Origin of the sequence: Streptomyces purpurogeneiscleroticus, from assembly GCF_020024005.1 — a bacterium.
Lineage (GTDB): Bacteria > Actinomycetota > Actinomycetes > Streptomycetales > Streptomycetaceae > Streptomyces > Streptomyces purpurogeneiscleroticus.
The window spans coordinates 1-57,671 of sequence record NZ_NHSG01000360.1; the positions used below are offsets into that span (position 1 = coordinate 1).

Below are 57,671 nucleotides of genomic sequence, written 5' to 3' on the forward strand. Positions count from 1 at the left end.
GGCCTCCCGGCTCCACCACGTACGGTCCGCGTGGCCGAGCTCCAGCAGTCCGACCACCATCGTGGTCAGCGCCCGGGCGAGCCGCTGCGGGTCGGTGTCCGGGGGCAGCCGGCCCGCCGAGCGGTCGGCGGCGGCCTTTTCCAGGAACAGCGTGCACCACCGCCGGTGCAGCAGGGCGCCGCTGGGCGCGGGGTCGCTCTCCGGGCGGATCTGCAGCCCGGCGCGGACGACGACGTCCCGGTCGACCCGGTCCAGCAGGGCGGCGGCGAAGTCGCGGGACGCGCTCAGTACCGGGTCGGGCGCGCGCAGCAGCTGGTCCTCCAGCTCGCGCAGCGCGCCGAGCGCCTCGTCCCGTACGGCGAGGGTCAGCTCTTCCTTGGACTCGAAGTGGAAATAGAGCGCGCCTTTGCTCAGTCTCGCGCGCCGGCTGATGTCGACCATGCCGGAGGCGGAGACGCCCTTGTCGATGAAGCTCTGGGCGGCCGAGCGGATGAGCGCCTGGCGGCTCTGGATCGCGCGGTGCTGCGTGGGCACTGTGTCCGTCCTGTCTCTCGTCCGGCTCGCGGGCTCGATGAGCCGATCCGGCTCGCGGGCTCGGCGGGCCGAGGGCTCCGTCACGCGGGAGCCCATGGCTCGATGGCGCACATGGTTCTTGGTTCATGTGGTCCGATGCGGCGAAAGGGTAGCGAGAAAAACCAACCATGCGGTTTCAATATGGTACGGCCCGGCGGCGTCGGGCGCGGTAACCGGCCGATCTCGCGAAGCCGAGGTGGCCGAAGTGCGACCCCCATGATCGTCGCGCTGTGACGGCCGGATGACGGTTCGTCACGGGCGTCACACACGTTGCAGTCGTGTACGCGTTGTGTGTGAGGTGTGGCTCAGCGCATTGACAAACAGCGCAGGCGGTTTTTAAATCTGCAAAGGTGAGCAACGGAAACGCGTTGCCTCTATGAAAGCCGTTGTAGCGCTTCCCCGCCAGGCCCCCGCGGCGTTGCGCGCCGACGGAACCGCTTCACTCTTCACACATGCATCGGTTTCAGTTCCTCATCGCCGGTGGGAGTCCTGGACTCCGCCCGGCCCGTCAACGCATCGGAAAGGTATCGAGCAATGCGCGATTCAGCGGACGTCGGCGAAGGCATCGGGGGGACGCCGCGGGCCGGCGGTGCGGTCCCGATCCGGGCTGTCGTATTCGACCTGGACGGCACCCTCGCCGACACGCTGCCCGCCATTGGCCGGCTGCTCTCGAAGGTGGTCGCGGAGCAGGGGCGCCGGGTGACGCCCCGGCAGGCCGCGGCCGCGGTCGGCAAGCCGGCCCCGGCTGCTTTCGGGCAGCTGCTCGGCCGCCCGGAGACGGACGAGGCGGTGCTCACCGCGATGGGTCGCTACCGCGAACTCTTCGCCCACGAAGTGCTGCGCGAGGGCCCGCGGCTGCTGTTCCCCGGCGTCTCCTCCGGCCTGTCCGCGCTGCGCGCGCACGGCATCGAACTGGCCGTGGCCACCTCCAAGGTCGCGCGCAGCGCCGAGGCGCTGCTGGACGTGATGGGCATCCGCGACCTGGTCGGCCCGGTCATCTGCCACGACATGGTGCGGCGCGGCAAGCCGCACCCGGAGATGGCGCTGCGCGCCGTCTCGCAGCTCGGCGTCTCGCCGCGCGAGAGCGCCTACGTCGGTGACACCGTCGGCGACATGCGCATGGCCGTCACCGCCCACATGGCCCCGATCGCCGTGACCTACGGCGTGGGCCGCTTCGGGGAGCTGGCCGCGGTGGCCGGCACCCGGATGTGCAGCTCCTTCCGGGACGTGGTCGCCGCGGTGGCCGCCTCCCGCCCCCGCCCGGTCGAGATGGCCGCCGGGTACCACCGGATGCGCTGAGGCGCTCCGCCGCCGTCGCCCCGGGGCCGCATCCCCGTGCCCGCCCCGTACGACGCCCGCCCGCACTGCGCCTGCTCCGCACGACGCCTGCTCCGCACGACGTGCCTCGCGCGCGAACGCGCCGCTACCCTGACGGCCGTTCCCCGCCCGTGCGCACGCCGGACCCCCCATGCGGAGGCCCGTCCCTCACCGGGGACCCAGCGCGCCCCGCTCACCCAGCACGCCGTGCGCGAACTCCGCGCCCGCCGCGTGCAGCCGGCGGTGCAGCCGGCCGAAGACCGCCGCCGCGCGCCCGCCGGGCCAGTCGTCCGGCAACAGCGCGGCGGGCAGGCCGGGATCGGCGTACGGCAGGCGCCGCCAGGCGTCCAGGGCCAGCAGATAGTCGTGGTAAGCCGTCTCCGGCACCGTCCCGCGGCGGTGCGTCCAGCGCCGCAGCACCGGCTCGTGCGCGTCGAGAAACGCGCGGTGCCGCCCGGCGATCGCGGGCAGGTCCCACCAGCGCGCCACCGCCTCCACCGTCGGCGCGAACCCGGCGTGCGCGCCGGTGAAGAGGTCGACGTACGGATCGAGGTGCAGGCGCCGCAGTACGTGCCGGGTCTCCTCGTAGAGATGGCCCGGGGCGATCCATACGCCCGGAGCCGCGGTACCGAAGCCGAGCCGGGCCAGCCGGGAGCGCAGCAAGTGCCGCTTGTGCCGCTCCGCTTCGGGTACCGAGAACACCGCCAGCACCCAGCCGTCGCTCGCGCGTGCGGCGGGCCGCCCGTAGATCCGCCGGTCGCCGTCGGCCAGCAGCTCGCGCGCGTCCGCCGACAGCGCGTACCCGGCGGCGCCCGCCGGCGTGCGTGCGGGCACCAGCAGGTCGCGGCGCTTGAGGCGGGAGACCGCCGAGCGCACCGACGGCGGGTCCACGCCCACCACGCCCAGCAGCGTGATCAGCGCGGCCACCGGCACCGGCCCCAGCGGTTCGCCCTTCGCGTCGCGTCCGTACGCGCCGTAGAAGGTGACGATCAGGGACCGTGGGGTGCGCTGCGGCTGGGGGTCACTCACGCCGTCACTCTAAAGGGGCACCCTGCAGGGGTGCCCGCAGCCGGAAGCGCTGGAGTTTGCCGGTCGGCGTCCGGGGCAGCGCGTCGTGGAAGACGATCTCGCGCGGGCACTTGTACGGCGCGATCTCGGCCTTGGTGAACTCCCGCAGCGCGGCGACGGTTTCCTCCGAAGGGGTGAGGCCGGGGCCGAGCACCACATGGGCGACCACGACCTGTCCGCGTTCCGCGTCGAAGCGGCCCACCACGGCCGCCTCGGCCACCGCCGGGTGCCGCAGCAACGCCTCCTCGACCTCGGGCCCGGCGATGTTGTACCCGGCCGAGATGATCATGTCGTCGGCGCGTGCGACATAGCGGAAGTAGCCGTCCGGCTCGCGCACATAGGTGTCGCCGGTGAGATTCCAGCCGTCCCGTACGTACTCCAGCTGGCGTGGGTCGGCGAGGTAGCGGCAGCCGGTCGGGCCGCGCACCGCCAGCAGCCCCGGCTCGCCGTCCGGCACAGGGCGGCCCGCCGCGTCCACCACCCGCGCCTCGTACCCCGGCACCGGCACTCCGGTGAACCCGGGACGGGCGGCCTCGTCGGCGGCCGAGAGGAATATGTGCAGCAGCTCCGTCGCGCCGATGCCGTTGATGAGCCGCAGACCGGTCGCGGCGTGCCAGGCGTGCCAGGTGGCCGCGGGCAGGTTCTCACCCGCCGAGACGCAGCGGCGCAGCGACGTGACGTCGTACCCGGCCAGTTCCGGCAGCATCGCGCGGTAGGCGGTGGGCGCGGTGAACAGGACGGAGACGCGGTGGGCCGCGATGTCCCGCAGCAACCCGCGCGGGCCGCCCCCTTCGGTGAGCAGCGCGCTGGCCCCCGCCCGCAGCGGGAAGATCACCAGGCCGCCGAGGCCGAAGGTGAAGCCCAGCGGCGGGCTGCCCGCGAAGACGTCGTCCGGCACGGGCCGCAGCACCTGTGCCGAGAAGGTGTCGGCGATGGCGAGCACGTCCCGGTGGAAGTGCATACAGCCCTTGGGCCGCCCGGTGGTGCCGGAGGTGAACGCGATCAGCGCGACATCGTCGGCGGAGGTGTCCACCGCCGTGTACGCGGCGGGCTTGCCGGCGGCCCGGCGCAGCAGATCGTCGGGCGCCTCGCCGCCGTACGCGGTGACCGCCAGATCGGGCAGCGCGGCCTTGGCCAGATCGTCCACCGACCGTACGTCGCACACCGCGTGCCGGATACGCGCAAGGTCGCAGATGGTGGCCAGCTCGTGGGCGCGCTGCGCGGCCGGTACGGTCACCGCCACCGCGCCCGCTTTCATCACCGCCAGCCAGCAGGCGGCGAGCGCGGGGGAGTTCGGTCCGCGCAGCAGTACGCGCGTGCCGGGCCGCACGCCGAGGTCGTCGCTCAGGACGTGCGCGATGCGGTTGACGCGCTCGCGCAGCTCGCCGTATGTCCAGACCGTCCCGCCGCCGTCGCGCAGGGCGGGCCGCTCCGCGCCGAACCGGTTCAGCGAGCCGTCCAGCAGCTCGGTACCGCAGTTGAGCCGGTCGGGGTAGCCCAGATCGCCGAGGTGCGGCCACTGCTGGGGTGGTGGGAGATGGTCGCGGGAGAAGGTGTCGGCGTGGGCCGATGGCTGTAGGTCCATGACGCATGCGCCCCCTCGTGACGCTCAGCCGTGGTGTCCGAGGGCCGCCGGGGACTGCCGTACGGACGGTTCGCCAGCGTAACGTGTTCGTGACGGCAGTCAACAGACCGCGATAAGGCGGACCGCGCGAGTCGGACCGCGAGAAAGCAGACCGCGCGCGTCGGACCGCGAGGAAGCAGAACCGACAGAGCAGACGCGAGAGACCGGACCGCGACAAGGGAGCCGCCCTGTGACCGCATTCGCGCTGGACGCCGGCGACGAGACCTGGTGTGCCGAACTCCGGGAGCTGACCGCCGCGCAGCTGCGCCCGCTCGCCGAGAAGGGCGAGCCGGGCCGGGTCAACCGCCCGCTGGTGGCCGCGCTCGGCGAACTGGGGCTGCTGCGCCGGCTGTTCCCCGAGGGCGGCACCGTCCGCGCCCTGGACCTGTGCCTGCTGCGGGAGTCGCTGGCCCAGGAGTGCACGGAGGCGGAGACCGCGCTCGCGCTCCAGGGACTCGGCGCCTACCCCGTACTGCAGTCCGGTACCGAGGAGCAGCGGGCGCGCTGGCTGCCGGAGGTCACCGCAGGGCGCGCGGTCGCCGCCTTCGCGCTCAGCGAGCCCGGCGCGGGCTCCGACGCGGCGGCGCTCACCCTGGCCGCCGAGCCGGAGGGCACCGGCGCGCGCGACGGCTGGCGGCTCACCGGCGAGAAGTGCTGGATCTCCAACGCGCCCGAGGCCGACTTCGCCACCGTCTTCGCGCGCACCGGCGAGGGCCCCGGCGCCCGCGGCGTCACCGCCTTCCTCGTCCCCGCCGACCGGCCCGGGCTGAGCGGCGAGCACCTGGACATGCTCAGCCCGCACCCCATCGGCACCCTCGTCTTCGACGGCGTCCCGGTCGGCCGCGCCGACGTCCTGGGCGAGCCGGGCCGCGGCTTCGGCGTCGCGATGCGCACCCTGAACCTCTTCCGGCCCAGCGTCGGCGCCTTCGCCGTCGGCATGGCCCAGGCGGCGCTGGACGCGGCACTCGAACACGCCGCGTCCCGTGAGGCGTTCGGCGGGCCGCTGAAGGACCTGCAGTCCGTCTCCCACCGCCTCGCCGACCTCGCCACCCGTATCGAGGCGGCCCGGCTGCTGGTGTACGCGGCGGCCGCGGCCTACGACGCGGGCGCGCCCGGCATCGCCAAGCGCGCCGCCATGGCCAAGCTGCTCGCCACCGAGACCGCCCAGGAGGCCGTCGACGCCGCCGTGCAGATCCACGGCGCCCGCGCCCTGCGCCGCGGCCACCTGCTGGAACATCTCTACCGGGAGGTGCGCGCGCCGCGCATCTACGAGGGCGCGACGGAGGTGCAGCGGACGATCATCGCGCGGGAGCTGTATCGCTGACGGGCGCGTCGCCCTCGGCGGCCGTCCCGCCGTCCTCCAGCCCCGCGTCCGCCGCCGCCACCGCGGCCCGCTCGGCCGTCAGATCCAGCGACCGGCAGGCCAGTACGTACACCCCGGCGGAGACCGGCAGGCCGATCAGCATGGTGATGTCGGCGCCGCCCACCCACGCGGCGCCCGGTCCATGGAGGTCTCCGAGCTCCGCGAAGGGCAGCATCGACAGGAAGCCGATCCCGTAGGCGAGCAGCCCGCGCCCGCTCCACCGCCCGTACATCCCGCGCGGGTTGAAGATTTCCCGGATCGAGTAGTGGCCGCGCCGCACCACGTAGAAGTCGACCAGGTTGATCGCCGTCCAGGGGGTGAAGAGGTAACCCAGTACGGTCAGGAAGTGCTCGAAGTCGGTCAGGAACGACTTGTCGGAGCCGAACGCGATCATGGTGGAGAGCACGCCGAGTACCAGCAGCGAGACGATCCGCTTGGTGAGCGTCGGCCGGATCTTCCGTACCGAGTCCATGCTGGAGAGCAGGGTCAGGCTGCCGCCGTAGAAGTTGAGCGTGCCGATGGAGATCAGCGGCACGACGGAGACCAGCAGCAGCGTCACGCCGAAGCCGGGGAACAGCTCGTCACCCGCCGAGATCACCGAGTCGACCAGCTCGGCCTTCGGGAACAGCCCCGCCGCGACCGTGCCGATCAGCATCATCCACGCGCCGCCGATCCACGCGCCCAGGTACGTCCACCAGAAGGACGACCGCACGCCGACCGTCGGCGGCAGATACCGCGAGTAGTCCGAGACATAGATCGACCAGGACATCTGGTACACGGCCGCGGTGAAGAACTGCACCAGGAACGGCGCGAGGACGAAGCCGCCGAGGTCCAGCTGCGCGGGCGAGAAGGGGTCGGCCACCACGACGCCCACCGAGAAGACCGCCAGCACCGCGATCACCAGGTACGTGAGCCAGCGGGAGGCGCGGTGGATGACGTCGTAGCCGATGACCGCGAGGACGATGGCCAGCGCCGCGTACCCGATGTAGCTCGCCGCGGCCGGGGTGCCGGCCAGGTGGTGCATCGTCTGCGCGATCAGGATCTGGTTGAACGCGGTGTACCCGATGTACGTGGTCAGCGCCACCACCCACACCAGCAGCGCGCCCACGTACCCGAACTGCGGGCGGGACTGCACCATTTGCGGCAGCCCGAGCTGCGGGCCCTGGGTGGAGTGAAAGGCCATGAAGAACGTGCCGAACGCGCCGCCGAGCACCACGGCGATCGCGGTCCATATGAGGTTGCCGCCCAGCGCGACGCCGATGGCGCCGGTCGCGATGGTGGCCAGGTGGGCGTCGCCCGCGAACCACACGGGGAAGAGGTGCCACACCTTGCCGTGCCGCTCGGCCAGCGGCACGTAATCGATGGACCGGGTTTCGATGATCGGACTGGCTGTCACGATGCGACTCCTTCGGGAGGGGGACGGAAGGGGGCGGGCCACGGGTCCCTCTCCGCGGCCCGCCCCCGGGGCTCTCAGCTGTTGTCGGTGCGGTGCAGCGCCGCGTACGCGAGCTGTTCCAGCAACAGGCCCGTCTCGCGGGGCGCCTCGGCGGCGGCGCCGATCACCTGCTTGGTGAGCGCGACCGCCAGCGGCGGCTGCCCGGCCAGCTCGGCGGCCAGCTCCCGCGCTCTCTTGAGGTGCGCGCCGCGCGGGACGGCTTCGGTGACCAGCCCCCACGCGTACGCCTCGGCCGCCGCCACCCGCCGGCCGCGCAGCACCAGGTCACGGGTGCGGGCCGGACCGATCGCGCGTACCAGCCGGGTCACCCCGCCGGAGCTGGGCAGGATGCCGATACCGACCTCCGGCAGCGCGAACCCGGCACTGTCGTCGGCGATCCGGAAGTCCGCCGCGAGCGCCAGCTCGAAGCCGCCGCCGAGGCAGTGGCCCGCGACCGCGGCGACGGTCGGCTGCGGCAGCGCGGCCAGCGCCTCGTACACCGCGCCCGAGGAGCGGTAGTACGCGGCGATCGCCTCGGGCGTCATTTCCCGCAGCTCAGTGGTGTCGGCCCCGGCCGAGAACACCCGCGCCCCTCCGGTGACCACCACGGCCCGGCTGTCGCGCACTGCGGGGGAGCGCAGCGCCTCCAGGAGCCGCGTCTCCAGGTGCGTGGAGAGGGCGTTGAGCTTGGCCTCGCGGCACAGGACGAGCTCGGCGACCCGGCCGTGCACGGTGACCTCGACCGTGCCGGCCGTGCCGGTGGCCGCCACTCACGCCTCCGGAGCGGGGGCCGGCGCGAAGGACAGCAGCCCGCCGAGTCCGCGCTTGGTGATCTCGTTGGCGATCACCAGCCGCTGGATCTCCGAGGTGCCCTCCCAGATGCGGTCCACGCGCAGCTCGCGCCAGAGCCGCTCGACCGGCTGGTCCCGCATGTAGCCGCGGCCGCCGAAGATCTGCTGGCAGCGGTCGACCACGCGGCCTGACGCCTCGGACGCGGCGAGCTTCACCGTCGCGGCCCGCGCGTGCAGCAGCTTGCGGTCGCCGCCCTCGGTGAACTCCCAGGCCACCTGGTGGGTGAAGGCCCGGTTGGTGGTGATGTCCACGACCGAGTCGGCGAGCATGCCCTGGATGAGCTGCCGGTTGATCAGCGGTTCGCCGCCCTGGACGCGCTCCTTGGCCCAGTCGGTGGCGAGCGTCAGCGCCCGCTCGGCCGCGCCGATCGTGCGTGCCCCGATCATCAGCCGCTCCTCGGTGAACCAGTCGCGGGTCAGCTCGTAGCCCTGGCCGATCCCGCCGAGTACGGCGTCGGCGCCGACCCGGACGTCCTCGAAGAGGAACTCGGGGTGCTCGTAGACGAAGGTGTGGGTGTAGCGGGGCGTGCGCTTGACCGAGACGCCCGGGGTGTCCTTGTCGATCAGGAAGAGCGTCGGGGCGCCCGACGGCGCCACGTTGGCCAGCACGATCAGGAAGTCCGCCGCGTCGCCGACCGTCACGAACCACTTCTCGCCGTTGATGACGTACCCGTCGCCGTCCGGCACGGCCGTGGTCCTGATACCGGACGGGTCCGAGCCCGCGTCCGCCTCGGTGATCGCCACCGCGTCCCGGCAGCGGCCCTGGATGCCGGGCAGCAGATAGCGCTCGCGCTGCTCGGGGGTGGCGGCGCGCAGGCAGTTGGCGGGCCGCCAGACCGTGTCCCAGAGCGCGCCGGTCAGCTTGCCCAGCTCGTCCTGGACGACGACCTGCTCCAGCACGGTCAGCCCGGCGCCGCCCCACTCGGCCGGCATATTGATCGCCTGCAGGCCGCTGGCCAGCACCTCGTCCCGGATGGCGGCCAGCGCCTCGGGGACGAGGCCATTGTTCGCCTCGCACTCCTCCTCGTACGGCATGATCTTCGCGGCGAGCCCGGCGGCACGTTCCTTCAGCTCGGCCAGGCGCGGGGTGTAAGCGAACTGCACGGTGTCTCCTCAGACGTTCAGAAGTGATGGGTAGTCAGCCGGCGAGGACGATGCGGGCGTCCAGGCCGAGACAGCCGTCCGGCGTCGCGAGCAGCGGATTGACCTCCAGCTCGGCGATCTCCGGGTGCGTGGCGGCGAGGGTGGCGATCGCGGCGACGGCCTCGGCGAGCGCGTCGAGGTCGACGGCCGGGCGGCCGCGCACGCCGTGCAGCAGCCGGGCGGCGCCCAGCCGCAGCAGCAGCTCCTTGGCCCGGGCCGGTACGAGCGGGGCCAGCGCGAAGGTCACATCGCGCAGCACCTCGGTGGTGATGCCGCCGAGGCCGACCATGGCGACCGGGCCGAACCGCGGGTCGCGCTGCACGCCGACGATGATCTCGACGCCTTGGCTCGGGTCCGCCATGGCCTCGACGCTGAAGCCGGGCGGGGCCAGCCGGTCCGCCATGTCCTGCGCCGCGGCCCGTACGGCCTCGGGGTCCGCGAGTCCGAGGGCGACGCCGCCCGCGTCGGACTTGTGCAGCAGGCCGAGCGCCTTGACGACGTACGGGCCGCCGCCGATCTCCCGCGCGGCCCCGGCCGCCGCCCCCGGCGTACTGACCTGCCGCGCCGCGGGGAAGGCCACGCCCGCCGCGCGGACCAGCTCGCGCGCGGTCCAGTAGCCGTCGTCGGTGACGGCCCGGCTGCCGTCGCCCTCCGGCAGGCCCGGCCGGTCGGCCGGTTCGGCACGGCGGGCCAGCATCCCCAGGCACTGCGCGGCGTCCTCGACGGCCGCGAAGACCGGTACGCCCTGCCGGCGCAGCTCCTCGATGGCCGCGCTGTCGGGGCACATCGTGTGCACGGCGACCGGCTTGCCGTGGGCGCGGACCAGCTCGCCCAGCTCCCGGGCGGTGGCCAGCTCCTCACCGGCCAGCCGTGCGCCGTAACTGGCGTATCCGCCGAAGTACCCGGTCAGCAGCACCGCGTCGGTGTCCGGGGCGGCCAGCAGCAGCCGCATCGTGCGCGCGAAGGAAGCGATGTCCCGCTCGCCGGCGCCCGCGATGTCGACCGGGTTGCCGACGCCCGCGGAGGGCGGCAGCGAGGCCCGCAGCGCGGCGGCCAGCTCCGGCCCGAACTCCGGTAGGGACAGGCCCTGTGCCTCGGCCAGGTCGCAGGCGACGGCCGCGTGCCCGCCGCCGTCGGACAGTACGGCCACCCGGTCGGCCCGCGCGTGCCCGAAGCGGTGCAGCGCGGTGAGCAGATCGGCCATCTGCCGGGGACTGCTGACCCGGTCGATGCCGGCCGCCCGGCAGGCCGCGTCGATGACGCTGCTGTCGGTGGTCAGCGCCCCGGTGTGGGACTTGGCGCCGCGTACGGAGGCGGCGCTGCCGCCCACGGTGAGCAGCACGACCGGCTTGCCCGCGGCCACGGCGTCCGCCGCCGCGGCCACGAAGGCGCGCCCGTCCCCGAAGTCCTCGCAGTACAGCGCGATCAGCTCGGTACCGGGGTCCGCGGTACAGCTGCGGATCAGGTCGGCGGCGCCCAGGTCGGCCTGGTTGCCGAGCGAGGCGAAGCGGGAAAAGCCCAGGCCCCGGTCGGTGAGGAAGCGGCTCAGTTCGAGCGCCACGTTGCCGCTCTGCGAGATCAGCCCGACGGTCCCGGCGGGCAGCGGATTGGGCGCCAGGTACAGGCCGGTGGTGCTGTCCAGCACGCCGAGGCAGTTGGGGCCGAGCAGTACGGCACCGGCCGCGCGCACCCGGGCGGCGAGCGCTGCTTCCCGGGCCCTGCCCTCCGTGCCCAGCTCGCCGAAGCCCGCGGTGATCCCGACGATCGCCTTCGCGCCGGCCGCGAGCGCGTCGTTCACGGCCGCTTCGAAACCGGCGGCCGGCACCGCGATCACCACGAGGTCGACCGGCTCGGGGAGTTCGGCGAGCGTCCGGTACGCGGTCTCGCCGAGCACCGGCTCGCCGCGCCTGCTGACCAGGTACACCGCGCGCCGGCCCTGCATCCGCAGCGCCTGCACGGAGAGCCAGTTGCCGTACTTGGCCTGGTCGTTGCTCGCGCCGACCACGGCGACCGCGCGGGGCGCGAACAGGGCGGTCAGATCGCGTACCTGCCCTTCGGGGGTGAGCACCGTCATGGGTTGGCCTCCTCGGAGCGCGGCGGGGACTGTGCGGGGACGGGGTGCCCGGTGCCCCAGGCGTCGGCGCCGCCGTCGACGACGACGGTGGTGCCGGTGATGTACGCGCCTCCGGGCGAGGCGAGGAAGGAGATCAGGCCGGAGACGTCCTCGGCGCGGCCGAGCCGGCCCAGCGGCACGGCCTGCGCCCACCGCTCGCGGTCCGCCTCGGCGTAGGTGTCCGCCAGGCCGCCGGTGGCGATGGTGCCGGGCGCGACGCAGACGCTGCGGATGCCGTACCGGCTCCACTCCAGGCTCAGTCCGGCCGCCAGGTTCTCCACGGCGGCGCGGGCCGCGGTGGCGTGGACCATGCCGGGGATGCCGCGGCGTGGCGAGAACGCGAGGAAGAAGACGGCCCCCGAGCGTTGCGGGATCATCGCCTTCCGCGCGACCTCGCGGGTGACGTTCCAGGCGGCGTCCACGGCGAGCCGGTGCACGGCCCGCCAGCCGTTCGCGCTGATGTCCTCGGCGGGCGCGGTGAACTGCCCGCCCGCGTTGTTGACCAGGACGTCGATCCGCCCGTAGGCGTCCAGCGCCCGGTCCACGACCGCCGTGACCCGCTCCTCGTCGCGGATGTCGGCGGCGATCTCCACGCAGCTGCCGCCGGCCTCCTCGATCTCCTTGCGGACCTCGGCCAGCGGCTGCGCGCGACGGCCGCAGACCACCACGCTCGCCCCGCCCGCGGCGAGGTCCAGCGCGGTGGCCCGGCCGATGCCGGTGCCGCCGCCGGTGATCAGGGCGACCTTGCCTTCGTGTACGCCGGGCCGCAGGACGGACGCGGCGGCGTACGGGGGTGATGCGCTCCCCACAGGGCCCTCCTCGTTGAGAGCAATTCGTCTGACTGATGCGTCAGTCAGCCTCATCACAAGGGGGGTCGTCAAGGGATACGGCCAACGTTTCCCGGCAGTAATTTCCGGGGGCGGCCGAGGATCGAGGTTGCCTTTGACTGACGCGTCAGTAAGCTTTGGCCAACTGTTGCCGTACCCGGAGGACGGGATGACCGCTGCGCCACGTACCGATGAGGACCGCCGCCAGGCGATACTCGAAGCCACCTGGCAGCTCATCGCCGAGCGCGGCATCCACTCCGTACGGATCGCCGACATCGCCCGCGTCTGCGGCACCAGCACCGGCACCGTGCACTACTACTTCCCCGGCAAGAGCGATGTGCTGGCCGAGGCGCTCAAGTACTGCGTGGAGCAGGCGTTCGTCCGGCAGAGCGAGGAGCTGCGCGCCATCGACAACGCGCACGAACGGCTGCTGAAACTCATCGACATGCAGCTGCCGCGGCTCGGCCGGGTGCGCGACGAGTGGTCGATCTGGCTGCAGTACTGGGCCGAGGCGGTGGTGCGTCCCGAATTCCGCGCCGCGCACAACGAGTTCTACGCCCGCTGGCAGGACGCCGTGATCCGCATCGTGCTGCGCGGCCAGCGGCAGGGCGTCTTCCGCGCCGACCTCGACGTGGAGGGCGTCGCCCTGCGCCTGACCGCCCTCACCGACGGCGCCGCGATCCAGGTCCTCACCGGCGCCCCGCGCATGACGGTCTCGGTCATGCGGGAGCTGCTGGTCGACTTCGTACGGCGGGAGCTGGTGGCCGAGGTCCCGGCAGTGCGGTACAGTTGATCTTGAGCTCGCCGCCGGAAAACCGGTGCAGAGCCCGGCGTTGGTGGTCCAAGCCAAGACGCCCCGCTTCCTGCGGGGAGATGCAGGTGCAAGCCCTGCCCAGCGCTCGCGACGAACCCCGGTCTCCCACAGAGAGACCGGGGTTCTTGTCCGTACGGCTGTGCACGAGGGGCGTCCCCGCACCGGTCACGCGGCCAGCCGCGCTCCGAGCAGCACCAGGCGAAGGGCCCGCTCGGTCGCGTCCGTGAGGAACTCCGCGCCCCTGCCCAGCGCCTCGTGCAGCGACACGGGCGCGGGCAGGATCGAGCTGTACGCGTCCACGCCCACGGCCTCGACCTGGCGCGCGCCCTCGCCGATGGTGCCCGCGAGCACCAGGACCGGGCGTCCGGACAGCTTGGCGCGCCGGGCCACTTCGGCCGGTACCTTGCCGCGCGGCGTCTGGTGGTCGAGCGCGCCCTCGGCGGTGACCACCAGATCGGCGCGGGCCAGCCGGGCGTCCAGGTCGAGGTGGTCGAGGAGCACGTCGAAGCGGGGGAGGAGCCGGGCGCCGAGGGCCGCGAGCCCCGCGCCCAGCCCGCCGGAGGCGCCGGTGCCGGGGCCGAGCCGGAGGTCGGTGTCGGTGGGCAGATCGCGCCCGAGGACGTACGCCCAGCGCTCCAGGGCGGCCGAGAGCTCCTCCACCTGCCGCGGGGTCGCCCCCTTCTGCGGGCCGAAGACGCGGGCCACGCCGCGGTCGCCGCACAGGACGTTGTACGGATTGCAGGCGACGAGCACTTCGACGTCCTTGAGGCGAGGGTCCAGGTGCGTCGGGTCGATGCGGTCGAGGCGGCCCAGCTCGCGACCGCCGGGCGGCAGTTCGTACCCCTTCGCGGTGAGCAGCCGGGCGCCGAGGGCCTGGAGCGCGCCGGCGCCGCCGTCGGACGTACCGGAGTCGCCGCACCCGACGAGGATGCGGCGCACGCCCGTGTCGAGGGCGGCGCGGAGCAGCTCGCCGACGCCGTACGTGGTGGTGGCGCCCGGGTCGCGCCGGGTGTGCGGCACCAGCGAGAGCCCGGCGACGGCGGCCATCTCGACGACGGCCGTACCGGAGTCCAGCAGCGCGAAGTGGGTGCCGACGGGCTCGCCGACCGGGCCCGTCGCGGGCAGCGCGACCAGGCGTCCGCCGGCGGCGCCGGCCAGCGCGGCGGCCGTGCCCTCACCGCCGTCCACCAGCGGAATCAGATCGACCTCGGCCGCGGGGACCACGCGGCGCACCCCGACGGCGATGGCCTCGGCCGCGGCCCGGGCGGACAGTGACTCCTTGAAACCGCTGGGGGCGACGGCGAATCGGGTCAGCATGTGGGTTCCTTTGGGTTGAAGTGGGTGCCCGGCCCGGCTCGGGGATCGGCTCACAGCTCGGCTCACGGCTCGATGAGCGGTACGCCCAGCAGCGGCCACACCGCGAGTGCGAAGAGCAGGACCAGCGCGGCGGTCAGCGGGGCCAGTACGGCGGACAGCCGCAGCAGGTCGCGCGGCGCGTACGTGGGCGTCCCGGGGATCTCGGCGAACAGCGCGACCGGCTTCGCGGAAGCGGGCAGCGTGTGGCAGAACCCGGCCGCCGCGGTGGACGCGAGGGCCGCGGCGACCGGATTGACCCCGGCGCCGACGGCGGCCGCCACGACCAGTGGCACCAGGACGGACGAACGGGCCGAGCGGGACTGCAGTATGAGGTGGGCTGCCGTACTGAGGACGATCACGACGGCCAGGAAGAGGGCGGGCGGTACCGAGACGGGCAGCCCGGAGACCAGCCACCGGGCCGCGCCGGAGTCGGCGAGCGCGACGCCCATCGCCATCGTCGCGGCCATGAAGAGCAGCAGCGCCCAGGGCACGGTCTTCAGCGCGTCCTTGAGGCGCACCGTGCCCAGGGCGGGGGAGACCGCGACGACCGCGCCGGTCAGGGCCACCACCGCGGGCGGCACCCGGTGCAGCGGCTCGCTGCACCACAGTGCGACCACCGTGCCGAGCAGCAGCGCGCAGCGGGTCTCCTCGGTGGAGAGCGGACCGGTGACCGGCTGCTCGCTGTGCTCCTGGATCTGCTCGGCCGTGATCCGCACCGGACCGCGGCGGTCGGCCCGCCGGGTCGTCGTCAACAGGACGGCCTCCGCCGCCAGGTGGGACGAGGCGACGGCGAGCGGCAGGCCGAGCAGCAGCCACCGGGTGAAGTCGATGCGCTCGCCGGTCGCCTCCCAGAGCACCGACACGGTGATCAGATGCGCACCGGCCCCGATCAGGGTCGCCACCGCGGACAGCAGGATCACGGTCGGGAAGAGCAGCGCGAGCATCACGACCAGTCGCTTCCGGTCGGCGAGCACCTTGGCGAGCGCCAGGAACACCGGCAGCGCGAGCGCCGCGCGGCCCGAGGTGGCCGGCACCGCGAAGGCCGTGACGACCAGGGCCGCGGTCGTCAGATGCGTCAGCTGCCGTACGCTGCGCGCCCCGCTGACCAGGAACGCCGCGGCCCGCCCCGCGAGCCCCGTCCGGGCCACCGCGGCGGCGAGCACGAACGCGCAGATCAGCAGCCACACGGTGGAGTCCCCGAGGGTGCCGAAGAGCGTCTCGCTGCTGATCACCCCCGTGACCGTGAGGGCGAGCCCCGCGCCCAGGGCGATGTATGTGTCGTCGATGGGCGTGCCGATCCACGCGCAGGTCGCCAGCGCGAAGACGGCGAGGGTCAGCCGGGCGTCACCGCCGAGCCCGGGAAAGTTCCCGGGCACGACGAGCAGGGCGCAGAGGCTCAGGGCCACGCACAACGTCGCGGCTTGGCGGAGGTTCAGGCTCACCCCCTCAGCGTCGGACGACGCCGTGAGTCATCGATGAGCCGTACATGAAGGGAACTTCACGCGGACAGCCGGTACCCCATCCCGCGTACCGTCTCCACCCGCTCGGCTCCCAGCTTCTTGCGCAGCGCCCGTACGTACACATCCACGATGTTGGAGCCGGGGTCGAAGTCGTACCCCCAGACGTGGGAGAGGATCTGCTCGCGCGAGAGCACCTGCCCCGGGTGGCGCAGGAACAGCTCCAGCAGCACGAACTCCCGGGCGGTCAGGTCCACCAGCCGCTCGCCCGACCGCGCCCGGCGGGTCCGCAGGTCCAGCGACAGCCCACCGCTGCGCAGTACCGTCACCTCGGGCGCCCGCGCCGCCGTGCGCAGCCGCAGCCGCACCCGCGCGAGCAGCTCCTCGAAGCGGAACGGCTTGGTCATCCAGTCGTCCGCGCCGCCCTCCAGGCCCGCCACCGTGTCGCGTACGGAGTCCCGTGCGGTGAGCACGATGACCGGCAGGGTGATCCGGTCCTCGCGCACCTGCCGCAGCACGGTGAAGCCGTCCCGGCCCGGCAGCCCGATGTCGAGCACCATCAGGTCGAAGCCGCCGGTGAGCGCGTAGTCGTACGCCGCGTCCCCGTCGCCGACGACCGTCGTGGTGAAGCCGTTGGCGCGCAGGCCCTTCTCGATGAACGAGGCGATCCGCTCCTCGTCCTCGACGATGAGAATCCGCTTCAACTGCCCGCCCCGTTCTTCTCGGTGATCTTCGCCGTGCTCTTCTCGTTCTTCGTTGTGTTTTTCTCGGTGTTCTCGATCTCCAGTACGAAGGTGGCGCCGCCGCCCTCGGTGTCGTGCAGCCGGACCCGGCCCCGGTGCCCCTCGGCGATCGCGCGGACGATCGACAGGCCGAGTCCGGCCCCGGTGGTGCGCGTCCCGCGGCGGGCCGTCCCGCGCCGGAACCGCTCGAAGATCACCTGAGCGTCCTGCGGCTGCACACCGGGCCCCGAGTCGGCGACGTACAGCTCGATGCTGCGTCCCGCGGCGCGCGAGCCGATGCGGATCGTCTGTCCGTGTGTGGTGTGCTGCACGGCGTTCTGCGCGAGCTGCACCATGGCCTGGGTGATGCGCTGCGGGTCCACCTGGATCTCGCGGTCGGCGACCTCGCCCAGCTCCCACCGGCGCTCGCCCAGCGTGCGGGCCTTGACGAAGACATCGGCGGTGAGCTCGGCGAGCTGCACCGGCTCCGGGGTGACGAAGTCGGGCCGCTCGGCCTTGGCCAGGAGCAGCAGGTCCTCGACGATGCGGCTCATCCGGTCCAGCTCGTCGGTGACCAGGCGCACGGTCTCCTCGCGCTCGGCCGGATCGTCGCCCATCAGCTCCAGGTGGCCGCGCACGATCGTGATGGGGGTGCGCAGTTCGTGCCCCGCGTCGTCCACGAAGTCGCGCTGCGCGGCGAACGCCCGCTCCAGCCGGTCCAGCATCCCGTTGAACGTGTCGGCCAGCGCGGCGATGTCGTCCCGCCCCTGCACGGGGATCCGCCGGGTCAGATCCTGCTCGGTGAGCTGCGCCGCGGCGGTGCGCACCACCCGTACGGGCTTGAGTATCCGGCCCGCGACGGCCCAGCCGATGCCCGTCGTCATCAGCAGCGCGACCCCCGAGATGGCGAGCAGGATACGGAACACCTGGTCCGCCTTGTCCCGTTCGCGCTCGGGGTGAAAGGCGACGACGAAGGCGGCATCGGGACCGTCACCGTGCGGACTCCCGCCGTGCCGGGCGACATCGACCTTGGCCCAGCGGATCTCGCCCGCCGGACGCCGCAGGGTACCGGTCGGCTCCTTCGAGGCGAAGATCGCCCGGCGCGCCGCGGCATCGCTGCGCAGGGGACGCTCGGTGGGGATCTCCCGCGGCTGTACGAGCTTCGCGGGCTCGCGTCCCGCCCGGCGCACGAGGCCGATCAGCTCCTCGTCGGCATCGGCGTACTGCCGCTCCAGGAAGACCCGGAGCAGCCGGTCGGGTTCGGTGAATCTGCGGCCGGTCTCCGGGTCGAAGCCCTGTTCCTCGAAGTTGGCGAACTCACTGGCCTCCTGCGCGAGCAGCCGCGTGATCCGGTGGTCCACGTCGCGCAGCAGGATCGAGCGGGTGGTGGCGGCCACGGCGGTGAGCGCCACGGCCATCACCACCAGGAGCCAGAGCAGGATGCGGACCCGGGCGGATATCCGCCGGCGCGGCGCCGGATCAGCCGTCGTCACGGTCTCCGGCGCCGCGGTCGTCATCGTCGTCGGCGGAGTCGTCGGCGCCGTCATCGGCTCCACCGCCGGACGGGCCGCCGGAGGCATCGTCGGACGCGTCGCCGGAGCGGTCGTCGCTCACCGGGGGCCGCGAGACCACCTCGTCGCTGGGCGTCGGCCCGGGGCCGGTCGGACCGGCCGACGGGGAGCCGCTGTCCAGCTCGACCTTCGGGGGCGCCTTGGGCGATTCCGGGCTGTCGGTGAGGGCGTAGCTGGTCGCCGCGATACCCAGCGGTATCGCCACGACCGCGGCGAGCGCCGCCATGCGTTGCGAGAAGGCCATGGCGACGAGCCTGCGGGACGTACCGCATCGTCACGATGAGCCGCAGATGAAGAAATCCTCATCCTGTCCGCGGACCGCGGTCGTGGTGTGCACGGCTGACCGTCTCCCTCACACGAAGTCCCACGGGTGCGGCCGCACCCCTCCCGCTCCGCATTCTCGTGGATCAGGAGGGGGCGGCGACAGCGCGGCTCAGATGTCGCGGAAGAGACCAGGAGACATGGTGACCTGCCGCAATGATTGGCTGAGGGGTGCTGACCTGCGTGAATGATCTTTCGACCCTTTCGCGTTCGTGCCAGTTGATGAGGCCGGAAGTCCCAGAAAAGTCCCAGAGGGCTCCCACCGCTGACGGGTGCCTTTCGGCTCTGTACGGCAGTACGGGCAGTCGAACGGCCTCGTTCCCCGCGAGGGTGGCGGAGCCTGGATGACGAGTGACTGGCGCTCGGCCGATGCCTTGCGGGATGGTGGGGTCCTGATGATGGACGACGGCTCTGCGGTCGCTGGTGGCAGTGAGCCGGCAGTGCCCGCCAACCCTCGGACGCCCTACAGCGAGGGGTGAGGTCTCCGACCAGATCATCGAGGCGCGCAGGGTGGCGGTGGTGCCGTCTGACAGATCGACGGTGACGTCGCCGCAACGCTGCTCGGCGGCGCACCGGATGTCGTCCTCGGAGACGCGGGGCAAGTAGCTACTCCTTCAGCCTGGTCTGTCTGCTGTGGGGTATGCGGCGGTAGGTTCGGCGGAGCAAACGGCGACAATCAGGGGGAGAACCGGCGACGTGAAGATCACTCTGCGTGAGGTGCTGGACAGCGACGTGGCCGTCTTCTGGGCGCACATGAGCGAACAGACGGCACAGCGGATGGCCGCGGTCACACGCAAGTACCACTACGACCGGCGGCTGTTCGACGCGCATTGGGTGAAGGTGTGTTCCGACTCCGCGGTCACAGTGCGGACCGTGCTGGCGGACGAGGCGGTGGCCGGGCATGCGGCGGTGTTCGGGCCGTCCGACGAGCGCGAGGTCACCTATTGGATCGCTTCCGCGTACTGGGGGCGCGGGGTTGCCAGTGCGGCGCTGAGAAAGCTAATCGCTCTGGAGCCGGCGCGGCCGCTGCACGCACACGCGGCGGCGGACAACGCAGGCTCTCTTCGGGTGCTGGAGAAGTGCGGCTTCACCATCACCGGGCGCGGCAGGATCTTCGCGCAGGCGCGCGGCGACGAGATCGACGAGTTGGCGCTGACCCTGGAGTGAGGTCCCGGCGCTGGCGCGCATCTCGAGTCGTGATCAATATACGCGAATCGCCCTCGCGGCGGGTGGCTTTCAATGGGCGTCGGCCCCGTACTGCAGATGTTGAACCAGATTATCGGCCGTGACGCGGCCGATGCGCCGGACGCATACGAGGCAGCCTCCTCGCCAGAGGTCCGCAGACTCGGCGAGGAGGCGCTGCCCTCGCTTCCGTCTGCCTACGACGACTGCGACTCATTCGACGACCTGCTGGCCGTCGCAGCCCGGGAGCCGTAGCGGAACCCACGCTCTCAGGAGCGGAGTTCACATCCCCCATTCGAGCCGTGCCGGCTCTCGCGCCGTGGTCAGTGCTCCGTCGAAGTCCGCGAGACGTTCGGCCAGTGTGGCGGTGGCCACGCGCGGCGGGAGGGCAGCCGAGAACTTCAGGCCGCGGACGGCGCGCGGGTCGACGGTGGGCAGCGTGAGAGCGCTCGGGAGTTCGGCGCGGGCGGATTTCCAGTCGGTGGGGGAGAAGTCTTGGCGCAGGCGGAGATGGGTGTCGGAGGGCCGCTGGACGGGATCGGCGAGGTTGCCGAGGGAGGCGGCGAGGGTCGCATTGGCGCGGTAGCCGGCCCAGGTCCACCAGCGTGTGGCGTCGGCGTCGCGGACCACGAGAGTGCCGGCCGGGTGGACCTCATGAGGGGCGCGATCGGTGCGCAGCTCGGCGAGGGCAGCGGTGGCGCGGCGGGTGAGCCGGATGTCGGGGTCGGTGCCGAGGAGGACGTCGCGCATGGCGCGGGTCAGGGCGAACGAGAGGCCGCGGGCCTCGCTGCCCTGCCATTTGGCCACACCGCCGTCCTCGACGGGTTCGACGAAGGCACGGCGGCGGGCCCAGTCGATGAACGTGACCTGCCAGCTGCGCCCGGCAAGCAGGAGACGGCGCGGGCCGGGGCGTTCCTCGGTGAGCACGGTGGGGTCGGTGGTGCCGATCTCGGTGCGCCCGGCGAGGACGGTGAATTCGGGCGGCGCGGTGAAGGAGGCGGTGAGTTCCATGAAGTGGCGGCGGCCGAAGTGCCGCTCGGCCTCGGCGCCGATGAAGAGCATGCCGCCGTCGCGGTCCAGGAAGCCCTCGTCGATCAGGTGCCTCAGGAGCGGGGCGGCCGACCGGTCGAAGGGCGCGAGGCCGTTCCACTGGTCCGGCCAGAGCCGGTCGCCGATGCGGTGCTCCTGCAGGGTGAGTGCGAGCAGCTGCTGGGCGACCAGGTGACGGGGCGACGGTGGCGGGGTGACGGGCTCGACCCAGCCCCGGGCCCAGAGGGTGAGCAGCCCGGCGGCCTGCAGCAACGACTCGGATCGGGTGGCGAGGAAGAGACAGTTGCGGGAGGTGTCGGAGCGGCGGCCGGTGCGGCCGATCCGCTGCAGGAACGAGGCGACGGTGCCGGGAGAGTCGATCTGGATGACTCGGTCGAGGTCGCCGACGTCGATGCCAAGCTCCAAGGTCGAGGTGGACACGATGACGCAGTCGCGCGCCTCGGCGAACGCCTGCTCGGAGCGGGCCCGTTCATCGGTGGAGAGTGAGGCGTGCGAGAGGAACACGGTGACGTCGCGGGCCCGGAGTGCCGCACCGAGTTCCTCGACCTGCTTGCGGGAGTCGCAGAAGACCAGGCGCTTCTCACCGCGGTGCAGGGCGGAGATCACCTTGGCGGCGTTGGCGAGCGAGCCGACGTAGTCAAGTTCGACGTCTCCCGCGGGCCTTGGCAGCGGGGTGCCCCCGGCCGTGTCCGGCAGGGGGATGCCGGGCGCGACGACCCGCCCCGGGCGTTCGGCGGGGCGAGCCCCCTGCAGCCACGTAAGCAGTGCGTCAGGGTTGCCGACGGTGGCGGAGAGCCCGATCCGCTGGATCCGGTGACCGGTCAGCCGTTCCAGCCGTTCGATCACGGCAAGCAGGTGCCAGCCCCGGTCGTCACCCGCGAAAGCGTGCACCTCGTCGATGATCACGGCACGGACCTGGCCGAGCATGTGCGCGTGGTCGGTCTTGACGCTGATCAGCATCGCTTCGAGCGACTCGGGCGTGGTGAGCAGGAAGTCCGGCGACTCGGTGCGGATACGGCGGCGTACGGACTCCGGGGTGTCGCCGTGCCAGAGCGCGGCGCGGCGACCGAGCCACTGGGCGTAGGTGTCGACGCGGTGGGCGAGATTGTTGAGGAGGGCTTTGAGGGGGGCCAGGTAGAGGACGGAGGTGCCGGTCCAGTGCTGGTTCCGCATGGCGGACAGGACGGGGAAGGTGGCGGCTTCCGTCTTCCCGCCCGCGGTCGGCGCGAGCAGAATCGCGTCCTCGCCGTCCATCAGTGGTTCCACGGCGGCCTTCTGCAGGGGGCGCAGATCAGGCCATCCGAGGGTGTTGACGATGTGGTGCAGGACGACCGGATCGAGGCGTTCGAGCGGGTCGGGGCCGGGCGGCTGGTCCTGCACGTGGGTGGCTCCCTGCGCTTGGTCTTCCGGGAACGGGAGGGGAAGGCGACAGATCAGAGGTCGAGATCGAGGTCGTCGGCCGACGTGGCTGCCGGGGGCGCGGCGAGGTTGCGTTCGGTGGCAGTGAGATCGCCGCTGCCGAGGGTCAGTTTGTAGTGCGTACGCGGATCGAAGTCGTCGAACTGATCGATCCGGTCGAGTACGTCCCCGACCAGCTTCTTCAGGTACAGACGCGGTGCCACTCCGACTTTCCCACCCAGCGCCCCGCCCACGGCCCTTGCCAGGTCCGCAAGGTACGCGTCGTCGGCGAGCCGCTTGATCCGCTCGGCGGAGTCGGAGGAGGAGACGCCGCCCGCGTACAGGTCGCGGATGGTGGCGCCCAGACCGGTCAGGGACTCCTCGGTGAATCCGGGAAGCCGGATCTGCACGGCACGCGGGTTGTCGAAGCGCGGGTCGGTGGTGAAGTCGGTGGCCAAGCGCTGGGCGAGCGGGGCGAGACGCTGGACGCCCTGCTGTCCGTCGTAGAAGGCGGGCGTGCCGGTGATGACGAGGTAGAGGCCGGGGAAGCGGCCGGAATGAACCTCGTCGATGAGCTGGCGCAGGGCGTTGAGGGCCTTGTCACGGGCGTCGGAGCGGACCCGCTGCAGCGTCTCCACCTCGTCCAGGACGAGGACGAGCCCGGCGTGCCCTGCGTCCTTGAGCATGGTCAGCAGGCCTTGCAGAAAGCCGAAGGCGCCGAAGTGGTCGAGGTCGCCGCGGACTCCTGCGCTGCGACGTGCGGCAGCGGCGACGTGCGGCTGGCCGCCGAGCCAGGCCATCACCGCGGCGGCGGTCGCCTCGTCGCCGGCGTCCAGGGACTGCTTGTACCCGCGCAGGGCGGTGGCGAAGGCGGGGGCCTGGCGGGACACCTCGGCCAGGCGGGCGGTGAGCAGCCGGTCCACGGCCTGCGGCAGTTCACTTTCGGCCGCGCCGTCGGCGAGCGCGTCCTCCTCCAGGGCGTAGAACCAAGCATCGGCGACGGGCCGCAGGGCGCTGGGCGGGAAGCTCGCGGTGGTCAGGCGTTCGGTGAGCCGCCGGTAGACCGTCTCCAGCTTGTGCAGCGGGGTTTCGGTCTCCGACACCTGTACCTCGGCCACGGCGAAGGTGCGCCGCTTGGCGCGCTCGCCGAGCCAGCGGGTGAAGAAGGTCTTGCCCGAGCCGTACTCACCGCGCACCGCCTTGAACACCGAGCCGCCGGCGGCGACGGTGTCCAGTTCCTCGTCGACCGCCTGCTCGAAGCGGCCCAGGCCAGTGGCGAGCAGGTCGAGGCCGCTCTCGGGCACGGCGCCGCGCCGCAGTGCGTCCACGACGGCGCGGCGGCGTACGGCGCCGACGGGTGCACCGGCACGAGGGTCTGAGGGTCCGAACACGTTCACCCGGACAGTCTCGCATCAGGGGTCATCAGGGAGGTCGCCGGACCGCCGGAATGCCGGCGGACGGATCCGGTTCGTCGTGCTCACGGGGTGCGCAGCCCGAACTGCTCGATCAGCTGGGTCCGGTGCAGGCGCAGGGTGCGATTGTCGGGAAGGATCTCCAGGATCTGGGCGCCGTCGTAGTTGAGGAGCTGGGCCAGGGTCGCGGCGAAGCCGGGGGCGCGGCTGGCGGGCTGGCCCGCGCGTTCGGCCAGGGCGGTCATGGGCAGGGTGCCCGCTTCGACGAGGGCCACGAGCGCCTTGGGCAGGACGGACGGCTCCCGCGGCTTCCGGGCGAGCAGGTCCAGCTGCGCCGCGTACAGCTCGGTGGCGACGAGACGTTCCACGAGCGCGACGGCAGGCGGCTGGGCCTGGGTGGGCGGAGCTTCGGTCTCCGGTGCGGGGTCGGCGGGCTTCTGGGACGCGAGAGGGGCGAGTTCCTCCTCACCGAAGAGACCGATGACGCCCTCCGCCACGGGCGGGGCGGCCTTCCTGGACTGCTTGGCGCCCGAACGCGACGGTGTGGCGGCGGGGGCAGCGGTGCCGGACGAGGCGACGGCCTCGGCGCCGGATCCCGTCTCGATGCCCGTCTCGTCCGACCACCACAGCGGAGCCGGATCGCCCAACTCCCGCCACCCTTCAGGTGGTTCCGTACCGAAGGGCAGCAGGGCGAGCAGCGGAATAGTGAATTCGGCGAGGGTCGCGCCGCCGTGGTACCCCGCCTTGAGGGCGGTGTACCGGGCGTCGTGGTCGCGCAGAGCGACGATGCGTGAGCCGGGCTCCGGCCAGACCACCCGCGGCCCGGCCAGTGCGATCTCGGAGGGTGCGACCGGGCCGCCGGGGGCGCGGTGACGGGCCGAACCGATGGTGCCTGCGGGCGCGTCGAGCTTGCTGCCCCGCCGTTCGACGACATGGCCGTGGTCGGAGGTCAGGAGCACGGTCATGCCGTTCGCACGCGCGGCCCGCAACAGCGGTTCGAGACCGCCGACCTCCTTGGTCTGCCAGGCGCCGTCCCCGAGCTTCTGTTCCTTGGCAAGCCGGTCGTCGACGGTGTTGAGGACGACGGCGACATGCATGCGCTCGTTGGCGAGGGCCTCGCCGAGGGCGGTGGAGAAGGGCGAGCCGGTGTCGGGGCCGCGTAGGTCGTCCTTGTGGAAGACGGCCGCCGGGGCGCCCTGCCAGCAGGAGTGCTGAGGGAAGAGCCGCTTCTCGTCGTTCTGGTCGCCCTTCATCAGGGTTCCGCTGAAGAGTGAGGTGCGTGAGACAGCGGTGAGTGTGGGCAGCGCTGCTGCCACGGCACGGCGCACCGGTGCGCCGTGAGCCCCGGGAAGCGGGTCGAACTCGGCCCACTGCTCGCGCAGTTCCTGCCCCAGCTCGGCCGCTATGGCCGCGCTCATCCCGTCCAGGAGCAGCAGCAGGACCCGGCGCCCCGGCTCGGCGACGACCGGCGCGACGACCCGCGTCAGGAGGGACTCGACGGTGAGCAGGGAACCGGGGGAGCTGCCGTCCGCCGTCCACGCCGCGAGCCGTTCGCTGAAGGCGTGGTCGAGCGTGCGGCGGGTCCGCCGTACCTGGTCGCTGATCCGGCTGTACGCGGCGGCGAGTACGGAGTCGGGGTCGCCGCCCGCCTCCAGGTGTTCCAGGGCGCGGTCGGCCCAACCGAGTTCGCGAATCTGGCGGTCCGTCCCGTCGGTCACCGACTCGATCTCGTCCGGCGGGTTCCTGGCCAGCCACCGCCGCAGCCGTACGGCCATCCGGACCCGCTCGATCCGGGCCCGGGTCTCGCCGTCGCCGGTGGCAAGGGCGTGCGCGCCGAGCGTGGTGACGGAGTCCGTGACCGCCTCGGTGGAACCGCCGGTCAGCGCGTGACCGGCCGCGGTGAACCGGGCGTCGAGCCCGGCGGGCAGGAGCGGACTGGCGGTGGCGGCCGCCTGCGCTCCGAACTGGGCGACCAGCTGTGCGGCCCGGGTCAGGACCGGGTCGGCGAGACGGTGCTCCCCCCGGTCGATGAGATCGCGTACGTACGCCTCACCGCTGCGGGCGAAGGAGGCCAGGAGCCGGTCGAGTTCGTCGCCCTGGGCGGGCGGCTGCTCGCCGAGCCACCGTTCGGCCCGGCCGCGTGCGCGGTACAGGTCGTGGTCGGCCTCCGCGTGTCCCCACAGGGCGGCGCAGACCACCGCGTACGCGGCTGCGTCGGGACCGTGCTCGGCATCGACCAGGGCAGTGATCACCCTGCCGGTGGGGCCGCCCTGCTCGGGTGCGGCGAGGAAGCGGGCGAGGCCGGCCTTCTCCGGTCCGCGGAGCTCGCGCAGGAGGTCCGGGCCACCGGGGGTGAGGGTCCACCGGAACAGGGTGACGGGGTCGACCCGGTCCGGCTCTCCCGGCAGGACGCGTCCCACGGGTGTGTCCCCGCTGCTGTCGTCGAGGCGGAGACGCCGCCGGGTCAGCCGGGTGAGGGCCTCATCGCGGGAGAGCACGCCCCTGCCGATCGAGCGCCAGCCCCGGGTGCCCGCCGCGTCCAGGAGCGCCTCGGCCGCCCAGGTCTCGCCGCGCAGGCGGGTGTCGAGGCCGCTCGCGCCGAATGCCTCCTGCACGACCTCCCAGTTGTCGACGGACCTGATGCGGCGACTGTAGACGCGGGCGAGCAGACCGGGGTCGAGCTCGGTGTTCTCCCGGTCGGTGAGGACGACGAGGACGCGCGGCTCCGGCGGGACCTGCGCTTCCAGGTGGTCCAGGATCTGCTCGTGCGCCGCGAGGACGGACGGCGCGACAGCCACCCGCACTTGCGTCCCGCCCACCGTCGACTGCACGGCAGCCCCGTCCCACTGCGGCGCGGCCCGCAGCAGCAGGACGCGGACCACGCCGTCGCAGAGCTTGCTGCGCGCGGCGACGAACTGGCGGACCGTGCTCACCGAAAGGCGGGCGGGACCCGCAGCCGAGGGTCCCCGCCCGGCGGCGGGCGCGGTGATGATCGTGCCGGACATCAGTCGATGACCTTCCAGGTGACCTCGACGGTGGCGTCGGGGTGTGCCGCGGCGAGTGCCGCGATCTCGGCCTGCAGCTCCGCGGCCGCCCGGACGGCCGTCGTCCGGCCGCCGCCGGAGCGGGCCACCGGGCGCGCCGGCTCACGCGGCGCGGGCGGCGGCGTCGGCAGCACCTGCGGATGGGCGGAGCCGCCGTCCAGGGACACCGTGTCGGAGCTGGGTGCCGGGGCGGCGGGCTGCTGCGTGGCTGGCGGCGGACTCTGCCGGGACCGCAGCAGTGTCATCACCTCCCGGCTGCCCTTCTTCAGTACGGCCGGCAGGTCGGGGTAGTCGCCGGGGTCGCCGGCCGCGGCGTCGCGCACCCGCTCTAGGATCGCCGCACCGTCCCTGCCGAGCGTGTCGGCCAGCTCCAGCTGTTCACCCCAGCTGGTGTTCTGCAGCGCATCGGCCACGGTCCGGGCACTGGTCAGCGACATGCCGTACCGGTGCGCGGTGAACCCGCCGAGGTCGAAGCCGGCCAGCCGGTCCACCACGGCCTTGGCGCCGAGGTTCTCCGCCCGCACCGCGTCGACCAGCTCCTGGGCCCGCCGGGCGAGCACGAGGCGGGGCGAGGCGTCGTCCAGGTGCAGGAACCTCCGGTGCTTCTCCAGCTCCGTGACCAGCCGTTCCGCATCGGCGGCAAACGCGTTCGCGGCCTTGCGGATTTCGCCGGCGAACTGGTTCACGATCCGCCCACGCCGCAACTGCGGTGCGGGCGTGCCGAACACCGTCTCGTACCGCTTGCGGGCCTCCACCCAATCCGCCTCGGTGGGCAGCGGCTGCTCCCGCAGCGCGTAGTCGCGCTTTAGATCGCTCGGCAGCGGTGCGGGCTCGACCGCGACCCCGCCGCGCACCCACACGCGGTCGGACATTTCCGCGTACGCGGCTGCGAGCAGCCGACGCAGCGGCTCGGGCAGGCCGCGCGGGTCGGGCTGGTCGCTCCAGTCGGCGAGTCTGACCAGGGTCGGCTCGGCGACCCCGTCCCGGCGGGCCTGCGCGTTGAAGTGGTCCAGCCAGGCGTTGGACTGCCGGTAGTACGCCTCTTGCATCACACCGAGCTTGAGGCCGCCCGCGATCCGTGCCATGACCTTGCGGTCCTTGGACTCGACCTCCACCTGCCCGTCACGGTCCTCGGCGGCCCTGCGTACGTACTCGAAGACGGTCTTGATCTCGGCGGCCCGCAGCGGCTTCCCGGTGCCTTCCGGGTCCAGCTCGGGGTGGGCGGGGAACTGATGGGCGAGCAGCTTCCCGGCAAGCTGACGTGCGGCGTCGTCCATCTGCGCGCCGATCGGCAGCTGCAGGTCCGCCACCTGCTGCTGGGCCTCCAGATGGTTGCCGAAGCCGAGGTCGACGACGCCTTCCTGCTTCTGCGCGAGGCCGTACGCCTGCTTCAGCGCACCCAGGACGCGCTCGGTGAGGACCTCCCGCTGCGACTGCAGCATGCCCTTGGCGCGGGCCTTGTCGTCGGCGTTGAGACTGCGCGCGAACTCGGAGTCGAAGCGGGCCTCGTCGGACAGTGCCTTGTCGATGACGACGAGACGTTCGAAGTCGCCACGGGTGGCATCGGTGAGATGAGTGGGCAGCCAGGCCAGGGTCCGCGAGTCGCCGCCAGTCTTCTCCCGCAGCGTACGCAGCCGCTGGAGGTCGTCCATCGGCCCGAATTCGCCCTCGTCGTAGGGGAAGTCGACGACGAGTCGCCAGGCATCCTCCTGGCTGGGTCGCAGCGCCGCGTCGGAGAGCGAGTCGACGTCGGCGACGTTCCCGAAGACCACCTCGACCTGCCGCTCGGTGCCCTTCCACACCAGGTCGAGTGTGTCGTACGGGTCGAACCCACCGATCCCGTCGGTGACGCCGAGCGCCTCCTTGAGCAGGGTGCGCATCTTGGTCCGGCGGTTGCCCAGGTTGTTGTGGACCTGGGCGTTGGCGAGCACCGCGTCGAGGTCGACACCGGTCAGCTCCAGGCGGACGACCGCGCCAGGACCGGTGCCGGCGACCTTGATCTCGGGGAAGGTCGCCGCCCATTCTTTCGCCTTCTGCTCCAGGCGGCCGATCTCGGTTCCGGCGATCCGGGTGGTGATGGACCCGTGGTTGAGCGCGTTGAGCCGGGCCAGGGTCAGGTCGGACAGGGCGGGGACGCTCGGCGCGAGCGCGGAGAGCAGCAGCGTCTGAATCAGTCGGCTGTCACCGGTGAAGTCCCGGCAACGGGCCTTCAGCTGAGGGTCGTCGATCGTCTCCGGACGGCGCCGGTACGTCTCCACGTCGTCCTCGGTGACCTGGTTGGTCTTCAGCAGGTACGGGCGCAGCTTCTCGCGGTACAGCTTGTTAGCCGCCTCGAAGTGGACGCTGGTCTCGCCGCTGAACGCCTTGTCGCCGCCGCCGACGATCGCCGGGTACAGGTCGCCGAGCGGTACGAGCTGGCCGAGCCGCCAGTCGTCCCGGTGGTCGACCAAGAGCTGGCTCATCAGCTTCAGGCCGGTGCGGGAGCGCTGCAGCGCCCCGGAGATGTGCACCAGGGTGTCCATGAACGCCGGCGGGAAGGGGTAGGTCCGCCGGAAGGCGTCCTCGTCCGCGCCGGTGGTGGAGTTCTTGTGGCCGAGCAGGGTCTGCCACACGTCCGGGCCGAGCTTCTTGGCCTCGTCGAAGGCTGCCGCGACCTTGGCCTCGGCCTCCTCGTCGACGGGATCCAGCAGACGGGCCCGCGCGATCGTCGGCAGGTTGCGGTCCTCCAGGACGATCGAGTCGTACCGGCCGCCGTTGAGCTTCAGCGTGTCCTGCACGGCGGCCTCGGCGGCGCCGGACATCTCCTCACCGACCAGCTCGCGCAGGTCACGCTGGCGGGCGATGAACGAGACGACGGGGATGGCGCGGCGCTCGTCGGCGCCCTCCACGAAGTTGGTGACCTTGCCTGCCTCGCGGCCGAGCGCCTTCTGGTCGTGGATGAGGGTGGCCAGCCACAGGATCAGCTCGTCCATGAAGAGGACGAGGCCGTCGTAGCCGAGGGACTTGGCGTGTGCGGCGATGATGCCGAGACCCTTGTCCAGGGAGACGAAACCGTCGGCGCTCTCCGAAGCGTTGCGGGCGAAGGACGGGAAGAGGGTCTTGGTCAGGTCCTGGACGAGCCGAGCCCGCAGCTCCTGCGGGGTGGTCGGGTTGTCCAGGTCGAAACCCTTGGTGTTCTCGTGCTCCTCCTGCGCGGTGACGGCCCGGTCGAGCAGTTCGCTGGTCCAGGCGAATGCCTCGCCCCACTCGTCGCCCTCACCGCTGTCCGCCTCGGCAAGCTGCGCGATCACGCGGTCGTCGCCGCTGCCACGGCGATGGGCGGCGAAGTCCTCGAAGAGGCCGTCGGTCAGATAGACCTGCGGCAGATCGCAGTCAGGGTGCACCTTGCGTACGTGCTCCACGTACTTACCGAGAATGCGCTGCTCAAGGGACTTGGCGCCGAGCATGTGGTACGGGACGAGGAGGAACTTGCGATCTCCCGCGTCCAGCCAGGAGTGGTTGCTGCGGACGGGGTCGAGGCCCGTCTTGGAGCGGGCGGCCTGGTGGCCGGAGAGCAGGGCGTAGAGCACCGCCATGAAGTGCGACTTACCGGAACCGAACGAGCCGTGGAGGTAGGCAGCCTTGGAGGAGTGGCTGTCGAGCGCGGACTTGATCAGGTCCAGTGCCTCGTCGAAGTTGCCGCGCAGACGGTCGGTGACGACGTAGTCCCGCAGGGCGGCCTCGGCGCCCTCGGGCGTGACGGCCTCGCCGAGCTTCAGTACGAAGTCGGACGTCGACACGCGCTCCGGGATGCGGATCAGCTCGCGGAGCAGGGGGCGATCCTCGGGACGGGGGGTGTTCCTGCTCATAAACGCCATGGTGTCTCTGATGCTCCTCGCCCGGCCGGTCCTTCAGCTCCTTCAGCTCGATCAGGAGCTGCGCTGCCCGATCAATCGTAATGGGCGGCACTGACACCAGGAGGGCCAGATTCTGTCCGGCTCTCCCGTTCCCCCTGCTGCGGCTCGGCCGGGCCGGCCGGGCCGGTCTGCGCCCACACGGTCTTGCCGGGGCCGGTGCGGTCCTCGACGCCCCAGTCGTCGGCGACGGCCGCCACGAGGGCGAGCCCCCGGCCGCCGTCGGCGTCCACGTCGGCCATGGTGACCGTCGTGGGGTCGGGCCGTCGCGGGTGGGTGTCGGAGACCTCCACACGTACGACCGCGGTCGTACGCGCCTGCTGGTGGAGGAGGCGTAGCTCGAAGGTCCGTCCTGGTACGCGGCCGTGGCGGGCTGCGTTGGCCGCGAGCTCGGCGACGAGGAGGGCGACGGTGTCGGAGAGCGGGCTGCCGGGCGGGACGCCCCAGTCGTCGAGCCGGGCCACGGCGGCCGGGCGGGCGAGGCTCGCGCCGAGGCGGGTGGAGGGGGAGGCGTGCGTGGACTCGTGAACGGCCGTTGAGTGGGTCAAGAGCAGCTACAGCGGTAGCGGTGGTGAACTGTATCGAGGTCGCGCTGGACGCCGAAGCGGTCCACGTCCGGGACTCCAAGGACCTTGGCCGCGACTCGTTCGCCGTCGCCCCCGGTGCCTGGGCGGCTTTCACCGCGCACGTGTCGGGTTCCTGACTGTCGTCTGTGAGGCGGCGGATCAACCGCCTCACAGACGCGCTGCTCAGTCGGACTCTGCGGGGGCCGCTGCCTTCTTCTTCGGGGCGGCGGCCTTCTTCGCGCGGGTGGCGGGGGCGGGCCGCCAGGCGCGCAACGTGTCGTCGGTCAGGCCGAGTTCGCCCTGCTTCTGCTGCCGGAAGGCGAGGATTTCGGCGGCGGGGGAGGCGCCGAACTCGGCGTCGTACTCGCCGTACCACTGGTCCAGCCAGGGCTGGAGTTCCAGCAGCCCGGCCAGGAACGGCACGATCTCCTCGCTGCCGAGTCCGGCGGTCTGGATGTACGAGGCGAGCGCGAGCGCCTGCTCCAAGTGGTCCCAGCCGGCCCACCCGTACAGCTCGGGCGACTGCGCGTTCACCGTGCCGTACGAGACGAACCGCTCCTTGGGCACGTCGAGCTTGCCGCGGGCACGCCAGTAGCTGGGCTTGAGGAAGTCGGCCGACGTGTACTTCGGTGGTACGGGCGTCCGCTCCCGGATCTTCCGCTTGGCAGGCTCGTCCGGTGCGGCGTCCTCCTCGCGCTGGAGATCCCAGACGTGCTCCCAGTCGGCCCGCTTCTTGAGCGCGGCGGGCTTGTACCGGAGGGCCGATACGAAGGGGACGTGCTCCTCGGAGAGCAGGTCGCGGACGGTCTTGGCGAGGTCCTGCCGGGGGGCGTAGAGGTCGGCGACGGAGGTGAAGTCCTCGTCGGCGGAGAGGGCTTCGGTGAGGCGAGAGAGGGTGGTGATGGTGGGGTTGTCGTTCGCGTCGAACCAGTACGAGCGGTCCTCGATCCGGTCCAGCAACCAGGACTTCAGCGCCTTCTGACGCATCGAGTCCCAGCCCTCGGTGGCCCAGCGGCGCTTGTATTCGGGGCGCTCGATCATGCCGATGGCACGGTTCGACTCGATGACGTCGATGCGCTTTTGGACGAGGGCGCGGTAGTCGTCGGGCCAGTGGGCGGGGATCTCGGTGATGGGGGTGGATCCGTGTCGCTTGAACCACTCGTCGCTGGCTTCGCCGGCGGCGACTCGGCGCGCAAGAACGATCTCGAAGGCGCGCTCGCCGAGGGCGAGTTCGGGGGCGGCGGAGGAGTCGGGCAGGCGGAGATCCTCAGAGTGCAGGTCGTAGAGGGAGTAGACCTGCCAGTCGAGTTCTTCCTGGAGGGCGATCATGTGGGCGCGGGTGGAGGCGTAGAGGGTTTGGGCGTCGCGGAGCGCCGGGGCAGAGGGGATGGTTGCGGCGGCCAGGGCGGCTGGGGTTGTCGCGGTGAGCTGCTGGGCGAGAGCGTCGAGCTCGGCGGAGAGAACGGCAGGGTATTCGGTAGGGAGGGGGAACTCCTGAAGCTTGGTTCCGGTGAATTCGTAAAAGCGCTCCCATGCTTGCGATTTGTAGCCTTCGTTTACGCCCTGACTTCCTTTGTCGTGGCTCACCATCTTGAGCCAGAACCCGGCCGTGGAGCTGTTGAGCAGCCCAAGAAGTCGAATATGGTCTTCTTCGGTTGCATCCTTGTGGAGTTTCACCTCGGGTGCATGTCTATTGAATACCTTGCCGCCGCGGTCTAGTGTGAAATGGTTATGTGTGGCCACCAAGGGGGAGGTGATAGACCATGGGTGACAGCCAGGACTGGCAGTTACCTGGTGCCACTGATACCAGGAGCGGCCTTCTGAGAAGTAGGTTCCGCCCGAGAAAGTCGCGCGGTGCCCCAGGATGGTCCTCATCGGCCACATCCACTTGTGCTCAGCCGACTCCTCGGGGAGGGGGAGAAGGGTGAATTTTTCCCCGACTTGCTTATAGGGGAAGAAGGAAAATGTGTCCTCTGTGTGAGTCCAGTCGCGAACCTGGTCACCGGTTACCATAACTCGACCAAAGGAAGGTGCCCCTCCGCGCCTATCCCAAGACCTTCGGGTCGCCAGCATGGCGCCGTCGGCATTTGTCTGTCCGGTATAGCCCATTCGCGCAGCGGTGTGTTTGAGGCTTCCGTTGCTCGCAGCTGACAGGGATTCAAGCATCTCTAGGCCACCGTCAGTCAGTACCCATGGTTGCTTACCGAAGTATCGCCTACGCTCCAGATCGTCAACCGAGACCCATTGGCCTGAATTGCTGGGAAGGTCGATCTGATTCACGATTGCCTGCCAGACAAGCCCTTGCTCCGCATTGTCTGGTGCTGAAGGTTCTCCCTGCACGCTTCGTACGGTCCGGATGGTTGCTTGACGGGATCCCTTGTGATCCAGTGAGCGGCCAACAAGAATCACCGTGGGTGTGCCATGGCCGGGGATATACGCCCCCGAAGTGTCGATGACCTCCGTGAGTTCAACGCGGTCCCGGAAGAAGCTCTCGATCAACGGTGTTCCGAACTCTCGCTTCATGAACGAGTTCGCTGTGATCTGGCCGACCATCCCATATCCGCGACCAGTCTTCTCGTTGCCCCGGATGGCGAGATCGAAAAAACGCTGAGCGAATGGAACCGATAGCGCGTAGGTCCCTGCACAGGCGTCGTACAGCTTCCGGTAAAGCTTGTTGAGGGTCTTGTCCTTGACTGTGATGTACGGAGGATTACCGACCACTACGTGATAGGTTGCCTTGCGGAGGATCTGCGGGTGCTTCAAAACATCTTCAGTGCTCAGCGCAAAATACGGTTCTTTAGTTTCGTTCGAATCCGGTTCGTCGCCGATGGTCAGCTGCTCTTCGCCGAAGATCCCTTCCTGCTCGTACTCCACCGGCAGCAGCGAGTCGCCCACTGCCAGCCCCAGCGGCCAGTCGTACACCGCAGCTTCCGTGAAGGTCCGCATACCACTCGCTGCCAAGGCCGCCAGCAACAACCGGAACCGCGCCACCGCCACCGCGAACGGGTTCAGGTCCACCCCGTGCACCGACTCCAGCGCGGCCCGCACCCGCTCGTACGGCCCGACCTCCGGCCGCTCCTCGCCCCACAGCCGTACCAGCCGCCGGAACGCGCCCAGCACAAAGTGCCCCGACCCGCACGTCGGGTCGATCATCTTCAGCTCTTCGAAACCGAACTCCCGCACCGCCGGTGTCATCGTCCGGTCGAGAATGAACTCCTCGACGAACTCCGGGGTCTGGAGCAGCGCGTACGTTTTCCGTGCCGCCTCGCTCAGGTCCTGGTACAGGTCGCCCAGGAACCGGGTGTCCCAGCCCTCCGTGCCGTCCTCGCTCAGCGGGTCGGTGAAGTCGTGGACCAGCACCGACGTGCTGCCGGAGCCGTCCTCCGCCTCCACCTCTACGGCCTTCTGCTCCCGCCAGAACGCCAGCAGCGCTCCCGCCCCGTCGTGCGACAGCGGAATCTGGTACAGCGGATTGTGGTCCTGGTCGAACAGCAGCCGTCCCGCCTGCCCCGCGCCCAGTTCCGCGAACGCCGTTTCCAGCCACCCGCGATACGTCGGGTCGGCGTCCTTCGCCATGTACTCCTCGTACCGGGCCTGGGCGACCTCGCGCCCCGCCACGTCCGGCGCCGTGATGTACGGCTCCGCGATCAGCCGGTTGTCCTCGCTGAACCGGATGAAGACCGTGCCGAGCACCCACGCCACCGCGACCTGCGTGACCCGCTCCCCGAGCCAACTGTTCCAGGTCGCCGACGTACGCCCCAGCTTCTTCGCTTGGTCGTACTCGCCGCGCAGCCGTGCCCCGACCTCGGGAACGGCCTTGACCTGTGCGTCCAGGTCGGTCTCTGCCGCCTTGACCTGCTTCTGCAGATCGCTGAGGAGGCTCTTGCGGTCGATCACGGACTGCTCCCGAAGTGGTGACTGGGTGGCTGAAGGGCGAGACGAGAAAAAGGAGAGAAGAGGCGGCGATCCGCCGTGGGTCAGGCGGCGTCCGGCGCCAGATGTTTCCGTGCCACCCACGCGTCCGGCACAACGATCCACTCGTCGAACCCGGCCTGGTACGGAACGCTCTGCCCGGCCAGCCTCGGCGCGCGGGCCGGGTCGGACTGGGCGACGAGCAACCACAGCGGGCTGCCGCCCTGCCGGGACTCCTCGGCGAGCCGGCCCAGGAGGTCGAACGCGTCGTAGCGGGCGAGTGCGGCCGTGTCGGTGAGGAGCAGCGGACCGCTGCCCTGGGCCAGACGCTCACGGAGCAGCGGCTCGACGCGCCCCCACGCCTTGTCCGTACGGACCCGCAACTGCTGGTGGGGCCGCGTGCCCGCCTCGGCGGCGTCCGCCTTGAGGACGGTCTCCCAGGTCGGCTTGGCCGCCTCGGCGACCACGCCGCGCAGCTCGGCCAGGAACAGCCCGGTCAGCGATACGACCGCAGCTCCGTAGGGCGGGTCGGCCAGCCGTCGTACCGCCGTCTCCGCGCCCTGGTGCGGCACGGTCAGGACCCGGAACCCGTCCTGCCCCGCCGAGTGCACGAGCCGCTGCTCGGCCTTCACCGCCGCCGCGACGGCCGCATCTGCGTCGTACTGCGTCGGCGCGGACCGCCGTGCCGCCGAGGCCGCGACACCCCAGCTCGCGGATGTCAGCCCGCTGGTGAACTCCCCGGCGGGCCGGTCCGGGATGAGCCGGAGGGTTTTGTCGTAGCGGGTCGCCAGCTTCAGCTCGAAGCCAGCCTGCTTCAGCAGCCGCACCAGCTCGCTGCCGACCGGCAGTTCGCGCGGGACGAGGGGATCGTTGCCCAGGTCGGGGAAGCGGGTCGCGACTCGCTTGTGCAGGGCGTCGACGGTGAGCCCCGGCTGGCGCTCCTCCTCGACGCCCGGCTGCACGGCGACCACACCGGCCTGGGTGATCCGCAGTGCGCGTACGAGGTCCAGATCGCGTGGATAGATCTCCAGGCGGGGCGTGAGCGCGGCCCCCGGGGAAGCCGCGACCGCGATCTCGGCCGTACGCCGCTCGTCCCAGCCGAGTGTCCCCGGCGGCTGCCGGATCGCGGCCAGCTTGGTGAGGACCGTGCTCGCCGTCGGCAGGGACTCCAGGCCCGCCAGCTCGTCCGCCTGCGCGCCCAGCTTGAGCGCGTACTCCCGGAGGGCCGGCAGGGTCGGAGTGTCTGCCCCGTCGTCACTGTCCTCTCCGTCGCGGACGTCGATGACGATCAGTCCGAGCACCGGGTCGGCGCCCTTGGGCAGCCGGGCGTGGAAGTACCGGAACCGCGGCGGCGTCTCCTCGTACTGCTCCCGGAACTGCTCCCGCTCCACCACCGCACGCAGCAGCGACAGCGCCAGCGCACGCCGGTCCCGACGCTTCGCCACCTTGCTGCCTCGCTGAGCGAGCAGCGCGTCGGCGAGTTCGAGCACCGGCACGACCCGGCCACGCTCGGCGACCAGCTCGATCACCTGCTCACTCAGCAGCTTCAGCGCGAGATCGTTGTACCAGCGCTCGCGCGCCTTCTTTACGATCTGCGGGATGCGGCCCACCGTGAGGCCAAGAGCCTTGGCGACATCCGTCTGCCGTACCCAGGGCAGGCCCTCGGGCAGGTCACCGTTCTCGTCGGGAAGCCGGAGCAGCAGCCGGACGGCCTCACGCTCCTTCGCGTTGGAACGGGCGTTGCCGCCCGACGGACGCGGCACCAAGCGGGATGCGAGGGCGTCCAGGCTCAGCGCGCGCAGCACCTCCGGCCCGGTGTCGCCGCCGCCCGCCGCGACCGCTTCGGCGGCCGCCTGCTCCAGCTCGGTGACCTCCTCGCGGGCGGCCTTGAGCGCCTCCTTGCTCATCGGCGCCGGCGTCTTGCCCAGCCGCAGGTTCCACTGCTTTTGCCGGTTCTGGATCTCCGTGCGGGTCCGTGCGCCCATGCCCGGCGCGGTCAGGAACTTCCGCACCGAGTAGTCGAGGACGTCTCCCACGGTGTTCAGGCCCAGGTCGAACAGCTGGGACTGCGCTGCAAGGGTCAGGCCCGCCACCGACAGCGGCGTGGAACGGTCGGCCCGCTTCGCCTGCTCGTCGCGGATCTCCTCGGCTGAGGTGTCGTCGTCGCCCTGGCCGATCTGCGGCGCAGTGCTTTCTACCGGCACCACCTTGTTGCCGTGCCCGGAGCTCGGCGCAGTCGTCCGCTGGGCGTCCAGGAAGATCGCGTTCCAGGCGCGCTCCATCGGCTTCAGGTCCGGGAAGCGGTCCTTCACGTCCCGGGCCAGGGCCTTGCGGAAGAAGGCCACCAGGCCGTCCCGCACCGGGTCGTCGAAGGCGTCGGCGGCGAGCTGCGGGTACGGCCACTCCTTCGGATCGGTCTGCCGGGGCGTGACCGAGCCGTCGCCCCAGCGGGGCAGCTCGCGGGACGCCATCTCGTGCAGCGTGACAGCCAGCGCGTACCGCTCGGCGTGGCCGTCGTAGGAACCGCGCGTGATGATCCCGACGAACGGGTCGAGGTAGCCCTCGGTGCCTGCCTCGATCTCCTTCGCGGGATAACCGGCGAGCGAGAAGTCGATCATCACGAGCTGGCGGGTGCCATTGGGACGGATGCGGATCGCGATGTTGTCCGGCTTCAGGTCCCGGTGCCAGATGCCCTCCGCCTCCAGGTGCTCTACCGCGCCGAACAGGTACTTTCCGTACGTCTCCAGCTGGTCCATGCGGAGTCGGCCGTAGTCCCGCAGCTGACGCGCGACAGTGTCCTCGCGTCTGCGTACGGCCTTGCCCGTGCTCTCCGTGTCCAGCGCGCGGCTATCGCCCACGTACTCCAGGGCGAGCACCCTGCGGCCCGCGAGGGTCAGCGGCTCCCGCTCGTACAGCGCGATGATGCTGGAATCCCGGTGGATCCGGCCCAGGACATCGGCCTCCCGGTCGAGCACCACGTGCTTCGCCTCGCTGAGCGCGACCTTGAGCACCGCGACCGGCAGACTGCCGCTGCGACGGGGCTCACCGGCCAGGTCACGGACCAGGAACGCCCGCGATGTGGAGCCCGTACCGAGACGGCGCACGATCTCCCAGCGTCCGGCGAACACGTCACCGGCCACGGCTTCCAGCGGGTCCTTCTCTGGCTCGGTCTTTTCTCCACCGGCCTCCGGGGTCGGAGAAGCGCCGACAGCCGGCTCTCCACCCGTGGCGTTATCGAAAGATACAGCCTGCTCCGTGAACGCCTCTTCGACGAATTCCAGCATCTCCACGAAGTCGTCGATCGTGGAGAGACGGCGGTTCGGCTCGTACGCGGTGGACGCCTCCACCAGGTCGTCGATGTCGGGATTGAGACCGTCCACCAGCGCGCTCGGGGCGAGCGTCTCACCCGCCTCCAGACGGGACAGGACCTCGCTCTGGGTCGCACCCGGCGCCTGACCGGTTACCAGGAGATACGTGAGAACGCCGAGCCCGTACACATCGAGCCGGACCGGGTCCGCCTTGGGGATCCGCAGCTCGGGGGCCAGATACGGGTCGGCCTGCTGGGCGACGTGCAGACCGGACACATGTGAGGTGGCCCGCGTCAGCGGCTTGCCCTGGCTGGCGCTGTGCCCGGAGGCGATCTGCCAGTCCGCGATCTGTAGCCGGGGGCTCAGCCAGCGCTGCTCCTCGCCCAGTTCGCGCCCGCGGGGACCGCGGTTGCGCGGAATCACGTGCACCGCGTGCGCCGACAGCGTGCGGTGATGGAGCCGGTTGGAGTGCGCGGAACGAAGAGTCTCCGCGAGCTGGCGGACCAGCGCGAGACGGCCGCGCAGGCCGAGGCGCTTGCCGTGCTCCACCAAGTAGTCGTCGAGTCTGAGGGTCTCCGGGTGGTAGTCAAAGAGGATCGTCGGGCCTGCGGGATGTCCCGACGGCAGGTAGCTCTTCAGCTGGACGGCGCCCGGGTGCCGAAACCGGCTGAGCACCGTGGCCTCACGCGCGGCGGCCTTCTCCACCGAGGCGCGCTCGGTGTCCGAGGCGCCCCGCTCGCTGAGGAAAACCCGCACTCGCGCCAGATCGTGCAACTGAGTGTGACGCCCCAAGTAGTCGGCCCAGGTCGGACCTGAGTCGAACGACTTCGTCTCCAGGAGGTACGACCCCACCTCGTGCTGACGGCGGACGGACGCGATACCGAGCTGCTTCAGGGCCGCGTCGACCTGGCGCGAGACCGCGGCGGTCACCTGGCCCCGGGTGTCCTCAGGCGGAACGGCGAGCATCTCGACCAGCTGCCTGACCTTGAAGACGCCATTCAGGTCGGCGCCCGACAGGTTCACCCGGAACCTGTCGTCGGTGAAGCAGACCGCCTCACCCACCCAGATCCTCGGCCGCCCGGGGCCACGCCCCACGACGTTCCCGATAAGGCCCGCCAGCTCCTTGGCCTTCTGATTGGTCAGGTGCAGCGGATTACCGTGTCGGCGCTGAGTACCGCCGGGTGTCGTCTGCACCCAGCTGTTGCCGCCGCCGCTCACCGACCCGTGCCAGTCCTTCAGCTCGATCAGGAACACACCGGCCGGCGCGGTGACCATGAGATCGATCTCGCGGACGTGCCCGCTGTTCGCCGTGAAGGTGAAGTTCGACCAGGCACGCCAAGGCTCCTCGTTCGGCAGGAGCCTGCGGATCGCCTCAAGACCGCGGCGCTCGTGCTCGAACTCGGACTCGGTGACCGTCGTCCACCGGCCATCCTCCATGCGGCTCCCGCCCCGTGTCAGCTCATGTCCGTGCGTGCCGGTCACATTGCAACCCGGCTGAATTCCCTGGAAGAAATCCTAGACGGTGACACTGACACCGGGCGGTCCAGAAGTGACAGTGGTCATACAACGGCAGGCCAGAGGGCGTGAACGCGGGATCGCTGTGGCTCAGACCGTGGAAGAGCCCACAGTGATGTCCGCCAGGTCGGCCGGGTGGCGAAGTCGAGTTCCCGGCTCGGGCGGTGGACGATGCCGTGGGCCCGGACCGCGCAGCTGCCCCTGAAGGCCAGCCTGCAGGAGAGGCCCAGGTCGAGGATTTCGGCGAAGAGCCGCCGGCGATGACCGGGCAGATGAGGCGGGCTCTACCGAGTCCCGCAGCGGCCTCGGTGGAGTTGGTGTACAGGCCGGGAAGGGTTTCCTTCCATGCGGTACAAATGCCGCGGCTGACCATCTTCTGCAGCCGGGGCGAGGAGCGGGCAAGCAGGTCGCCGTCGAGTACAGGGCGATGCGGTACATGCCGAGGCGCAGATTCTCATCCGAGAGGGCGAACGTAGGCAGGCCGGAACAGGCGAGGTGCCGGGGGAGGCCCACGGTGCCGCTTGCGGGAGGCGGTCGGCTCGGACAAGGCGGCTGACAGCTGATGGGGATCGGGACCCCGCCGGGACGTCGGACCTTCGGCCTGCCGGGGTCCGCTCTGCTCTCCCGCATGGAGTGGTCCTGGACCGTGCGTATTGATGGGGACTGCGATAGGGCGGTGCAGGACTGGGGCGCAGGGTTGCGGCGGGCGACGCCTGGACCCGCGACGCTCGCCTCTATCCGAGGCGTGTCAGGGGATGGTGTGGATGTTGCCTGAGCTGCACTTTCTCAAGGTGTCCTCAGATGGGACGTCTTCCCGATGACGCACCATGTCGAGTGTGTCGCCATCCTTGAACCGGCCGCGAAGGGCTCCTGGCCTGCGGTTTCTCCCGTGCGCATTATGTGCGGTGTGGGCGTTACGGGCGATATCTTGACGCTGAAATGACGCTCGTGACGCTCAAATGACGCTCGTTCTGACGGGGCGTCACATGGCTGATCGTGCAGGTCACGTTGGCTGGGAGGCGGGCTCCCGTGGGCTGGTTTTGCGGGAGCTTGAAGAAGATTCCGCCGGGTTACGGCGCCCGCCGCTGGCTGCGGTGGCAGGCGCGCTGCTGCCGTACTTCGGAGGGCCGGACGTGTGGCGGAGCGGGCGTCAGTAGGTGGGGCCGTAAGGGCTCCAGTGCCCGAGGAAGGGCTTCAGGTCGTCGGGGCGCGGCTCGGGAATGTCGGGCAGCCGGGGCGGTGTGTTCAGTGGGTCGAGGCGCTCCACGCGGGCTGCTGCCCAGTCGACCCAGGCTTCGGCTTCGGTCCGGGTCTGGCCTGGGGGCATGGCCTCGACCCGGGTGCGTACAGCGTTCACGTACTCCGTCAGTCGGGTGGCGTGGCGCCATGTCGCTTCCTGCGCCTCGAAGTGCCTGACGCGGTATGTCTCGGCGTACCGGATTCGGGCTTCTTCCATGGCGGCTTCCCAGCGGATGCGCTTCTGGCGTGCCACTTCGATCTCGTCCAGGCGTCTGCGTTCAGCAGCTTCGCCGCGGAGGGTGACCTCCTGGGCGATCTCGGCAAGCTGGTCTTCCAGGGGACGGCCGGAGGTATCGGACCATTCGCTGGCCCGATGCGGCTGGCCGCCGCTGAGGACGAAACGGAGACGCTCGGACGGGGTGTAGTCGAAGCGGGGGATCCTGACCCAGGAGTCCTTCTTGGCCGCGGCGAGCTCCTTCTCGGTGGCGACGTGCTCGGCCCGGTCCTGCTCCTGGAGGACAAGGAACCCCACAGTCTGGCCCTGGGCGGTGATGGTGAAGTGGGGAGATGCCCTACGACGGCGATGGGACGGGGGCGCGAAGCCGGTCTGTCCTGCCGAGCTGGAATGTCCTTCGGCCTCGGCAGCGGTGATCAGCGCCTGGACGAGCCGGAGGGCGCGTCCTTGGACGGGCTTCGTGAGGCCCAGTGGCTGTTGTTCGTTCTGCATGGCCCGGACCACGGTGTGCGGCCGAGTGAGCCGGGAGGGAACGGGGACGGGTTCGAGGACGGCGAGGCGCCAGGCGGGGACGTCGACGAGCTTGATTTCGTACCCTCCCTGGCACCAACCCCCGTACAGCTCCTTCGTCTTCGGGACCTTTTCGGACCTGCGTGCCGCGGCGACGCGGGATGGCCATTTCTCCAAGTCCGGACCGCTGCCACTCTTGACGATTCTGTCGCCGGCCTCCGCGAGCTCTTGCAGCAGCTGCTCCGTGAACGTCACCCGAGGCTGTGATGGAGGGCTTGGCCTCCGCCCGGCGGCCGGAGTTTTCTGTGCTCGGGTGGACTGGGGTCGTGGAGCGGCGGCCTGGGTCTTCGGCGGGCGTGACCCGCGGGGAGGGTACGCGCCGTGCGCCAGGTAGTGCTGGCCAGCACTCGTCAGGGTGACGCTCCACTGCCCGGCCTTCCGGGAAACCATGACCAGGCCCCGATTCTGCAGTGCCTGACAGGTGGTCTTGTAGGAGCTTGTCTCCCAAACGCCGGCAGGGCACCCGTCTTGCACCCACTGCAGCACCGAGAGTTGCCGCTCATTGACCTGCCGTTCCAAAGGTCCGCCTTCGACTCGAGGTTGACGTACGACGGCGGCATGTTGTCAGTTCCGTTCGTCAGGGATGGGTGGTTCGAAAAAACTTGCTTGAACGAGGGGGTGATGTGGACGATTTCTATGTCCGCGCGGGCGGCGTCTTCACCGTTGTCGTCAACTCGGCCTTCGTGACCTGCTGGCGAGTCAGCCCAATGGCTTCGGTCGGGACCTTCAGTCACTGAACTTCGCGCGCAAGCGTTCGTTCTCCTTCTCCAGCGTCTTGACGCGTCGTTCGAGTTCGGCTCGTGTCGGCTTCTTCGGGGGCGGCGGAGGTGTGGGGACCGTGGGTTCCGGTGGCTCGCCGCGCAGGCCGATGGGTTCGAAGGCCACGATCGTTTGCCAGGCACCTCCGCACTCAGGGCATTGCTTGCTGGACCCTCCAGCATCGATGGGGTCGGTGTACGTGTAATGCGCCTCCGTCTCGATGATGTGGCCGCAGTACAGCCGGACACGCCACCGCATGATCTCGTGGTCGGCCTTCTTGAAGGACTGCGTCAGCTTCGCGACGTTCTCGAACGCCTGGCGGCGGCGCTCTGCCATCGCCGGGTCTGCCCGGCATCTGGCATTGTCCTCTTCGACCTGTCGTCGAATCGATACGCTGCTCTCCTCGCTCTGCTTCTGACGGCGGTGGTCCCTGCGGGTGAGTTCGTACTCCTCCAACGGAACCCCGCTGCTCCGGTATTCGACTTCGCGCATGACGGTCAGCGTAGAAGCGACGACTACGAGGCCGTGGGGAAGAACCGTCTTGGTCAACCAGCTTGCGGATTCTGCCCATGAGTGACCGCCGGGGTGCGTGTCGCATACGCTCCGAGGCCAGCCGTGTGGGCTCGCGTGGTGCGGCGGCGATGGCCGCTCTGAAACAAGCCATGGGCCACCGCCGACAAGCAACCGACGGTCCCGGTCAACCCGCCGCCAGGCGCAAACCCAACACCGCCGCCCATTCACTCGAACGAAACAAGAGCAGACGGATTCCCGCCAGTTAGCCGGTTTTGATCAATCAGTGGCTCGCCACTGACGCTGTTGGGCAGTATGCCGTCCTGGGGCATTGTCGGTTGAAGGAACCGGAGGGGGAACATGGCGATCAGAGTGTTGCCGGTGTCTGCGGAGCAGTCGGAGCTGCTGGACGCGATCATCGCTTTGGGTAACCGGTACACGAAGTATCTGGGGCTGCTGACGCCGCCTGCCTACCGTAAGCATGCTGAGGACGACGGCCTGCTGGTGGCCATGGATGGCGAGGAGGTGGTCGGCTACGCGCTCTTCGGGCTGCCCAAGCGGAGTCTGCATGTGCGGCTGGCTCACTTGTGCGTGGCAGAGGAACACCGAGGCATGGGTGTCGCTCGTGAGCTGATCGAGGCGATCCGCGCGCGGCACGCTCATAGGCTCGGCATTCGTGCGAAGTGCCGGCGCGACTACGGGCTCAGCAGCATGTGGACGGCGCTGGGCTTCGTTCCCAGGGGAGAGAGCCTGGGGCGCGGCAAGGACAAGGAAACGCTGGACACCTGGTGGCTCGATCTGGGGCACGAGGACCTGTTCACCGAGGCCCAGAGCGATGCGCTGCTGGTGGTGACCGTCGACCATGGCGTGTTCGCCGGGCTGCGCGGTACGGGAACGGAACGCGCTGTTGAGGAATCACGTGCTCTCGAAGCGGGGTGGCTCGCCGACTTGATCGAGCTCGCGTTCACTCCGCAGCTTCTGCACGACGTGCGTGATGTCGAGGAGCGTGAGGCGCGCACCCATCAGCGTGCGGGGCTTGCCGAGCTGCGTTCCCTGTTTCCCGACAGTGCTGCCGTGACCATCCGCTTGGAGGAGCTGGTCGCGGCAGCGGGGAAAGAGATGCCTGGTGTTCCTCTCGATGGCCGGCAGCGCGCCCGCTTGCGCTACGTGGCCGAAACGTCGTGTGCCGGGCTCCAGGTACTGGTGACGCGCGATCCTGCACTGGCGGCTCTGGCAGATATCGCCTTGGACATCGCAGGGGTCAAGGTCGTCTCCCCGGCGGTGGTCACGCTGCATGTGGACGAACTGCGCCAGGCCCAGGTGTACCGTCCAGCTGATCTCATGGGCACTACCTTCTCCGCCGAGGAGATTGCGCCGGGCGGTGAAGGAGAGCTGGTCGCCTTCTTCGAGCAGGCCGAAGGCGACCGTGGAACGGCCTTCGCGGAACGGCTGAAGAGTCTCGCCGATGACGGGGTGGTGTGGCGCAGGGAGCTGCTCCGGGACGGAGAGGGGTATCCGGTAGCCCTCTACGTCTGGGCCATGGATGGCCGCACGCTAAACGTCGCGTTCCTCCGCATGGCATCGCACCGGCTGGAGGAGACTCTTGCACGGCAACTGCTGTTCATGCTCAAGCGGCTCGGCCGAGAGCGAGGGGCGCAGGCGATCCGCATCACCGATCCATTTCTGTCGTCGACAGCGAGGTCGGCTGCCGGTGCCGACGGCTTCACCGAGGACGAGAGCGGCTTCACCGCACTGCTGGTCGACGTCTGCGGACCTGCCGAGGCCGTCTCACGGAAGGCTGCGGAGATCGCAGGACGCATGAGACAGTCGGCGCCTCGGCTGGATGAGCGCGTGTCGCCGGAGGTCGCGAGCATGGCCGAGCGGGTGTGGTGGCCGGCCAAGCTGATCGACACGGCCCTGCCCTCCTTCATCGCGCCCATCAAGCCGCGATGGTCTACGGAGCTCTTCGACGTTCCGGCCATGCTCGTCCCCCGGGACGACGTCCTGGGCATCAGCCGCGAGCACGTCTACTACCGTTCGTCCGGTCGCCGGGGAGAGAGCGTTCCCGCCAGGATCCTGTGGTACGTCAGTGAGGGGGCTTCCGGGCAGCAGGGCAAGATGGTCATCGGCTGCTCGCGCCTCGACGAGGTGGTCATCGACGACCCCGATACCCTCTTCTCGCGATTCGAACACCTGGGCGTATATGGTCATGCCGAAGTGCGTGCCGCAGCCGATGTGTCGGGCAAGGCCATGGCATTGAGGTTTTCGGACACGGAGATCTTTCCCGTACAGGTGACGCATGCACGAGTGACCGCGTTGGCCAAGGGGCTGGGGCTACGGTGGGTACCGCCGATGCAGCTGTCGAAGATCAGCAATGCGCTGTTCCATGCCATGTACGAAGAGGGGCACCGAAAGACGTGAGTGATCCGGAGCGCGCGATGCTGCTGTCCGTCCACCCTCGGTTTGCCACGGCGATCCTGGCTGGGACCAAGACGGTCGAGGTCCGCCGACAGCGCGTCGCCGCCCCACCGGGCACTCCCGTGATCCTGTACGCGACCGCGCCCACGATGGCCATCGTGGGCATGGCCCGGATTGCTTCCGTGCAGGTGGCCTCCCCGCGCGAGGTCTGGTCGGCCAGCCGCACGAGTGCCGGGATCAGCCAGCGTAAGTATGACGAGTACATGAGTGGAGCGACTCAGGCCAGCGGTCTGTCACTCGAAGAACCGATGACCTTCGAGGCACCCGTGCCTTTGGCCGCGCTGCGAGCCTCCGGATCGTTCCATCCACCGCAGAGCTACCGATACTTGACCGGCGAAGACCTCCGGAAGGTCGCTGAGGCGGCACCGGTGACCGGGGCGGCGCTTCAGGACGCATTGAACGACCTGGCGCTGGCCTAGGCCGATTGCACCCCCTCAACGTGCGGGCGAGGTTACGCTGACGTCAGGGTGGCCTACGGGCGTGGGGCTGCTCAGGACTTGCGTTGAGCAACAGGGCCAGGACCTTGCCACCCCCACACCGGAGCCGATGGCCCCGACCAGGTCCCGGCGAGAATGCGGCCCTTGGTGCGTGCACGCCGTGTACCTGAAAACCGCGACCGCAACAATGTGGCCCAGCGCGATGATCAGGACGGACAACGAGCCGATCGGGATGGTCCAGAGGCCCTCCTAGCGTGGGGTCCGCGGCGCTCGGCTCAGTGTCGCAGTCGGAGTGGCAGGAAAAGTCCCCTTGCCTCTCCGACTCCGGACCAGCCGTGAACACGCGCCACGTCAGCAATCGCTTCAACCCGCGTGTCTTCCCGGCCCTGCCGGCTGGATGCCGCCCGCGGTCACCCGGTCACTGGCCAGCGCCCTCCTCCGCTGCGGATTCGTCGGTGTCGTCCTCGTGCGGCAGGACGTATTGCGTCGTCTTCATTGCCAGGTGGAGCGGCAGAGGGAGCTTCAGTGTCACGTTGTAGTCGGGGGCGCGTCGCAGTTGGTGGGTAACGGCAGCCCAGGCCCCGGGTTCAGCTGTCTCCTCCTCCGGCGCAGCGAGAACTGCGATCTCCAGTGCCGTCGGGTTCCATGCGTTGGTCCCCGTGTCGATGACCGGCTCCGGCTCCTTGTCCTCGGCGCCCTCCTTAGGCTTCTTTTTCATGGGGATCCGGGTCGCGATCTTCGAGGCGGTCTTAACGGCGTGCTTGGCCGTGTGGGGCTTTTCGCCGGTGCTGTAGTACACGCGGTGGTCGTCGGCGGCGTCCGCACGGTGCCAGAGGCCGCTCGCGAAACCGTGATCGTGGGAGTCGTCGTCCGGCGCGAACCACTGGGGGGTTTCATCGCGGTGACCCGTCGACGATCGAGCGGATAGAGCAGAGGGTGCGGCGACACATCGTTCCTCACTTGGGTGCTCGGCCGCTCAACGCGATCGGCACGGAAATCCTGCGCCACTGGAAGAAGAAGCTGGAGAAGGATCTCGGCCCGACCTCGATCCGTCTTGTCTGGGCAACGCTCTCCAGCGTCTTCCAGGCTGCCGTTGAGGACCGTCGTCTTGGTCGTAATCCATGTCGGTCCAGCACGGTGGGTCCTCCGGCCGCCGCCCCTGGCAGAGTCGAGGCGTGGTCGCCGGAACGAGTCCTGGCGGTACGGCAGGCCCTGGCGGACCGCTACCAGCTCCTTGTCGTGATTGGCGCGGGACTGGGGCTCCGGCAAGGGGAGGCGCTCGCACTTGCCTTGGAGGACATCGATTTCGAGAAGGAAGTCGTCCATGTCCGGCGACAGGTCAAGATGGTGCGGGCGAAACTGTGTTTCGCGCTCCCCAAGGGCCGCAAGGTCCGGGACGTGCCGCTGCCGTCCAGTGTGGCACGGGCCATTCGGCAGCACATGGAACAGTTCGCTCCGGTGCCGGTCATGCTGCCCTGGGACGACCCGACTCCTGCCGAGACGCCGGTGGAAGCCAAACACCGGCGGCCAAGGACTTACAACCTCCTGGTGACGGGACGCGAGCGGAAGGCCATCAACCGGAACTACTTCAACTCCTACGTGTGGAAGCCGGCTCTGGCCGCGGCGGGCCTGATTGCTCCGCTGGAGGAGGGCAGCGGCGGCGGTGGCCGTGTGTGGGAGCCGTCCCGGGAGCACGGTTTTCACGCCCTGCGCCACTTCTACGCCTCCGAGGAACTGGAGGCTGGCGAATCGGTCGTCTCCCTGGCACGCTGGCTGGGGCACTCCGACCCCGGGTTCACGCTGCGGAAGTACTCGCACTTCCTGCCCCCGGCGCACGGGGCAGTGCCGCCATCGACGCGATCTTCGCGTAGTCGCGGCTGGTCGCAGAACCCGTGGAGCGTGACCCGTAGCCCGTCGAGGGCCCAAAGTCCCAGAGAAGTCCCAGAGATGCCGCCGCGCCCCCTCCTGATCCGCTAAATGGCAGGTCAGGCGGGGCGCGGCGGCACTCGTGCATCAGATGTCCCGGAAGATCTCGATCTGGGCGCCCAGGGAGTTGAGGCGCTCGGCGAGGTCTTCGTAGCCGCGGTTGATGACGTAGACGTTGCGCAGTACGGATGTACCCTCGGCGGCCATCATCGCGAGCAGGACGACCACCGCCGGGCGCAGGGCCGGCGGGCACATCATTTCCGCGGAGCGCCAGCGGGTCGGGCCGTCGACCAGGACGCGGTGCGGGTCGAGCAGCTTGACCTGCGCGCCGAGGCGGTTGAGGTCCGTCAGGTAGATCGCGCGGTTGTCGTAGACCCAGTCGTGGATCAGGGTCTGGCCCTGGGCGCTGGCCGCGATGGCCGCGAAGAACGGCACATTGTCGATGTTCAGCCCGGGGAACGGCATCGGGTGGATCTTGTCGAGCGGGGCGCTCAGCTTGGAGGGGCGGACGGTGAGGTCGATCAGGCGGGTACGGCCGTTGTCGGCGGTGTACTCCGCGCTGCGGGTGTGGTCGAGACCCATCTCCTCCAGGACCGCGAGCTCGATCTCCAGGAATTCGACGGGGACGCGGCGGATCGTCAGCTCGGACTCGGTGACGACCGCGGCGGCCAGCAGGCTCATCGCCTCGACCGGGTCCTCCGACGGCGCGTAGTCCACGTCCCGCTCGATGTGCGCGACGCCGTGCACGGTGAGGGTGGTGGTGCCGATGCCCTCGACCCGCACGCCCAGCTGCTCCAGGAAGAAGCACAGGTCCTGGACCATGTAGTTGGAGGAGGCGTTGCGGATGACCGTGACGCCGTCGTGCCGGGCGGCGGCGAGCAGCGCGTTCTCGGTGACGGTGTCGCCGCGCTCGGTCAGTACGATCGCGCGCTTGGGCGCCACGGCCCGGTCGACGTGCGCGTGGTACGTGCCCTCGGTGGCGGTGACCTCCAGGCCGAAGTGGCGCAGCGCGGTCATGTGCGGGGTGACCGTACGGGTACCGAGGTCGCAGCCGCCCGCGTACGGGATCTTGAAGTGGTCCATCCGGTGCAGCAGCGGACCGAGGAACATGATGACGCTGCGGGTGCGGCGGGCCGCCTCGGTGTCCATGGAGTCGAGGTCCAGCTCGGCGGGCGGGACGACCTCCAGGTCGTTCCCGTCGTTGATCCAGCGCGTACGGACGCCGATCGAGCCCAGCACTTCGAGGATGCGGTAGACCTCCTCGATGCGGGCGACGCGGCGCAGCGTGGTGCGGCCGGCGTTCAGCAGCGTCGCGCAGAGCAGTGCCACGCAGGCGTTCTTGCTCGTCTTGACGTCGATACTGCCGGAGAGACGGCGGCCGCCGACGACGCGGAGATGCATGGGTCCCGCATACCCCAGGGAGACGATTTCACTGTCGAGCGCCTCGCCGATCCGGGCGATCATCTCAAGGCTGATGTTCTGATTACCGCGTTCGATGCGGTTGACCGCGCTCTGGCTCGTGCCGAGCGCCTCCGCCAGCTGCGTCTGTGTCCAGCCCCGGTGTTGCCGGGCGTCACGGATGAGCTTGCCGATACGTACGAGGTAGTCGTCTGCCATGAGGAGAACGGTATCTCAGATATGAGATGGATGTTCAATCGTCCCCCGGTTCGCGCCGACCGCTTTGCGGCGGTCGGCGGACCCGGATCGTACGGACGGCGTAGGGGAGGGGGGAGACCCCTTACCAGGTCGGCCCCGCCACCTGCCGGGTCGTCACGTTGATCCGATTGAAGAGGTTGGTCAGGCCGACCATGAGGACGATCGACGCCAGCTGCTTCTCGTCGAAGTGCGCGGCGGCCGCGTCCCACACCTCGTCCGGCACCGGGTCCGGCTGGTCGGCGAGCCGGGTCGCGGCCTCGGCGAGGGCCAGCGCCGCGCGTTCGGCCTCGGTGAAGAACGGCGCGTCGCGCCAGGCCGCCACCGCGAAGAGCCGCTCATCGGTCTCGCCCGCCTTCTTCGCGTTGAGCGCGCCGCCCACCACGCAGTAGCCGCAGCCGTTGATCTGGCTCGCCCGCAGGTGCACCAGCTCCAGCGTCGTCTGCGGCACGCCGCCCGAGCCGGCCGCCTTCAGCAGCTGCTGCACGGCCGCCGTGGCCTCGGGAAAGATGGTCGCGGGGTTCTGCATCCGTGCCTGCATGATCGCTCTCCTCGTGATCGGACTTGTGATCGGATTTCCGTGCTTCACCCCTACGACGGAAGCGGCCCGCGGGATGTGACATGCGGACCGGAGCATCCGCAAAAACCTTCCGCACCCTCCGTACCCACCGGCTGTACCTACTGGTATGTATGCTCCCCTCATGAGTACTGCGAACAGCCCGGAAGGCCCATCGGCCGGCACCTCGGAACGCCTCATCGAGAGCACCCGCGAGCTGCTGTGGGAGCGCGGCTACGTCGGTACGAGCCCCAAGGCGATCCTGCGGCGCGCCAACGCCGGCCAGGGCAGCATGTACCACCACTTCACCGGCAAGCCGGACCTCGCGCTGGCCGCCATCCGGCGTACCGCCGAGGAGATGCGGGCCGAGGCGGCGCGGCTGCTCGCCGGGCCCGGCACGGCGCCGGACCGCATCGCCGCCTACCTGCGCCGCGAACGCGATGTCCTCAAGGGCTGCCCGGTCGGACGGCTCACCCAGGACCCGGACGTGATGGCCGACCCGGTGCTGCGCGCGCCCGTCGACGAGACGTTCGACTGGCTGCGCGGCGAGATCGCGGCGGTGCTGGCGGCGGGTCAGGAGCGCGGCGAGCTGGCCGCGGAGCTGGACCCGGCCGCCACGGCCGCGACCGTGGTCGCGGTCGTCCAGGGCGGCTACGTCCTCGCCCGTGCCGCCGGTACGCCGGACGCCTTCGACCAGGCGGTCACGGGCGTACTCACCCTGCTGGCCGCACACGCCACCCGGAGCCGCTGATGTACGCAGCGCAGTACGAGATCACCCTGCCTGCCGACTACGACATGGGCGTCATCCGCAAGCGGGTGGCCGACTACGGGCATCTGCTCGACGACCGTGCCGGGCTCGGCCTGAAGGCGTACCTGATCCGCGAGCGCGGCGCCGACGGCTCGCCGGTCAACCAGTACGCCCCCTTCTACCTCTGGCAGGACGTCGGCGCGATGAGCCACTTCCTCCTCGGCGGGGGCGGCTTCCAGGGCATCATCCGCGACTTCGGCCGCCCGGCCGTGCAGCACTGGACCGGCGTGACCACCCTGGCGGGCCCCGCCCGCGACACCTCGCCGCGCGCCGCCTCCCGCCGCCTGACCGTCCTCCCGCCCGACCCCGACCCGGACGGCACGGGCCTGGGCCTCTCCCGCCTCATCGAGCGCGAGACCGCGTCCCTGCGCACCCTGGCCCGCCGCCCCGACGTCCACACGGCAGCGCTCGCCGTCGATCCGCACCACTGGCACCTGATGCGTTTCGTTCTCTGGACGGGCGCCGTCCCCGCCGACGAGGACACCACCGAACGCTACGAAGTACTCCATCTGTCGGCACCGCCCGCGGGTAGTCCCTCCGGATGAAGCGGGTGAGAGCGGGCATGCGGGCAGGGCGGAGCATGACCGCGCGGCGGCGATGTACTAGAGTTATCTCGACATCGAGATATCTGCCGAGAGACGTACCGCTGCCGCGCTAGTAAGGCTCCCCTAACTAAGTCTTACCTTAGCTGATCGGCTGGGGCCGGTGACGGCAGGATCGTGGTGGTACGCGCGAATTCATGCATGAAGGAGACTGTCGTGTCGGCGAACAGCTTCGACGCCCGCAGCACCCTGCAGGTGGGCGACGAGTCGTACGAGATCTTCCGGCTGGACAAGGTGGAGGGCGCAGCGCGCCTCCCGTACAGCCTGAAGGTCCTGCTGGAGAACCTGCTCCGCACCGAGGACGGCGCGAACATCACCGCCGACCACATCCGGGCGCTGGGCAACTGGGACTCGCAGGCCCAGCCCAACGAGGAGATCCAGTTCACGCCGGCCCGCGTGATCATGCAGGACTTCACGGGTGTGCCCTGCGTCGTGGACCTCGCCACCATGCGTGAGGCCGTCAAGGAGCTCGGCGGCGACCCGGCGAAGATCAACCCGCTGGCCCCGGCCGAGCTGGTCATCGACCACTCCGTCATCGCCGACAAGTTCGGCACCAACGACGCGTTCGCGCAGAACGTCGAGCTGGAGTACGGCCGCAACAAGGAGCGCTACCAGTTCCTGCGCTGGGGCCAGACCGCCTTCGACGAGTTCAAGGTCGTCCCGCCCGGCACTGGCATCGTCCACCAGGTGAACATCGAGCACCTGGCCCGTACGGTCATGGTCCGCAACGGCCAGGCGTACCCCGACACCCTCGTCGGCACCGACTCGCACACCACGATGGTCAACGGCCTGGGCGTCCTGGGCTGGGGCGTCGGCGGCATCGAGGCCGAGGCCGCGATGCTCGGCCAGCCGGTCTCCATGCTGATCCCGCGCGTGGTCGGCTTCAAGCTGACCGGCGAGCTCAAGCCCGGTACGACGGCGACGGACCTCGTCCTCACCATCACCGAGATGCTGCGCAAGCACGGCGTCGTCGGCAAGTTCGTCGAGTTCTACGGCGAGGGCGTCGCCGCCACCTCGCTCGCCAACCGCGCCACCATCGGCAACATGTCGCCGGAGTTCGGCTCCACCGCCGCGATCTTCCCGATCGACGACGAGACGCTGAACTACCTCAAGCTCACCGGCCGCAGCGAGCAGCAGGTCGCGCTGGTCGAGGCGTACGCCAAGGAGCAGGGCCTCTGGCTGGACCCGGCCGCCGAGCCGGACTTCTCCGAGAAGCTGGAGCTGGACCTCTCCACGGTCGTCCCGTCGATCGCCGGCCCGAAGCGCCCGCAGGACCGCATCGTCCTGGCCGAGGCCGCCGAGCAGTTCGCGCAGGACGTGCGCAACTACGTCTCGGACGACGAGGAGGCGGGCAAGGAGTCCTTCCCGGCCTCCGACGCGCCGGCCAGCGCCAACGGCGTGCCGAGCAAGCCGACCCAGGTCGTCGCCGCCGACGGCTCGGTCTTCGAGATCGACCACGGCGCCGTCACCGTCGCCGCGATCACCTCCTGCACCAACACCTCGAACCCCTACGTCATGGTCGCCGCGGCGCTCGTGGCCAAGAAGGCGGTCGAGAAGGGCCTGACCCGCAAGCCGTGGGTCAAGACCACCCTGGCCCCGGGCTCGAAGGTCGTCACCGACTACTTCGACAAGGCCAACCTGACCCCGTACCTGGACAAGCTGGGCTTCAACCTGGTCGGTTACGGCTGCACCACCTGCATCGGCAACTCCGGTCCGCTGGACGAGGAGATCTCGAAGGCGATCAACGAGGCCGACCTCGCCGTCACCTCGGTGCTCTCCGGCAACCGCAACTTCGAGGGCCGGATCAACCCCGACGTCAAGATGAACTACCTGGCGTCCCCGCCGCTGGTCGTTGCGTACGCCATCGCCGGCTCCATGAAGGTGAACATCACCGAGGAGGCCATCGGCAACGACACCGAGGGCAACCCGGTCTACCTCAAGGACATCTGGCCCACCGAGGCCGAGGTCAACGACGTCGTGGCCAACGCCATCGGCGAGGACATGTTCAACAAGTCCTACCAGGACGTCTTCGCGGGTGACGCCCAGTGGCAGGCGCTGTCGATCCCGACCGGCAACACCTTCGAGTGGGACGCCGAGTCCACCTACGTCCGCAAGCCCCCGTACTTCGAGGGCATGACGATGGAGACCACCCCGGTCGAGGACATCGCGGGCGCCCGCGTCCTGGCCAAGCTGGGCGACTCGGTCACCACCGACCACATCTCCCCGGCCGGTGCGATCAAGGCCGACACCCCGGCCGGCAAGTACCTCACCGAGCACGGCGTCGAGCGTCGCGACTTCAACTCCTACGGCTCCCGCCGTGGTAACCACGAGGTCATGATCCGCGGCACGTTCGCCAACATCCGCCTGCGCAACCAGATCGCGCCGGGCACCGAGGGCGGCTTCACCCGCGACTTCACCCAGGCCGACGCGCCGGTGTCGTTCATCTACGACGCCTCGCAGAACTACCAGGCCGCCGGCATCCCGCTGGTCATCCTGGCCGGCAAGGAGTACGGCTCCGGCTCCTCCCGCGACTGGGCCGCCAAGGGCACCGCGCTGCTCGGCGTCAAGGCCGTCATCGCCGAGTCCTACGAGCGCATCCACCGCTCGAACCTGATCGGCATGGGCGTCCTGCCCCTGCAGTTCCCCGAGGGCGCCTCCGCGCAGTCCCTGGGCCTGACCGGCGAGGAGACCTTCTCGATCACCGGCATCACCGCCCTGAACGACGGCGGCATCCCGGAGACCGTGAAGGTCAAGGCCGGCGACGTGGAGTTCGACGCCAAGGTCCGCATCGACACCCCCGGCGAGGCCGACTACTACCGCAACGGCGGCATCATGCAGTACGTGCTGCGCAGCCTGATCCGCAAGTGATCACCGGCTAGCCCGTAGCGGCAGGAAGGGCCGCACCCCTCGGGGTGCGGCCCTTCCGCATGCCCGGCCCGTGCCACGGAAGGCGTCCGGTGGCGGGTGTGCGCGGCCGTTCGGGGTGATCATGGGGCCGGGGGAGTGGTGTCGGGACGTACCGGGTGAGAAGGCGGCGGGGCGCGGTAGATCTTGCGTCGTCCTTATTTCCTGCTGACAGGAGACTCACATGCGCAGATTCATGGGCCGGTCCGTCGCGGCCGCAGTGCTCGCGACGGCGGTTGTCCTCCCGGCCTCGGGCGTGGCCCAGGCCGCCCCGAAGGCGCCCTCGGTCGCGACGGCCGACTGCAAGTGCAAGAAGAAGAGCGACCGCTGGGACGACCACGGTTGGTGGGGCCACCACGGCCTGCTCAGCAGCCTGCTCCACGGTCTCCTCTGAGCCGTCCGGCAGCCACACAGGGCCGCACCGTCCGTTCGCGGACGGGGCGGCCCTGGCCTGTGGCGCGGGTCAGGAGATCAGTTCGATCTCGGCGAGGGTGGCGCTGCCGGCCGGGACCAGCCGGTAGTGCCGGTACGTGCCCGGCCGCTCGACCGCGAAGACGCGGGTCTGCTTGTCCCACGCGAAGGACTCGGCGGAGCGGCGGTCCACGGCGGTCCACTTCCGGCCGTCCCGGGAGCCCTCCAGGGTCCAACCGGCCGGCGCGTCCGCCTCGGCCGAGGAGGTCAGCGTGTACGAGGTGACGCGGGCCGCCTTCGGGAGATCAGCGGCCGCCGTCCCGAAGGACGCCGAGGTGTCCGAGGTGTTGTCGAAGAGCGCCGAGCCGTCCGGCGCGGTCACGTCACCGGCCGGGGACGGGACCTTGTCGTCCTGGGTGATCGAGGTGGGCGCCGCGTGCGCGCCGGTGCCCCAGCGGGACGGCTCCGGGCCCATGGCGAAGTCCAGCGTGCCGCCGCGGGCAAGGACGGAGTGCGGGAGCGCCGTGGAGGTCCAGGGCTTGCCGTTGACCTTCACCCCCTGCACGTAGACGTTCCGGGCGCTGTTCTTCGGGGCGTTGATGACCAGGTCACGGCCGTTCTCCAGGTGGACGGTGGCCTTCGTGAAGAGCGGCGAGCCGATCGCGTACTCCGGCTGGCCCATCACCAGCGGGTAGAAGCCGAGGGCGCTGAAGACGTACCAGGCGGACATCTCGCCGTTGTCCTCGTCGCCCGGATAGCCCTGGCCGATCTCGCTGCCGAGGTAGAGCCGGGAGAGCACCTCGCGGACCTTCTCCTGGGTCTTCCACGGCTGCCCGGCCGCGTCGTAGGCGTACGCGATGTGGTGGGAGGGCTGATTGCTGTGGCCGTACATGCCCATCCGGGTGTCGCGGGCCTCGGTCATCTCGTGGATCACGTTGCCGTAGCTGCCCGCGAACTCCTTGGTACCGGTCTCGGGCGTCGCGAAGTACGTGTCGAGCTTCTTCGCCAGGCCCGCGCGGCCGCCGTAGAGGTTGGCGAGGCCCTTCAGGTCCTGCGGCGCGGTGAAGGCGAAGGACCAGCCGTTGGTCTCGGTGTAGTCGTGGCCCCAGACCCGCGGGTCGTACTTGTCCGGGGTCAGCCGCCAGTTGCCCTGCTCGTCCTTGCCCTGGAAGAAGCCGACCTTGTCGTCGAAGAGCCTGACGTAGTCCTGCGCGCGGTTCAGGAAGTAGGCCGACTCCTCCTTGTAGCGCTTCTCGTGGGTCTTCTTGTACAGCGCCTGGCCCATCCGGGCGATGCCGAAGTCGTTGAGGTAGCCCTCCAGCGCCCAGGACATGCCCTCCTTGGTCTTCGTGGAGGTGTACCCGAGGAACGGCGAGGTGTTCATGCCCTTGCGGCCGATGCCGGGGCTGGGCGGCGCGACGGTGGCGTTCTTCAGCGCCGCCTCGTACGCCGCCTTCGCGTCGAAGCGCACCCCCTTGGCGTACGCGTCGGCGAACGCCACGTCGGAGCTGGTACCGGTCATCAGGTCGGCGTAGCCGGGCGAGGACCAGCGGGAGATCCAGCCGCCGTCCTTGTACTGCTGGACGAAGCCGTCGGCCAGCTCGCCGGCCAGCTTCGGGGTGAGGAAGGAGTACGCGGGCCAGGTGGTCCGGTAGGTGTCCCAGAAGCCGTTGTTGACGTGCACCTGGCCGTCGACGATCTTCGAGCCGGTGTGCGTGGGGGTGTCCGGGCCGGTCGCGGGGGAGAAGGGGCTGGCGTAGCGGACCTTGCCGTCCACCTTCTCCGAGCCGGAGTTGGGGTAGAGGTACAGCCGGTAGAGGTTGGAGTAGAGGGTGGTCAGCTGGTCGTGGCTCGCGCCCTCGACCTCGATGCGGCCGAGGATGTCGTCCCAGGCGGACCGGGCCCGGTCCCGTACGGAGGCGAAAGACGCGCTTTCCGGGGCCTCCTGACGGAGGTTCTCCTTCGCCTGATCGACGCTGATCAGGGACGTCGCGATGCGCATCGTGACCGTGCGGTCGGCGCCGGGTGCGAAGCGCAGATAGCCGGTGACGTCCGGGCCGCCGCCTCCGGAGAGCTTGCCGCCGGCGGTGACCGGCGCGTCGAACGTGGCGTACACGAAGAGCCGGGTGGCCCCCGTGGACAGCCCGCTCTTGACGTCGGAGAAGCCGGTGACCACGCCGTTCTCGGTGTCGAGCGTCAGGCCGCCCTTGTTGTTGACGTTGTCGAAGATCAGGCTCGCGTTATCACCCGGAAAGGTGAACTTCATCAGCGCGGCGTGGTCCGTGGGAGCGATCTCGGTCTTCAGCCCGTTGTCGAAGGTGACGCCGTAATAGTGCGGCTTGGCCGTCTCGCGGGAGTGGTGGAAGGGGAGCGCGCGGGCGGTGCGGGAGGCGTTGGGGGTGCCGGCGGCCGCGGACGGCATCACCTGGAAGGTCTGCCGGTCGCCCATCCAGGGGCTGGGTTCGTGGCTGGCGCTGAACGCCTGCAGTGTGGGGAGGTTGTCGGCGTTGTTCTTGCGCGCGTATTCGTAAAGCCAGTCCTGGGAGCCGGCGTTGGTGACCGGGGTCCAGAAGTTGAAGCCGTTGGGGACGGCGGTCGCGGGGAAGGTGTTGCCGCGCGAGAAGCTGCCGCTGGAGTGCGTGCCGCGAGTGGTCGAGGCGTAGTCGGCGAGGTGCGCCAGGCGCTTCTCGGGCGCCTTCGGCGCGAGCGTCACATCGTCGAGCCAGCCGCGGAAGGCGCCGGTGCCCT

The 57,671-nt window shown here is 70.4% G+C and carries 38 protein-coding genes and 1 pseudogene (1 of these 39 running past the window's edge); 13 read left to right on the forward strand and 26 right to left on the reverse strand.

Going from position 1 to position 57,671, the window contains the following annotated elements; translation table 11 throughout:
• Positions 1-534 (reverse strand): TetR family transcriptional regulator (locus CCS38_RS24905; protein ID WP_223735540.1); only part of this gene is annotated, 534 nt, incomplete at its 3' end.
• A 573-nt stretch (positions 535-1,107) separates the two neighbouring features.
• Between CCS38_RS24905 and CCS38_RS24910 the strand changes: the two genes are divergently transcribed.
• On the forward strand, positions 1,108-1,872 hold the full coding sequence (locus CCS38_RS24910) for an HAD family hydrolase (RefSeq protein WP_223735541.1): 765 nt from the start codon (positions 1,108-1,110) through the stop codon (positions 1,870-1,872).
• A gap of 186 nt (positions 1,873-2,058) precedes the next feature.
• On the opposite strand, the gene CCS38_RS24915 is transcribed toward CCS38_RS24910, so the two are convergent.
• Both CCS38_RS24915 and CCS38_RS24920 read right to left on the reverse strand, forming a co-directional pair.
• Complete coding sequence (locus CCS38_RS24915; protein WP_223735542.1) at positions 2,059-2,919, reverse strand: PaaX family transcriptional regulator; 861 nt, start codon at positions 2,917-2,919, stop codon at positions 2,059-2,061.
• Between the two features lie 4 nt (positions 2,920-2,923).
• Positions 2,924-4,543 (reverse strand): AMP-binding protein, encoded by a 1,620-nt coding sequence (locus CCS38_RS24920; RefSeq protein WP_223735543.1) that lies wholly within the window; start codon positions 4,541-4,543, stop codon positions 2,924-2,926.
• Between the two features lie 229 nt (positions 4,544-4,772).
• Between CCS38_RS24920 and CCS38_RS24925 the strand changes: the two genes are divergently transcribed.
• The gene (locus CCS38_RS24925) at positions 4,773-5,906 is read left to right on the forward strand and encodes an acyl-CoA dehydrogenase family protein (protein ID WP_223735544.1); all 1,134 of its coding nucleotides are present in this window, start codon (positions 4,773-4,775) and stop codon (positions 5,904-5,906) included.
• Here the strand turns inward: CCS38_RS24925 and CCS38_RS24930 are convergent.
• From CCS38_RS24930 to CCS38_RS24950, 5 genes are all read right to left on the reverse strand, one after another.
• Positions 5,881-7,341 (reverse strand): purine-cytosine permease family protein, encoded by a 1,461-nt coding sequence (locus CCS38_RS24930; RefSeq protein WP_223735545.1) that lies wholly within the window; start codon positions 7,339-7,341, stop codon positions 5,881-5,883. The two genes, CCS38_RS24925 and CCS38_RS24930, sit on opposite strands and share 26 nt — an antisense overlap.
• A 74-nt stretch (positions 7,342-7,415) precedes the next feature.
• Positions 7,416-8,150: an enoyl-CoA hydratase/isomerase family protein gene (locus CCS38_RS24935; RefSeq protein WP_223735546.1), complete on the reverse strand. Its 735-nt coding sequence runs from the start codon at positions 8,148-8,150 to the stop codon at positions 7,416-7,418.
• Positions 8,151-9,335, reverse strand: a complete 1,185-nt coding sequence (locus CCS38_RS24940; protein ID WP_223735547.1) for an acyl-CoA dehydrogenase family protein — start codon at positions 9,333-9,335, stop codon at positions 8,151-8,153.
• Between the two features lie 34 nt (positions 9,336-9,369).
• The gene (locus tag CCS38_RS24945; RefSeq protein WP_223735548.1) at positions 9,370-11,448 is read right to left on the reverse strand and encodes an acetate--CoA ligase family protein; all 2,079 of its coding nucleotides are present in this window, start codon (positions 11,446-11,448) and stop codon (positions 9,370-9,372) included.
• Positions 11,445-12,296 carry an SDR family oxidoreductase gene (locus CCS38_RS24950; RefSeq protein ID WP_223735549.1) on the reverse strand — a complete coding sequence of 284 codons (852 nt, stop codon included), beginning with the start codon at positions 12,294-12,296 and terminating at the stop codon, positions 11,445-11,447. Before CCS38_RS24950 ends, CCS38_RS24945 begins: the two co-directional genes overlap by 4 nt.
• Positions 12,297-12,483: 187 nt before the next feature.
• Between CCS38_RS24950 and CCS38_RS24955 the strand changes: the two genes are divergently transcribed.
• Positions 12,484-13,107 carry a TetR/AcrR family transcriptional regulator gene (locus tag CCS38_RS24955; protein WP_223735550.1) on the forward strand — a complete coding sequence of 208 codons (624 nt, stop codon included), beginning with the start codon at positions 12,484-12,486 and terminating at the stop codon, positions 13,105-13,107.
• A gap of 186 nt (positions 13,108-13,293) precedes the next feature.
• On the opposite strand, the gene CCS38_RS24960 is transcribed toward CCS38_RS24955, so the two are convergent.
• The 5 genes from CCS38_RS24960 to CCS38_RS24980 form a co-directional block, all read right to left on the reverse strand.
• Positions 13,294-14,445: a glycerate kinase family protein gene (locus tag CCS38_RS24960; protein ID WP_223735551.1), complete on the reverse strand. Its 1,152-nt coding sequence runs from the start codon at positions 14,443-14,445 to the stop codon at positions 13,294-13,296.
• A 62-nt stretch (positions 14,446-14,507) separates the two neighbouring features.
• Positions 14,508-15,926: an SLC13 family permease gene (locus CCS38_RS24965; RefSeq protein ID WP_223735552.1), complete on the reverse strand. Its 1,419-nt coding sequence runs from the start codon at positions 15,924-15,926 to the stop codon at positions 14,508-14,510.
• A 56-nt stretch (positions 15,927-15,982) separates the two neighbouring features.
• The gene (locus CCS38_RS24970) at positions 15,983-16,645 is read right to left on the reverse strand and encodes a response regulator transcription factor (RefSeq protein ID WP_223735553.1); all 663 of its coding nucleotides are present in this window, start codon (positions 16,643-16,645) and stop codon (positions 15,983-15,985) included.
• Positions 16,642-18,180, reverse strand: coding sequence for a sensor histidine kinase (locus CCS38_RS24975; protein WP_223735554.1), 1,539 nt, complete (start codon positions 18,178-18,180; stop codon positions 16,642-16,644). Before CCS38_RS24975 ends, CCS38_RS24970 begins: the two co-directional genes overlap by 4 nt.
• The gene (locus CCS38_RS24980) at positions 18,143-18,478 is read right to left on the reverse strand and encodes a small secreted hydrophilic protein (RefSeq protein ID WP_223735555.1); all 336 of its coding nucleotides are present in this window, start codon (positions 18,476-18,478) and stop codon (positions 18,143-18,145) included. The genes CCS38_RS24975 and CCS38_RS24980 overlap by 38 nt, the downstream gene beginning before the upstream one ends.
• A 773-nt stretch (positions 18,479-19,251) precedes the next feature.
• Here CCS38_RS24980 and CCS38_RS24985 point away from each other — a divergent pair.
• Both CCS38_RS24985 and CCS38_RS24990 read left to right on the forward strand, forming a co-directional pair.
• Positions 19,252-19,722 (forward strand): GNAT family N-acetyltransferase, encoded by a 471-nt coding sequence (locus CCS38_RS24985; RefSeq protein WP_223735556.1) that lies wholly within the window; start codon positions 19,252-19,254, stop codon positions 19,720-19,722.
• 96 nt (positions 19,723-19,818) lie between these two features.
• Entirely contained in the window at positions 19,819-19,992 is a 174-nt protein-coding gene (locus CCS38_RS24990; RefSeq protein ID WP_223735557.1) for a hypothetical protein, read from the forward strand.
• A gap of 27 nt (positions 19,993-20,019) precedes the next feature.
• Here CCS38_RS24990 and CCS38_RS24995 read toward each other — a convergent pair whose 3' ends face one another.
• The 5 genes from CCS38_RS24995 to CCS38_RS25015 all read right to left on the reverse strand — a co-directional run bounded on the left by CCS38_RS24995 (position 20,020) and on the right by CCS38_RS25015 (position 31,082).
• Positions 20,020-22,167, reverse strand: coding sequence for a DEAD/DEAH box helicase (locus CCS38_RS24995; protein WP_223735558.1), 2,148 nt, complete (start codon positions 22,165-22,167; stop codon positions 20,020-20,022).
• Between the two features lie 53 nt (positions 22,168-22,220).
• On the reverse strand, positions 22,221-23,576 hold the full coding sequence (brxD, locus tag CCS38_RS25000; protein WP_223735559.1) for a BREX system ATP-binding protein BrxD: 1,356 nt from the start codon (positions 23,574-23,576) through the stop codon (positions 22,221-22,223).
• 86 nt (positions 23,577-23,662) lie between these two features.
• Entirely contained in the window at positions 23,663-26,602 is a 2,940-nt protein-coding gene (gene pglZ, locus CCS38_RS25005) for a BREX-2 system phosphatase PglZ (protein ID WP_223735560.1), read from the reverse strand.
• Positions 26,602-30,498, reverse strand: coding sequence for a BREX-2 system ATPase PglY (gene pglY / locus CCS38_RS25010; RefSeq protein ID WP_223735561.1), 3,897 nt, complete (start codon positions 30,496-30,498; stop codon positions 26,602-26,604). The genes pglZ and pglY overlap by 1 nt, the downstream gene beginning before the upstream one ends.
• Before the next feature lie 71 nt (positions 30,499-30,569).
• A complete protein-coding gene (locus tag CCS38_RS25015) occupies positions 30,570-31,082 on the reverse strand; it encodes an ATP-binding protein (protein ID WP_223735562.1) in 513 nt (170 codons plus the stop codon).
• Between the two features lie 20 nt (positions 31,083-31,102).
• Here CCS38_RS25015 and CCS38_RS25020 point away from each other — a divergent pair, with 20 nt between their 5' ends.
• Positions 31,103-31,237, forward strand: a complete 135-nt coding sequence (locus CCS38_RS25020; RefSeq protein WP_308050866.1) for a DUF397 domain-containing protein — start codon at positions 31,103-31,105, stop codon at positions 31,235-31,237.
• A gap of 46 nt (positions 31,238-31,283) precedes the next feature.
• Here CCS38_RS25020 and pglX read toward each other — a convergent pair whose 3' ends face one another.
• The 4 genes from pglX to CCS38_RS25040 form a co-directional block, all read right to left on the reverse strand.
• Entirely contained in the window at positions 31,284-34,997 is a 3,714-nt protein-coding gene (gene pglX / locus CCS38_RS25025; RefSeq protein WP_223735563.1) for a BREX-2 system adenine-specific DNA-methyltransferase PglX, read from the reverse strand.
• A gap of 80 nt (positions 34,998-35,077) precedes the next feature.
• Positions 35,078-39,757: a BREX system serine/threonine kinase PglW gene (gene pglW / locus CCS38_RS25030; protein ID WP_223735564.1), complete on the reverse strand. Its 4,680-nt coding sequence runs from the start codon at positions 39,755-39,757 to the stop codon at positions 35,078-35,080.
• Positions 39,758-40,985: 1,228 nt separating this feature from the next.
• Positions 40,986-42,074, reverse strand: a complete 1,089-nt coding sequence (locus tag CCS38_RS25035; RefSeq protein WP_223735565.1) for a hypothetical protein — start codon at positions 42,072-42,074, stop codon at positions 40,986-40,988.
• Between the two features lie 531 nt (positions 42,075-42,605).
• Positions 42,606-43,130, reverse strand: a complete 525-nt coding sequence (locus CCS38_RS25040; RefSeq protein WP_223735566.1) for a hypothetical protein — start codon at positions 43,128-43,130, stop codon at positions 42,606-42,608.
• Between the two features lie 378 nt (positions 43,131-43,508).
• Between CCS38_RS25040 and CCS38_RS25045 the strand changes: the two genes are divergently transcribed.
• Both CCS38_RS25045 and CCS38_RS25050 read left to right on the forward strand, forming a co-directional pair.
• Positions 43,509-45,569 carry a GNAT family N-acetyltransferase gene (locus CCS38_RS25045; RefSeq protein WP_223735567.1) on the forward strand — a complete coding sequence of 687 codons (2,061 nt, stop codon included), beginning with the start codon at positions 43,509-43,511 and terminating at the stop codon, positions 45,567-45,569.
• Positions 45,566-46,045: an ASCH domain-containing protein gene (locus CCS38_RS25050; RefSeq protein ID WP_223735568.1), complete on the forward strand. Its 480-nt coding sequence runs from the start codon at positions 45,566-45,568 to the stop codon at positions 46,043-46,045. The genes CCS38_RS25045 and CCS38_RS25050 overlap by 4 nt, the downstream gene beginning before the upstream one ends.
• 436 nt (positions 46,046-46,481) lie before the next feature.
• On the opposite strand, the pseudogene CCS38_RS25055 reads toward CCS38_RS25050, so the two are convergent.
• A pseudogene (locus tag CCS38_RS25055) lies at positions 46,482-46,913 on the reverse strand (RNaseH domain-containing protein); the annotation flags it as partial.
• Positions 46,914-47,023: 110 nt separating this feature from the next.
• Between CCS38_RS25055 and CCS38_RS25060 the strand changes: the two are divergent.
• Positions 47,024-48,040 carry a tyrosine-type recombinase/integrase gene (locus CCS38_RS25060; RefSeq protein WP_223735569.1) on the forward strand — a complete coding sequence of 339 codons (1,017 nt, stop codon included), beginning with the start codon at positions 47,024-47,026 and terminating at the stop codon, positions 48,038-48,040.
• Between the two features lie 36 nt (positions 48,041-48,076).
• Here the strand turns inward: CCS38_RS25060 and CCS38_RS25065 are convergent, their stop codons facing one another.
• Positions 48,077-49,606, reverse strand: coding sequence for a helix-turn-helix domain-containing protein (locus CCS38_RS25065; protein ID WP_223735570.1), 1,530 nt, complete (start codon positions 49,604-49,606; stop codon positions 48,077-48,079).
• A gap of 121 nt (positions 49,607-49,727) precedes the next feature.
• A complete protein-coding gene (locus CCS38_RS25070) occupies positions 49,728-50,183 on the reverse strand; it encodes a carboxymuconolactone decarboxylase family protein (protein WP_223735571.1) in 456 nt (151 codons plus the stop codon).
• 160 nt (positions 50,184-50,343) lie between these two features.
• On the opposite strand from CCS38_RS25070, the gene CCS38_RS25075 reads away from it, so the two are divergent.
• The 4 genes from CCS38_RS25075 (at position 50,344) to CCS38_RS25090 (ending at position 54,906) form a co-directional block, all read left to right on the forward strand.
• Positions 50,344-50,949: a TetR/AcrR family transcriptional regulator gene (locus tag CCS38_RS25075; RefSeq protein ID WP_223735572.1), complete on the forward strand. Its 606-nt coding sequence runs from the start codon at positions 50,344-50,346 to the stop codon at positions 50,947-50,949.
• Positions 50,949-51,551 carry a DUF4865 family protein gene (locus CCS38_RS25080; RefSeq protein ID WP_223735573.1) on the forward strand — a complete coding sequence of 201 codons (603 nt, stop codon included), beginning with the start codon at positions 50,949-50,951 and terminating at the stop codon, positions 51,549-51,551. The genes CCS38_RS25075 and CCS38_RS25080 overlap by 1 nt, the downstream gene beginning before the upstream one ends.
• A gap of 213 nt (positions 51,552-51,764) precedes the next feature.
• Complete coding sequence (gene acnA / locus CCS38_RS25085) at positions 51,765-54,476, forward strand: aconitate hydratase AcnA (RefSeq protein ID WP_308050867.1); 2,712 nt, start codon at positions 51,765-51,767, stop codon at positions 54,474-54,476.
• Positions 54,477-54,696: 220 nt separating this feature from the next.
• The gene (locus CCS38_RS25090) at positions 54,697-54,906 is read left to right on the forward strand and encodes a hypothetical protein (protein WP_223735575.1); all 210 of its coding nucleotides are present in this window, start codon (positions 54,697-54,699) and stop codon (positions 54,904-54,906) included.
• Positions 54,907-54,975: 69 nt separating this feature from the next.
• On the opposite strand, the gene CCS38_RS25095 is transcribed toward CCS38_RS25090, so the two are convergent.
• A protein-coding gene (locus CCS38_RS25095; RefSeq protein WP_223735576.1) for a GH92 family glycosyl hydrolase crosses the window boundary here: on the reverse strand, positions 54,976-57,671 show its 3' portion. The gene runs 709 nt beyond the window's last position; 2,696 of the gene's 3,405 nt are visible here — the last part of the coding sequence; its start codon lies off the right edge, out of view; the stop codon is at positions 54,976-54,978.

Coding starts and splice junctions, on each gene's coding strand:
- CCS38_RS24910 (WP_223735541.1), top strand. CDS start 1,108: ATGCGCGATTCAGCGGACGTCGGCGAAGGCATCGGGGGGACGCCGCGG.
- CCS38_RS24920 (WP_223735543.1), bottom strand. CDS start 4,543: ATGGACCTACAGCCATCGGCCCACGCCGACACCTTCTCCCGCGACCAT.
- CCS38_RS24945 (WP_223735548.1), bottom strand. CDS start 11,448: ATGACGGTGCTCACCCCCGAAGGGCAGGTACGCGATCTGACCGCCCTG.
- CCS38_RS24955 (WP_223735550.1), top strand. CDS start 12,484: ATGACCGCTGCGCCACGTACCGATGAGGACCGCCGCCAGGCGATACTC.
- CCS38_RS24960 (WP_223735551.1), bottom strand. CDS start 14,445: ATGCTGACCCGATTCGCCGTCGCCCCCAGCGGTTTCAAGGAGTCACTG.
- CCS38_RS24975 (WP_223735554.1), bottom strand. CDS start 18,180: ATGACGACCGCGGCGCCGGAGACCGTGACGACGGCTGATCCGGCGCCG.
- CCS38_RS24980 (WP_223735555.1), bottom strand. CDS start 18,478: ATGGCCTTCTCGCAACGCATGGCGGCGCTCGCCGCGGTCGTGGCGATA.
- CCS38_RS24990 (WP_223735557.1), top strand. CDS start 19,819: ATGTTGAACCAGATTATCGGCCGTGACGCGGCCGATGCGCCGGACGCA.
- pglZ (WP_223735560.1), bottom strand. CDS start 26,602: ATGTCCGGCACGATCATCACCGCGCCCGCCGCCGGGCGGGGACCCTCG.
- pglY (WP_223735561.1), bottom strand. CDS start 30,498: ATGGCGTTTATGAGCAGGAACACCCCCCGTCCCGAGGATCGCCCCCTG.
- pglW (WP_223735564.1), bottom strand. CDS start 39,757: ATGGAGGATGGCCGGTGGACGACGGTCACCGAGTCCGAGTTCGAGCAC.
- CCS38_RS25040 (WP_223735566.1), bottom strand. CDS start 43,130: ATGCGCGAAGTCGAATACCGGAGCAGCGGGGTTCCGTTGGAGGAGTAC.
- CCS38_RS25045 (WP_223735567.1), top strand. CDS start 43,509: ATGGCGATCAGAGTGTTGCCGGTGTCTGCGGAGCAGTCGGAGCTGCTG.
- CCS38_RS25065 (WP_223735570.1), bottom strand. CDS start 49,606: ATGGCAGACGACTACCTCGTACGTATCGGCAAGCTCATCCGTGACGCC.
- CCS38_RS25070 (WP_223735571.1), bottom strand. CDS start 50,183: ATGCAGGCACGGATGCAGAACCCCGCGACCATCTTTCCCGAGGCCACG.
- CCS38_RS25075 (WP_223735572.1), top strand. CDS start 50,344: ATGAGTACTGCGAACAGCCCGGAAGGCCCATCGGCCGGCACCTCGGAA.
- CCS38_RS25080 (WP_223735573.1), top strand. CDS start 50,949: ATGTACGCAGCGCAGTACGAGATCACCCTGCCTGCCGACTACGACATG.
- CCS38_RS25090 (WP_223735575.1), top strand. CDS start 54,697: ATGCGCAGATTCATGGGCCGGTCCGTCGCGGCCGCAGTGCTCGCGACG.